This is a genomic window from Tessaracoccus yangjingae (assembly GCF_055326235.1).
In genome coordinates, this window is the sequence record NZ_JBUZNN010000007.1 from 113761 (window position 1) to 170492 (window position 56732).

50 protein-coding genes (1 of these 50 running past the window's edge) are annotated in these 56732 nt (G+C 70.5%); 28 read left to right on the forward strand and 22 right to left on the reverse strand.

What is annotated here, in order from left to right; genetic code table 11:
• The first annotated feature begins 89 nt into the window (after nucleotides 1-89).
• The gene (locus ACZK5D_RS11470) at nucleotides 90-806 is read left to right on the forward strand and encodes a polysaccharide deacetylase family protein (RefSeq protein WP_463665356.1); all 717 of its coding nucleotides are present in this window, start codon (nucleotides 90-92) and stop codon (nucleotides 804-806) included.
• 13 nt (nucleotides 807-819) lie between these two features.
• On the opposite strand, the gene ACZK5D_RS11475 is transcribed toward ACZK5D_RS11470, so the two are convergent.
• The gene (locus ACZK5D_RS11475; RefSeq protein WP_463665357.1) at nucleotides 820-1020 is read right to left on the reverse strand and encodes a hypothetical protein; all 201 of its coding nucleotides are present in this window, start codon (nucleotides 1018-1020) and stop codon (nucleotides 820-822) included.
• A gap of 155 nt (nucleotides 1021-1175) precedes the next feature.
• Between ACZK5D_RS11475 and ACZK5D_RS11480 the strand changes: the two genes are divergently transcribed.
• A complete protein-coding gene (locus tag ACZK5D_RS11480) occupies nucleotides 1176-2099 on the forward strand; it encodes an ankyrin repeat domain-containing protein (RefSeq protein ID WP_463665358.1) in 924 nt (307 codons plus the stop codon).
• A gap of 81 nt (nucleotides 2100-2180) precedes the next feature.
• On the opposite strand, the gene ACZK5D_RS11485 is transcribed toward ACZK5D_RS11480, so the two are convergent.
• Together ACZK5D_RS11485 and ACZK5D_RS11490 are read right to left on the reverse strand one after the other, a co-directional pair.
• Entirely contained in the window at nucleotides 2181-2516 is a 336-nt protein-coding gene (locus ACZK5D_RS11485) for a LysM peptidoglycan-binding domain-containing protein (protein ID WP_463665359.1), read from the reverse strand.
• A gap of 289 nt (nucleotides 2517-2805) precedes the next feature.
• Nucleotides 2806-3480 (reverse strand): TetR/AcrR family transcriptional regulator, encoded by a 675-nt coding sequence (locus tag ACZK5D_RS11490; protein ID WP_463665360.1) that lies wholly within the window; start codon nucleotides 3478-3480, stop codon nucleotides 2806-2808.
• A gap of 122 nt (nucleotides 3481-3602) precedes the next feature.
• Here ACZK5D_RS11490 and ACZK5D_RS11495 point away from each other — a divergent pair, with 122 nt between their 5' ends.
• The 6 genes from ACZK5D_RS11495 (at nucleotide 3603) to ACZK5D_RS11520 (ending at nucleotide 9641) form a co-directional block, all read left to right on the forward strand.
• Nucleotides 3603-4637: an NAD(P)-dependent alcohol dehydrogenase gene (locus ACZK5D_RS11495; protein WP_463665361.1), complete on the forward strand. Its 1035-nt coding sequence runs from the start codon at nucleotides 3603-3605 to the stop codon at nucleotides 4635-4637.
• Nucleotides 4638-4795: 158 nt separating this feature from the next.
• On the forward strand, nucleotides 4796-5278 hold the full coding sequence (locus ACZK5D_RS11500) for a DUF6326 family protein (protein ID WP_463665362.1): 483 nt from the start codon (nucleotides 4796-4798) through the stop codon (nucleotides 5276-5278).
• A 281-nt stretch (nucleotides 5279-5559) separates the two neighbouring features.
• A complete protein-coding gene (locus ACZK5D_RS11505) occupies nucleotides 5560-6405 on the forward strand; it encodes a thermonuclease family protein (protein ID WP_463665363.1) in 846 nt (281 codons plus the stop codon).
• Nucleotides 6406-6699: 294 nt separating this feature from the next.
• Nucleotides 6700-8628 (forward strand): bile acid Fe-S flavoenzyme BaiCD, encoded by a 1929-nt coding sequence (baiCD, locus tag ACZK5D_RS11510; RefSeq protein WP_463665364.1) that lies wholly within the window; start codon nucleotides 6700-6702, stop codon nucleotides 8626-8628.
• A gap of 481 nt (nucleotides 8629-9109) precedes the next feature.
• Nucleotides 9110-9352 (forward strand): hypothetical protein, encoded by a 243-nt coding sequence (locus ACZK5D_RS11515; protein ID WP_463665365.1) that lies wholly within the window; start codon nucleotides 9110-9112, stop codon nucleotides 9350-9352.
• Complete coding sequence (locus ACZK5D_RS11520) at nucleotides 9324-9641, forward strand: 5-methylcytosine restriction system specificity protein McrC (RefSeq protein WP_463665366.1); 318 nt, start codon at nucleotides 9324-9326, stop codon at nucleotides 9639-9641. Before ACZK5D_RS11515 ends, ACZK5D_RS11520 begins: the two co-directional genes overlap by 29 nt.
• A 378-nt stretch (nucleotides 9642-10019) precedes the next feature.
• Here ACZK5D_RS11520 and ACZK5D_RS11525 read toward each other — a convergent pair whose 3' ends face one another.
• The 3 genes from ACZK5D_RS11525 to ACZK5D_RS11535 all read right to left on the reverse strand — a co-directional run bounded on the left by ACZK5D_RS11525 (nucleotide 10020) and on the right by ACZK5D_RS11535 (nucleotide 13753).
• Entirely contained in the window at nucleotides 10020-10493 is a 474-nt protein-coding gene (locus ACZK5D_RS11525) for a hypothetical protein (RefSeq protein ID WP_463665367.1), read from the reverse strand.
• Between the two features lie 392 nt (nucleotides 10494-10885).
• Nucleotides 10886-11995, reverse strand: a complete 1110-nt coding sequence (locus ACZK5D_RS11530) for an endonuclease NucS domain-containing protein (RefSeq protein WP_463665368.1) — start codon at nucleotides 11993-11995, stop codon at nucleotides 10886-10888.
• A 204-nt stretch (nucleotides 11996-12199) separates the two neighbouring features.
• Entirely contained in the window at nucleotides 12200-13753 is a 1554-nt protein-coding gene (locus ACZK5D_RS11535; protein WP_463665369.1) for a M28 family peptidase, read from the reverse strand.
• Between the two features lie 553 nt (nucleotides 13754-14306).
• Between ACZK5D_RS11535 and ACZK5D_RS11540 the strand changes: the two genes are divergently transcribed.
• The 4 genes from ACZK5D_RS11540 (at nucleotide 14307) to ACZK5D_RS11555 (ending at nucleotide 20095) form a co-directional block, all read left to right on the forward strand.
• Complete coding sequence (locus tag ACZK5D_RS11540; RefSeq protein ID WP_463665370.1) at nucleotides 14307-15161, forward strand: serine protein kinase RIO; 855 nt, start codon at nucleotides 14307-14309, stop codon at nucleotides 15159-15161.
• A 180-nt stretch (nucleotides 15162-15341) separates the two neighbouring features.
• Nucleotides 15342-16640, forward strand: a complete 1299-nt coding sequence (locus tag ACZK5D_RS11545) for an MFS transporter (protein WP_463665371.1) — start codon at nucleotides 15342-15344, stop codon at nucleotides 16638-16640.
• On the forward strand, nucleotides 16637-19444 hold the full coding sequence (locus ACZK5D_RS11550; RefSeq protein ID WP_463665372.1) for a DUF2804 family protein: 2808 nt from the start codon (nucleotides 16637-16639) through the stop codon (nucleotides 19442-19444). Before ACZK5D_RS11545 ends, ACZK5D_RS11550 begins: the two co-directional genes overlap by 4 nt.
• Before the next feature lie 105 nt (nucleotides 19445-19549).
• Nucleotides 19550-20095, forward strand: a complete 546-nt coding sequence (locus tag ACZK5D_RS11555; protein ID WP_458995640.1) for a flavodoxin domain-containing protein — start codon at nucleotides 19550-19552, stop codon at nucleotides 20093-20095.
• Between the two features lie 76 nt (nucleotides 20096-20171).
• Here the strand turns inward: ACZK5D_RS11555 and tal are convergent, their stop codons facing one another.
• Entirely contained in the window at nucleotides 20172-21245 is a 1074-nt protein-coding gene (gene tal, locus ACZK5D_RS11560) for a transaldolase (protein ID WP_458995641.1), read from the reverse strand.
• Nucleotides 21246-21462: 217 nt separating this feature from the next.
• On the opposite strand from tal, the gene ACZK5D_RS11565 reads away from it, so the two are divergent.
• Nucleotides 21463-21729: a type II toxin-antitoxin system Phd/YefM family antitoxin gene (locus ACZK5D_RS11565; RefSeq protein ID WP_458995642.1), complete on the forward strand. Its 267-nt coding sequence runs from the start codon at nucleotides 21463-21465 to the stop codon at nucleotides 21727-21729.
• Nucleotides 21726-22001: a type II toxin-antitoxin system RelE family toxin gene (locus tag ACZK5D_RS11570; protein WP_463665373.1), complete on the forward strand. Its 276-nt coding sequence runs from the start codon at nucleotides 21726-21728 to the stop codon at nucleotides 21999-22001. Before ACZK5D_RS11565 ends, ACZK5D_RS11570 begins: the two co-directional genes overlap by 4 nt.
• A gap of 37 nt (nucleotides 22002-22038) precedes the next feature.
• Here ACZK5D_RS11570 and ACZK5D_RS11575 read toward each other — a convergent pair whose 3' ends face one another.
• From ACZK5D_RS11575 to ACZK5D_RS11585, 3 genes are all read right to left on the reverse strand, one after another.
• Entirely contained in the window at nucleotides 22039-22494 is a 456-nt protein-coding gene (locus tag ACZK5D_RS11575) for a hypothetical protein (protein ID WP_463665374.1), read from the reverse strand.
• A 325-nt stretch (nucleotides 22495-22819) separates the two neighbouring features.
• Nucleotides 22820-28003, reverse strand: coding sequence for a PDDEXK-like endonuclease domain-containing protein (locus ACZK5D_RS11580; RefSeq protein ID WP_463665375.1), 5184 nt, complete (start codon nucleotides 28001-28003; stop codon nucleotides 22820-22822).
• Nucleotides 28004-28309: 306 nt separating this feature from the next.
• Entirely contained in the window at nucleotides 28310-30358 is a 2049-nt protein-coding gene (locus ACZK5D_RS11585; protein ID WP_463665376.1) for a hypothetical protein, read from the reverse strand.
• Nucleotides 30359-30726: 368 nt separating this feature from the next.
• Between ACZK5D_RS11585 and ACZK5D_RS11590 the strand changes: the two genes are divergently transcribed.
• The gene (locus ACZK5D_RS11590) at nucleotides 30727-31116 is read left to right on the forward strand and encodes an HNH endonuclease (RefSeq protein WP_463665377.1); all 390 of its coding nucleotides are present in this window, start codon (nucleotides 30727-30729) and stop codon (nucleotides 31114-31116) included.
• 54 nt (nucleotides 31117-31170) lie between these two features.
• On the opposite strand, the gene ACZK5D_RS11595 is transcribed toward ACZK5D_RS11590, so the two are convergent.
• Entirely contained in the window at nucleotides 31171-31827 is a 657-nt protein-coding gene (locus tag ACZK5D_RS11595; RefSeq protein ID WP_463665378.1) for a mycothiol transferase, read from the reverse strand.
• Nucleotides 31828-32057: 230 nt separating this feature from the next.
• On the opposite strand from ACZK5D_RS11595, the gene ACZK5D_RS11600 reads away from it, so the two are divergent.
• Nucleotides 32058-32741, forward strand: a complete 684-nt coding sequence (locus ACZK5D_RS11600) for a GntR family transcriptional regulator (RefSeq protein WP_463665379.1) — start codon at nucleotides 32058-32060, stop codon at nucleotides 32739-32741.
• Between the two features lie 12 nt (nucleotides 32742-32753).
• On the opposite strand, the gene ACZK5D_RS11605 is transcribed toward ACZK5D_RS11600, so the two are convergent.
• Complete coding sequence (locus ACZK5D_RS11605; protein WP_463665380.1) at nucleotides 32754-33686, reverse strand: carbamate kinase; 933 nt, start codon at nucleotides 33684-33686, stop codon at nucleotides 32754-32756.
• Between the two features lie 68 nt (nucleotides 33687-33754).
• Between ACZK5D_RS11605 and ACZK5D_RS11610 the strand changes: the two genes are divergently transcribed.
• The 6 genes from ACZK5D_RS11610 to ACZK5D_RS11635 all read left to right on the forward strand — a co-directional run bounded on the left by ACZK5D_RS11610 (nucleotide 33755) and on the right by ACZK5D_RS11635 (nucleotide 41002).
• Entirely contained in the window at nucleotides 33755-34363 is a 609-nt protein-coding gene (locus tag ACZK5D_RS11610) for an ankyrin repeat domain-containing protein (RefSeq protein WP_463665381.1), read from the forward strand.
• A 31-nt stretch (nucleotides 34364-34394) separates the two neighbouring features.
• Entirely contained in the window at nucleotides 34395-35252 is an 858-nt protein-coding gene (locus tag ACZK5D_RS11615) for an oxamate carbamoyltransferase subunit AllH family protein (protein ID WP_463665382.1), read from the forward strand.
• Entirely contained in the window at nucleotides 35249-36802 is a 1554-nt protein-coding gene (gene fdrA, locus ACZK5D_RS11620; protein WP_463665383.1) for an acyl-CoA synthetase FdrA, read from the forward strand. Before ACZK5D_RS11615 ends, fdrA begins: the two co-directional genes overlap by 4 nt.
• Nucleotides 36802-38229, forward strand: a complete 1428-nt coding sequence (locus ACZK5D_RS11625) for a YlbE family protein (RefSeq protein WP_463665384.1) — start codon at nucleotides 36802-36804, stop codon at nucleotides 38227-38229. Before fdrA ends, ACZK5D_RS11625 begins: the two co-directional genes overlap by 1 nt.
• Nucleotides 38226-39938 (forward strand): hypothetical protein, encoded by a 1713-nt coding sequence (locus ACZK5D_RS11630; protein WP_463665385.1) that lies wholly within the window; start codon nucleotides 38226-38228, stop codon nucleotides 39936-39938. Before ACZK5D_RS11625 ends, ACZK5D_RS11630 begins: the two co-directional genes overlap by 4 nt.
• A gap of 248 nt (nucleotides 39939-40186) precedes the next feature.
• Nucleotides 40187-41002: an SDR family NAD(P)-dependent oxidoreductase gene (locus ACZK5D_RS11635; protein ID WP_463665386.1), complete on the forward strand. Its 816-nt coding sequence runs from the start codon at nucleotides 40187-40189 to the stop codon at nucleotides 41000-41002.
• 129 nt (nucleotides 41003-41131) lie between these two features.
• On the opposite strand, the gene ACZK5D_RS11640 is transcribed toward ACZK5D_RS11635, so the two are convergent.
• Both ACZK5D_RS11640 and ACZK5D_RS11645 read right to left on the reverse strand, forming a co-directional pair.
• Complete coding sequence (locus ACZK5D_RS11640) at nucleotides 41132-42877, reverse strand: serine/threonine-protein kinase (RefSeq protein WP_463665387.1); 1746 nt, start codon at nucleotides 42875-42877, stop codon at nucleotides 41132-41134.
• Nucleotides 42874-44031 carry a hypothetical protein gene (locus ACZK5D_RS11645; protein WP_463665388.1) on the reverse strand — a complete coding sequence of 386 codons (1158 nt, stop codon included), beginning with the start codon at nucleotides 44029-44031 and terminating at the stop codon, nucleotides 42874-42876. Before ACZK5D_RS11645 ends, ACZK5D_RS11640 begins: the two co-directional genes overlap by 4 nt.
• 300 nt (nucleotides 44032-44331) lie before the next feature.
• On the opposite strand from ACZK5D_RS11645, the gene ACZK5D_RS11650 reads away from it, so the two are divergent.
• Nucleotides 44332-45570, forward strand: coding sequence for an MFS transporter (locus ACZK5D_RS11650; protein ID WP_463665389.1), 1239 nt, complete (start codon nucleotides 44332-44334; stop codon nucleotides 45568-45570).
• A 51-nt stretch (nucleotides 45571-45621) separates the two neighbouring features.
• Nucleotides 45622-46668, forward strand: coding sequence for a LacI family DNA-binding transcriptional regulator (locus ACZK5D_RS11655; protein WP_463665390.1), 1047 nt, complete (start codon nucleotides 45622-45624; stop codon nucleotides 46666-46668).
• 48 nt (nucleotides 46669-46716) lie between these two features.
• Here the strand turns inward: ACZK5D_RS11655 and ACZK5D_RS11660 are convergent, their stop codons facing one another.
• From ACZK5D_RS11660 to ACZK5D_RS11685, 6 genes are all read right to left on the reverse strand, one after another.
• Nucleotides 46717-47451, reverse strand: coding sequence for an FMN-binding negative transcriptional regulator (locus ACZK5D_RS11660; RefSeq protein WP_463665391.1), 735 nt, complete (start codon nucleotides 47449-47451; stop codon nucleotides 46717-46719).
• Nucleotides 47452-47501: 50 nt separating this feature from the next.
• Nucleotides 47502-47957, reverse strand: a complete 456-nt coding sequence (locus ACZK5D_RS11665) for a GyrI-like domain-containing protein (protein ID WP_463665392.1) — start codon at nucleotides 47955-47957, stop codon at nucleotides 47502-47504.
• A gap of 248 nt (nucleotides 47958-48205) precedes the next feature.
• Nucleotides 48206-48445: a helix-turn-helix domain-containing protein gene (locus ACZK5D_RS11670; protein WP_463665393.1), complete on the reverse strand. Its 240-nt coding sequence runs from the start codon at nucleotides 48443-48445 to the stop codon at nucleotides 48206-48208.
• Nucleotides 48445-49185, reverse strand: a complete 741-nt coding sequence (locus tag ACZK5D_RS11675; protein WP_463665394.1) for a hypothetical protein — start codon at nucleotides 49183-49185, stop codon at nucleotides 48445-48447. Before ACZK5D_RS11675 ends, ACZK5D_RS11670 begins: the two co-directional genes overlap by 1 nt.
• A gap of 132 nt (nucleotides 49186-49317) precedes the next feature.
• Nucleotides 49318-50307, reverse strand: coding sequence for an alpha/beta hydrolase (locus ACZK5D_RS11680; protein WP_463665395.1), 990 nt, complete (start codon nucleotides 50305-50307; stop codon nucleotides 49318-49320).
• A gap of 25 nt (nucleotides 50308-50332) precedes the next feature.
• Nucleotides 50333-50803, reverse strand: coding sequence for an Lrp/AsnC family transcriptional regulator (locus ACZK5D_RS11685; RefSeq protein WP_463665396.1), 471 nt, complete (start codon nucleotides 50801-50803; stop codon nucleotides 50333-50335).
• A gap of 97 nt (nucleotides 50804-50900) precedes the next feature.
• Between ACZK5D_RS11685 and ACZK5D_RS11690 the strand changes: the two genes are divergently transcribed.
• The 3 genes from ACZK5D_RS11690 to ACZK5D_RS11700 are packed head-to-tail and all read left to right on the forward strand — an operon-like array spanning nucleotide 50901 to nucleotide 53578.
• On the forward strand, nucleotides 50901-51521 hold the full coding sequence (locus tag ACZK5D_RS11690; protein ID WP_463665397.1) for a LysE family translocator: 621 nt from the start codon (nucleotides 50901-50903) through the stop codon (nucleotides 51519-51521).
• A 39-nt stretch (nucleotides 51522-51560) separates the two neighbouring features.
• A complete protein-coding gene (locus tag ACZK5D_RS11695; protein ID WP_463665398.1) occupies nucleotides 51561-52577 on the forward strand; it encodes a squalene cyclase in 1017 nt (338 codons plus the stop codon).
• Entirely contained in the window at nucleotides 52574-53578 is a 1005-nt protein-coding gene (locus tag ACZK5D_RS11700) for an LppM family (lipo)protein (protein WP_463665399.1), read from the forward strand. The genes ACZK5D_RS11695 and ACZK5D_RS11700 overlap by 4 nt, the downstream gene beginning before the upstream one ends.
• A gap of 22 nt (nucleotides 53579-53600) precedes the next feature.
• On the opposite strand, the gene ACZK5D_RS11705 is transcribed toward ACZK5D_RS11700, so the two are convergent.
• On the reverse strand, nucleotides 53601-54314 hold the full coding sequence (locus ACZK5D_RS11705) for an NYN domain-containing protein (protein ID WP_463665400.1): 714 nt from the start codon (nucleotides 54312-54314) through the stop codon (nucleotides 53601-53603).
• Nucleotides 54315-54485: 171 nt separating this feature from the next.
• The gene (locus ACZK5D_RS11710; protein WP_463665401.1) at nucleotides 54486-55529 is read right to left on the reverse strand and encodes a LacI family DNA-binding transcriptional regulator; all 1044 of its coding nucleotides are present in this window, start codon (nucleotides 55527-55529) and stop codon (nucleotides 54486-54488) included.
• Between the two features lie 225 nt (nucleotides 55530-55754).
• Here ACZK5D_RS11710 and ACZK5D_RS11715 point away from each other — a divergent pair, with 225 nt between their 5' ends.
• Nucleotides 55755-56732 carry the 5' portion of an ABC transporter substrate-binding protein gene (locus tag ACZK5D_RS11715; protein ID WP_463665402.1) on the forward strand. 324 nt of this gene lie beyond the right edge of the window, so 978 of the gene's 1302 nt are visible here — the first part of the coding sequence; the start codon lies at nucleotides 55755-55757; the stop codon falls past the right edge of the window.

Here is a 56732-nt window from a genome sequence, read left to right on the forward strand (position 1 = left end):
TGGAGCCCGCCCGGCCGTCTGCTTCACAGCCTTCGCCGGCTACACCGTCGCCCAGCGTCGAGCCGACCCCGAGCCCGTCCCGGACGGCAATGCCGCTCCTCAGCCGCGACGACATCGTCGCCCGCTACGGCGGCCGAACCCCCACGCAGTGGGGGCTGGAGGTCGACGGAGTGGTGCTGCGCAGCGAGGCCGAGCCCGCCGTCGTGACGCTCGACGCCTGCGGCGGCCGCAACGGATCCGGCTACGACGAGGCCCTCATCGCGGTTCTCCGCCGGCTGCAGGTGCCGGCCACGCTGTTCCTCAACCTGCGGTGGATCGACGCCAACCCGGGCATCGCGCGTGAGCTCGCGGACGACCCGCTGTTCGAGCTCGCCAACCACGGCACCGCGCACAAGCCGCTGTCGGTCGGCGGCGCGGAGGCGTACGGCATCCCCGGCACGGCGTCGGTGGGGGAGGCCTACGACGAGGTGATGGGCGGGCACGCCCGGCTGGCCGAACTGACGGGTGAGCCGCCGCGGTGGTTCCGATCCGGGACGGCGCACGTCGACGACGTCGCGGTGGAGATCGTCGCCGAACTCGGCCAACGCGTGGTCAACTTCGACGTCAACGCCGACGCGGGCGCCACCTTCACCCCCGCGCAGGTGCGGCAGTCGATGGCCACGGCCACGGCGGGCTCGATCTGCATCGGGCACTTCAACCGTCCGGGGTCCGGCACATCAGACGGCATGGCGGAGGCGCTGCCGCGCCTACTCGACGGCGGGCTCACGTTCGCGCGCCTACGGGACGTGCTCGGCCCCCTGGGCTGAGCTCCAATCACGCCTACCGACTGAGCGCGCGGGCCGCGGCGTCCGTCTCGATGTCGGCGTCGATGAGCGCGAAGGCGTCGTAGCCCGCCAGCTCGACGCGGATCCTGGCGACGGCGTCGCGGATGACCGGGTCCGTCAGGGCCTTCCGGACCGCGGAGCGGATCCTGTTCCGGCTGGGGGTCTCGGACCGCAGGTCTACGGCGAGGTGAGTCACGTGCGCCCGACCGCTCCAGGCAGCCAGACCGTCCGACCCCGGACGTCTGCGTCCCAGGTCACAGCTCCGCGGGCCCCTGCCGCGACTCATCTGACTTGGTCGGAGTCTACCGACGAGCGCCGACAGAAACCGGTGGCGGGGGTTACGGTCGGGTCATGACATGGGGAGAGACTCTGCGCGACCAGTTGGACTTCTACTGGGCGGTGCACCTGTGGCCGCGACTCGAGGGTCTGACCGACGACGAGTACTGGTGGGAGCCGGCCGACGGCGCCTGGACTCTGCGGCCCGACGCTGACGGCGCGCTGCAGCCTGAGTCGCTGCCGGTCGAGCCGCCCGTCCCGCCGGTGACCACCATCGCGTGGCGGGTCGCGCACATCGGCCGCGACGTCCTCGGCAAGCGGGCGCGCGCTTTCTTCGGTGACCCGTCGCTCCCCGGCGGCGCGCTCCCCGGCGACGACGCCATCATGTTCGACCCGCGCTGGTGGCCCGAGCCACTCCCCGCCACCGCCGACAACGCCCTCGCCTTCCTCCAGCAGGCCTACGCCCTCTGGCGCGACGGCGTGGCCGCCCTCGACGACGACGCCCTCCTCCTGCCTCTCGGCCCGAAGGGCGAGCATCACGCCGAGCAGTCGATGGCGGCGCTTGTGATGCACATCAACCGCGAGGTGATCGCCCACGGAGCGGAGATCTGCCTGCTCCGCGACCTGTATCGCGCCCAGCGCGACGGCCGCGACCCGCTCGTCGCGGCGGCCCGGCGGGGAGATCCGGCGGAAGTGTCGCGGCTGCTCGACGGCGGGGCAGAGGTGCCGCCGTCGCTGCTCGTCGAGACGGCGGGCCTGCGGCACTGGGACGCGGTGCGCGCGTTGGTGGAGCATGGCGCCGCCGTCGACGCCGGAAACCCCAGCGCGCTGCATTACGCCGCCGCCGCGGGGGAGCTGGCCACCGTCGAACTGCTGCTGGCCCACGGCGCCGACCGCGCCCTGCCGGACGCCCAGTTCGGGATGGCGCCCGCGGTGTGGGCCGAGCACTTCGGCCATCCCGGGGTGGCGGCCCACCTGTTGGGCGACGACACAAAGTAGGCATCGCTGACGCCGCTCACGTCGCGCTAAGAAGCGGGCCGCGAGGTCCGGCCGAGGCCCAAGGTCGCGCGGTCCCCACCGTCAGCGGACGACGCCCTGACCGGGGATGAGGAGCTTCTGGCCGATGTAGATCAGGTTGATGTCCTCAAGCTTGTTGTAGACGGCGATGTCCACCCAGCGCTTGCCGAATCGCTGGGCCAACCCCGAGACGGTGTCGCCTTTGACCACCGTGTAGATGAAGTCCTCACTGGGCTTGCCCACCTTGATGACCTGCCCCACTTTGATCAGACTCGCGTCCTTGATCTCGTTCCACGCCGTGAGGTCGGCGACGCTGACCTTGTACTTTTGCGCGATCTCACTCAGCGTGTCGCCTGATACCACCGTGTGGGTCGGGGTGGGTCCCTGGTTCTCGATCATCCGGGTCTCCTCACGTTCGCCCGCCATGGCGGCGGGCCCAAGCCGCACGCTAGCGCCGGGCGGCGCCGTCGCGTGGGGATTCGGTGGACGCGAGCAAGAAGCCACCGTTTTGCGAGCCACGGTTGCCACCGTTTTACGGCGAAAGCAGCCACCGATTTTCGAGCTTCCTCGCCCAACACCCCGGAGCCTCCTCCCGATCGACGAGTTCCAGCGGGTCCCGGGACTCACGGTGGCTCTCAAGGCGGCTATCCAAGCTGACTGGTCCCCGCGCGACGTCTCGTCAGCGCTGCTACTCGGAAGTTCTCAGGGGTTCGAGGGCGGCCAGGACGAGGTCGAGGCCGAAGGTGAACTCGTCTGCCGGGTCGTAGCCGGCGGCGACGAGCGCTGCGGCGGACTCGCTCAGGTAGGGGAACTCGTCGGGCGGAAGCTGGGGCAGGAAGACGTCCTCGGCCATGTCGGCGAACTCGTCGGCGTTGTCGAACGGCAGGCTGGCCTCCTGGAGGGCGAAACCGTAGACGTAGACGTCGAGCAGCCAGTTGGCGTGCGTCGCCATCACCACAGAGAAGCCGGCCCTCCGTAGGCAGGCGGTGACCGCCTCGCGGTGACGGAGGTGGGTCAGCCCCGGCGCTGTCCGCGACTCCATCAGCCCGATCGCCCACGGGTGGCGTGCGAGGACCTGGCGGGCGGACGTCGACCGCCGTCGCATCGCCGTCTGCCAGTCGGTGTCCTCGGGAGGGAGCTCGATCTCCTCGAACACCACGTCGATCATGGCGTCCAGCAGCTCCTCCTTGTTCGCCACGTAGTGGTAGAGCGACATCGCGCCCGCGCCGAGCGCGTCGGCCAGCCGGCGCATGCTCAGGCCGTGGACCCCCTCGCGGTCGGCGAGCAGGATCGCCTCGGCCACCACCCGCTGCTTGCTCAGCCCCTTGTCCAACGCACCTTTGCTCTGCTTCCTCGCTGGCATGATCCCTCGCTCTCCCGTGAGGCTTGACAGTAGTACATCGTACGACCATAGTTGGACGTACAGCGTACGACGTACGGTGTACGAGCCTTTGAGGCTCTCGGTTCGAAGGTGAGGAGGCTCCAGTGGAGACAGGACAGCGACAGGATGCGGGAACCCGATCGGCACCGGAGGCGAGCGCGGCGGCGATGATGCGGGCGGCCGTTCAGCAGCGTTACGGCCCGCCGTCGGTGCTTGAGGTGTCCGAGGTCGCGCGGCCTCAGCCCGGCCCGGGCGATGTGCTCGTCCGGGTGGGCGCGGCGGCGGTGCACGTGGGCGACTACTTCGTCATGACCGGTGAGCCGTACGTGCTGCGCCTGGTGTACGGGCTCCGACGGCCGCGCCTCGGCATCCCCGGCCGCGACCTCGCCGGCGTGGTTGAGGCGGTCGGGACGGATGTCACAGCCATCCGCCTTGGCGACGAGGTGTTCGGCTGGAGCACGGACGGAACGCTCGCGGAGTACGCCTGCGTCCCGGCGGACCACGTCGTTCCCGTGCCCGCCGGCCTGTCGAGCGTGGCGGCGGCGGCGGTGCCCACGTCGGGCCTGGCGGCGTTGCAAGCGCTGCGCGACATCGCGGACGTCCAGCCCCGCCAGACGGTGCTGGTCACGGGCGCGTCGGGCGGCGTGGGCTCTTTCGCCGTCCAGATCGCCAAGGCGTTCGGCGCCGAGGTGACGGGTGTGTGCAGCACCCGCAACGTGGACCTGGTCCGATCGCTCGGCGCCGACCACGTCGTCGACTACACGCAGACCGACTTCACCGCTGCCGGGAGGCGCTACGACGTCATCCTCGACAACGTGGAAGCTCACCCCCTGTCGGCTGTCCGCCGAGCGCTGGCCCCTACCGGCACCCTCATCCCCAACAGCGGACGCGGCGGCCGCTGGCTCGGCCCACTGGGCCGGATCGTGAAGGCGCGATTGCTGTCCGGGTTCACCCGTCAGCGGCTGAAGCCGCTCGTCTCGGTCGAGAAGCAGCAGGACCTGCTGGCCCTGGCAGACCTCCTCGCGACGGGCCAGGTCAGGCCGCTCATCGACCGCACGTACCCCCTCGACGAGGCAGCCGACGCCCTCCGCTACGTGGGGGCCGGGCACACAAGGGGGAAGGTGGTCGTCACCCTCTGACGACCGCATCGACGAAACCGCCGCGCTGCCCGCTCTCGTAGACAGGCATCTCGTCGTAACCGTTTGGCGGCGCCACCGACGAGAACGACCCAGCACGCGCTCCCCGGACCCGTCCACCTGGGCCGAAGAACCGCACCTCTCAACAGAAGGAAGAACCCATGACCAACGCAACGAACACCGCGACCCCGCTCTATGCCCCGCCGGTCCCCGTGCAGGCCAAGCTCGCCGCCGCGTGGACCAGCTTCATGTTCCTCTACATCTACGTCGACTACTTCCATCTCCACAAGCCCGGCGTCATCGACAACCTCCGCGCCGGCGTCGTCTTCGAGTTCGCCATCAGCCCGACGCTGCTGACCGCGATGCTCGCGTCCGTGGCGGTGCCGGCCCTGATGGTGATGCTCTCCATGACGCTGCCCGCCCGGGTGAACCGCGCCACGAACCTCGTCGCCGCGACGCTCTACATCCCCTACTCGGTGGTCAACGCGGCAGGGGAGTCCTGGGATTGGGTCTTCTTCTACGGCCTGTCCATCGGACTGGAGGTGCTGCTCCTGGCCTTCATCCTGCGTTCCGCCTGGACCTGGCCGCGCGCCGCATCACCAGCGCCCCTGGCAGCCCATCCTTTGGCTCACCATTTCGGCTAGGGGCCCACGTCGGTCGGAAGGGGACTGTACTTCTTCCGGTCCGAGGAATGCGCCCGGCCCGGCCCACTTCGCATACCGCCGGCCACCTCGCATAGCCAGCAGGGTGTGCGACGAGGGCCACCGTATGCGAAGTGGTGGGGACCTGTTCGCGCGCAAGCTGGCGCCGCCGCTTCACGGCATCCCCAGGTGCGCGCCCGCTCGGTGAACTACTGTCGAGTGCACAGGGAGGGCCGGCCCAGCGAACGAGTGTCGGCGGCGATCTCCCGACGGGGGTGGAGAGCATGAAGAGCGCGCGCACGCCGTGCGTGGTGATCGTGGCGGTGGTGCTGGCGTTGGGTGCGGGCGGCTGCACCCTCGAGTCCACTCGGGATGAGATCGGCGCGAAGGCGCTGAGCACCTCGCCGTCACCTTCGGAACCACGTGGCTCAGAGGCCGCCGTCTTGCCGCCGACAGCAGCCCCGACGGTGACGGAAACCGTCGAGCCGAGCGAGCCCACGCAGATTCCGGTGACGTTCTCCGCCGTCATCGACGGCGACACCGTCGAGACAAGCCAGGGCACCGTCCGTCTGATCGGCATCGACTCCCCTGAACGGGGTGAGTGCGGTCACGACGAGGCGTCGATGGCGATCGGTCGTGCCGTGTCCGTCGGTGATGTGGTGACGCTCGAGCTGCCGGAAGGGCAGAACGACCGCGACTCCCACGGGCGCCTCCTCCGCTACGTCATCATCGAGAGCGGCGTCGACCTGGGCCAGATGCAGGTGGAGGCCGGCAACGCGATCGCCCGGTACGACTCGACGGACGGCTACCCCGCGCACCCCCGCCAGGCGGCTTACCGCGCCGCGCAGTTGGCCTCGGTGGGTCCGGATGGCTCGGTGATCACCGTCGTCTGCCGCGAGGAGCCTCAGGAGAGCGTTGCGCCGCTCGCTGCGCCGGTGGCGCCGGTGGTGACGGAGGATCCGTGGTGGGAGCAGTACGGGTCGTGTAGCAAGTTGAAGAAGAACACCGTCGGGCATCCGACAGGACCGTTCAGCGTGGACGACCCGGCTGAGGTGGAGATCTACAACTGGTTCCAGTACGGCACTGGCCACAGCGGCGACGGCGACAACGACGGCCTCGCCTGCGAGTAGACGGCGGGGTTGGCGCGGCGCGAGGCGCCAGCCCAGAGAGGCCCCTCCATCCCTTCTGCCCCCGCCTCCATCCGCCACGGCTCTCCGGCAACACTCACATGCCGCCGGGGAGTATTGAGGGGCCGAGTATTTCGCCGGTTGCGCTCACGTCCTTGCGCGCATGGTCCGTCGGCGCTTGCCGCGACCGTCAGGGTGTGTAGCCAGGTAGCGCTCCCGTGGGCGCACCCCGCCTCCGGCGGGCCAGGGCGCGGTACCTACCATGGAAGGGCACATTCAACGTCGAATGGAGTAGCGATGTACCCGCACCTGTTGTCCCCGATCACCATCCGCGGCCTCGAACTGCCGAACCGGATCGTCTACCCGGCCATGGGGACCAAGATGGCCACCCAGGACAAGTTCGTCACCGAGCAGCTGATCCATTACCAGCTGGCCCGCGTCAAGGGCGGCTGTGGGCTGAACTTCCTCGAGGTGGCCTCCGTCTACGAGCCGGCCTCGCCCGCCAAGTTCGTCTCGGTGGCCCACGACAGGTTCCTGCCCATGCTCACCAGGTTCAACGACGTGCTGCACGCCGCGGGCGGGAAGACCGGGGTGCAGCTGTGGCTGGGTGGGGTCGCCGTCGCCTCTGATCCCACCGCCCGGATCCTCACGCCGAGCCCCATGCCGCTCAGCGCTGACTACACGGTGCCGGCGATGACACTCGACGATATCGACGCCGCAGTCGAGGCGTTCGGGCAGGCGGCCCGACGCTGCGTCGAGGCCGGCTTCGACACTCTGGAGTTCCACGCCGCCCACGGCTACACCCCGCACATGTTCCTCTCCGGCGCGCTGAACCAGCGTGACGACGAGTACGGCGGCTCGCTGGAGAACCGCGCCCGGTTCCTGCTGCGCATCATCGGGGCGATGCGGGCCAACGTGCCCGCGGAGATGCCGCTGTTCATGCGCGTGGATGCCCAGGACGATTACCTCCAGGGAGGGCTCACCACCGAGGAGGTCATCCAGTTCTGCACGTGGGCGGGGGAGGCCGGGATTGACGTGCTCGACGTGTCGCGCGGGAACCTGTTCGGGCCGGGGCTCAAGTACGAGGTGCCGTCGATCGACCTGCCGCGGGGCTTCAACGTGGCCAATGCGGCGCGCGTCAAGCGCGAGACGGGCATGCTGACCATGGCCGTGGGCCGGATCAACCGCGGCGATCAGGCCGAGGAGATCCTCGCCAGTGGGCAGGCTGACCTCGTGGTGATGGGCCGGGCCCAGTTGGCGGATCCCGAGTTCGTGACGAAGGTCAGCCAGGGCCGCGAGGACGAGATCGTCTACTGCATCGGCTGCAATCAGGGATGCTTCGACGGCTTCGTCGACCCGGCGATGCCGCACATCACCTGCCTGCGCAACCCCTCCGTCGGGCTGGAGGATGAACAGCAGCTCAAGCCGACGTCGGACCCGAAGCTGGTCTACGTGGCCGGGGGCGGTGTCGGCGGGATGCAGGCGGCAACCCTGCTGCACCGGCGGGGGCACCACCCCGTGCTGTTCGAGCAGACGCACGAGCTGGGCGGCCAGTTCCTGCTGGCGGGGATGGCGCCTCGCAAGGCGGAGATGCGTGAGGCGGCGATCGCGATGGGCAGGACGCTGGTCAAGGAGGGCGTTGAAGTGCGGATGCACGACCAGCTCACCCCGGAGAAGCTCGACGGCGCCGACGCGCTCATCGTCGCGACGGGCGCGCGGCCAATCCTGCCGACGTTCCCGGGCCGCGACCTCCCGCATGTGTGCGACTCCCATGACGTGCTGAGCCAGACCGTGTTCCCGTCGGGCAACGTGGTTGTCGTGGGCGGTGGCCTGGTGGGCTTGGAGGTGGCCGAGTATCTGGTGGGGAAGGCCACGTCGGTGACTGTGCTGGAGATGCTCGGCGCCGTCGGCGAGGACATCGGGCAGATCCGCAAGATCAGCGTGATGGAGGAGCTGGCCGCGGCCGGGGTGCGGATGATTCCGGGTGCGACGTGTCGCGAGATCACCCCGAGCGCGGTGGTCTATGAGCACGACGGCGAGCTCGCGGAGCTGCCGTACGACTCGGTGGTGCTGGCCGTCGGTGCGCGGTCGCGCCCGACACAGGCGCTTGAGGATCGCGCGGCCCAGCTGGGGATTCCCTGCTACGTGATCGGCGATGCGAAGGAGGCTCGACGGGCGATCCAGGCCATCCATGAGGCGACGAAGGTCGCGCTGGCGATCGAGTGAGGACGGCGGCAGTCATCACGTTCGAACGTGTTGACTGCCTGTTGGCTGATGCCCACTTGTTCAGCGATGGCCTTCCTGATGAGTGTCGTGGCGTCGCCGAGCCGTTCCGCGCGATCGCTGTCGTGAAGGCGTCGAGGAGAAGCATCCCCGCCGGAGGTTGCTCCGGGCCGCTGCTGGGGTGGTTCATGTCCGCCCGTATCAACTGGGTTGTGGGCTCGTCTGTGCGGGCGTCTTCTTCATAGTTGTCGATGAAGTCAGCCCGGAAGTAATGCCTGACTCCGGTCAGATTCCGGGCAGCGGCGCGGATCGGTGAGGATCCCCCCCCCGACATGCCGCCCTGCCACTGGTGGCCCGGCCGATCTCCCTGCCGGCTTGTCTCAAGACCGCGGCTTGTGGAGGCTCATGTCCGGATCTGCCGAGTTGCGCCGCCGGCGAGGTGATCCAGAAGGCGGCGGCCACCGGCGCGGAGAGCGCCGCTGCTGTGAAGCGAATCGGGAGCCAAGGCATCGACAAGGCCACTGAGGTGTTCCGCGCAGTAGACCTTGACGGCGACGGCGTCCCAGACCAGCCCCGTGCGGCCGCTGCGGCTCAGAAGGCGGGGGCTGCGATCAAGGGGGCAGCGAGCTCCGTCGGCGGGGCGCTGGGTGGACTGTTCAAGAGGAAGGCGGAGAACTCGCCCGTCCCGGAGGAGCGCCGTGAGGGCGACCCAGACGAGGGACGCTGACACAGCGCGCTGGACCAGGGCTGCTCAAGACTTCGTGTGGCTGGAGCAGGGCGTGCCGAGGGTGGTGGTCGATGCGAAGTACAAGGCGGAGAAGCCGAGCGGCTTCCCCCAGGCCGACCTCTACCAGATGCTGGCGTACTGCACGGTGCTCGGGCTGCCCGAGGGGCACCTGGTGTATGCGAAGGGCTACGAGGAGGCGAGGACGCACGTTGTGCGGAGGGCGGGGGTGCGGATCGTCGCGCAGACCCTGGACCTCGAGCGGAGCCCGCCGAACTGCTCGCGGAGGTGAAGCGGCTGGCGGCCCATGGGGGTCTGCCGCATGCCGGACAGACGACCCCTGTATGGGGCCCAGGCCTCAGGCAGTCCTACGGGCCAGTAGTCGTGGGGGAAGCGTCGGGAGAGCCTTCTGGCGACGGGTTCTCGGCAGTCCCGACGGGCGTGGGCCCGGGCTGTGTGCCTTCTGGGGAGTTCGAAGTGGCGGACTCAGAGGCAGTGGGCGACGGGGACTCGGGTCCACCGGGTGAAGCGGCTCGACCCCCGATCACCCCGACCACGGACACCACGAGCACGATGCCCACCACGGACAGCACATAGGAGACGTGGAGCCGGCCATTCCTGAGGAGGCCAGAGAGCCCCTCGTACTGGTTACCCATATCTGTGTTTGGCATCAGAAGAACTCGATCGATGGATTGCCGTTTTGGGTGGTATCGCCGGAAGATCGCAGGCTGCGGAGTACCTGTTGCCGCTCTTCAGGCGTCAGATTTCCCTCGCGAAGCACCGTGGCAGCCGTGCGGCCACTGGCATCTTCCGATGCCGTTGCCTTGGCGACCTGTGCCTGGGTGGCCGCCTGGACGCCGAAGACGGTGCCGATGAGGGTGCCGACCATTGTGGTCACGGGAGCGATGGCGGCTGCGACCTCCGTGGCTGTAGCGAGGAATAGCAGAGACAGCGAGAGCGACGCGAGAACGATGACGAATCCAAGGGCCACCAGATCTCGTCCTAGCGCCACTCGGATGTGCGGTGGTTCACCGCTCCCTAGCGAGGGCGTTGGCCCGGCTGGCTTGTCGATGGGGGTGCTGCCGTTTGCCCCGACCGCAGCGCTGTCGTCGGATTGATCCGGCGGTTGCGTGACGCTTGACATGGCGGAATTGAAGTCGAAGTATCACCTGGCGTCAATGACCCCTGATCTCTGCCGCAAGCGGGTGGTGGGATTTCGGTTTACGGCCGGACTATTGCGGTCCCAATCGTGTCAACGATGCTCCAGACAGCTTTGCCGATGCATGAACCACGTAGGAGATCCCGTACTCCTAGACAGGATCGAGTATCGGGTTTGGCGCGCCGATTAGAGCACGCTGCCTGCAAAGAATTCCAGAGGGACCGCTCTATCCATCACGGCGTCTGGGCACACGCCTCGCATCTCGGCATGCCATGGATCCTCCCTCATTGGTTATCGCTACCTACCCGAGTCCCCCTCCATATCCGATCCGGGGGCCGGCTCGATGCCGTGTACTCGGTGAACGTCCCGGGTGCTTGTCACGCGCTGTCGCCGTCGTGCCCATCAAGGTGGAAGTGGGTTGCGAGGCGATCAAGAGTGAACTCTTGGCGGAGCTTGCATGCGCTGTTCTGGTTCGCAAACATGCCCTTCTCCCAGTAGGCGTGATCAGCGGAGACAGCGTCGATCCAGCGCACGGGTATGACCCACTCCGCGACGTCGTCGTCCTCACGCTCTGGGGGAGCCGCATGGCGATAGGCGCCGGTCAGAGTCTGCTTCGCCAGCGGAACCATCTGGCCGGCCACCTCGATATGCGCGTCGTCAAAGCGCCGCGCCTCTCCCAGCGTGACCCCGACAGCAACGTAACCCCGCTTCGGGATATGCACATTGACCCGAGCGCCTTCCGGTACGGCTCGCAAGGTTCGTGAGTACCAGGGATCTCCGCCTGCTGAGACGAAGCCGTACCTGAATCCGTCTGCCCATGACCGCCCACCGAGCTCGTCGCCGAACGAGATGAACCAGTCGCGCTGGTTCCACTCTGCCCGCTTCCCAGGCCGACGCTTCGGTGCGGTGGGTGCTGCTCCATTGTCATCGCTGGTTGCGAACCATGAACGAGCCAGGTATTGGCGGCCCTCGTCTTCGAGGAAGGAGAAGAAGACGGCGTTGATGGGAACGCCAAAACCACGCAGGTAGGTGACGATGCGCTCCGAGCCCGAATCAAGCTCGGTTGCCACGATCGTCAGGCGTAGATCGGCGTTGATCTCATCCGGAGGCGTACCACCGAATGTCTCCTCGAAGGCAACCTCGAAGGGCTGGTCGAGGTGGGCGTTGGCGATGACAAGCACCTCGTCGCGAGTGAGCGCCGAAACCCACGATCCGTAGTCCAGCGCCTGGGCGACCACATCGCGAGGCGTCCTGTCCCGCTTCAACTCAAGGACGTAGAGGTTGCCTTCACCATCGACCGCGAGCAGGTCGATGTACTTGCCATACGGTGTTCGTACCTGGCGTCCGATCACCAAGAGGCGCTCACCCAACAGAGACGGGTCGCGTTCAAGGAACTCTTCGAGCGTCGCCTCCGACGGAAGAGTGCTTGCTCCCAGCCTGCGCGGCATGTCTCCGTCGATGCGCCACATTCCCATTTCAACTGGCATGCCGCCAGTCTGCAGGACCAAGCGGTTCGTCGCGTCAGCAACGGCCGAGAACAGCCCTACTTCGGACAGGGAGGCTGAGGTCGGCGCACGCGTGGGAGTGCCGTGCATCGAACGTCATATCCGCGACGCTCCCTGGGAGCGCGAGCGGCAAGACTCCGCCCGGCTGCCCGTCGCTTGGGCAGCCGGGCCGGGTACCCACGTGGGTCAGCTGCGGTAGCGATCTGCCATGGGGTCGACCGTGGTGGGGTTGTACTGCCGGAGCTGGCCGAGGCGCTTTCCGGGCTTACCGGCGACCCCATTGACCAGCTTCGTGTCGAGGCCGAAGGAGAGCACCGCCGTGGCAATCGCGTCGGAGTTCACGTCCAGGGCGTGCTGGTTGACGTTGTCGACCGTGTCGCAGGCCTTGTGGTAGCAGGGGTCGTACGCGATGCCCGCAGTGCCCCCGTACACCGCCGCCTCCCCAGCCGTCTTGAGGCCCTCCGCGCCGGTGAACAGCCCGCCGGACGGGATGCCGATCGCGACGAAGGGGCCGTAGTCGGAGCGGCCCGAGAACGCCGAGTCCTGATAGGGCTCGCCCCGGCCGGTGTAGTAGCGCTCGAAGACGTCCTCGATCTTGTCCGAGCCCGCGGGGATGAAGCCAGTAGGCGCGGTGCCGCCGGAGTTGTCGCCGTCGTAGATGCCGAAGGTGTAGTTGGGGGAGGCCACCATGTCGAAGTTGAGATAGAGGGCGATGCGGGCGGCATCAGCGGTGGTCAGACCCGACACATAGTGTGCGGAGCCCAGCAGGCCCGATTCCTCTGCCCCCCACCAGGCGAATCGGACTGTGTTAGCCGGCTTGACCGTGGCCATCTGGAGCGCCGTCTCGAGCAGGGCGGCACTGCCGGAACCGTTGTCGTTGATGCCGGCAGCACCTTGGACGCTGTCGAGATGGGCGCCGGCCATCACAACGTTGTCGTCGTTGCCGGTGAGCGTCTCTGCGAACACGTTCTGCGTGGTGCGCTCCTCCTCCAGGTAGTCCACGGTCACTTGGACCGTTGTGCCGAAGGTCTGGGAGAGGTCGATACCTGCAGCGAAGGTGGTGAAGACGGCCGGGATGGTGAGGCCGGTGGCGTCGCCGATCATGGTCGTCAGGCCCGTGCGGCCGGTCTGGCCCTCGTTCATCACGATGACCGCACTCGCCCCGGCGCCCTGGGCGTTGAGCACCTTCACGTTGAAGCCGCAGGTGCCCCGCTGCACGAGAGCCACGCCGCCCGCCGGGAATCCGGCGAAGTCGGTGGCGTCGCAGCCGCTGGTGCTGGTATCGGGGGCGGGGGCCGGCGGGATCTGAAGATCGACCGGCACCAGCAAGCCGGTGGCCGTCCCTTCCGGCGTCCCGCTGTCGAACCGGTTGCGGAGGAAGTCGACACCCTCCACGAAGGACACAGGGAGAGGCGAAACCCGCACCAGCTCGGAGTTCTCCACGAGGTACGTGAAGCTGAACTCCTGCACCGTCGGTTGATAGCCGGCGTCTTCGAGTTGCCCGACGACGTAGTCGACCGACGCGTCGTACCCCGGGCGGCCGGAGGCACGGTCCCCACCGTTGTCGTCGGCAATCTGCTGGAAGGCTTCGAGGTGGCCCATGACTCCGTCGGCCGTCACCGCCTGCGTGAGCTTCCGCACGGTGTTGTTGGTGCTCGGGGCCGCGTTGCCGGGGCTTGCGGTCGAGGCGGCGAAGAGCGCTGCGATAGCCGCCAGTGCTGCTGTCCTGAGTCTGGCCACGAAACTGCCCCTCTGTGCCGGCCGTCCTGGCTGGACGGGGCTGCTGTCCCCAGCGGACAGCTCCAGGCGACCGCACGACCCAGCGGGCCTTGCGGCGGCATCGTGATCTGCGGCGCCACGCAACAATGGGCCTTCGGCAAGGCGACCGCGACCCGCCCTACCCCGTCGACGCCTCCAGGCATCGGATGACGGCCAGCACGCCCCGGTGGTCGTCGGCGGTGACCGGGGGGCAGCGCGTCGAAGACGGGCCCGACCCCACTCGGAGTCGGACGGTCATCAGGCTGATGATGGAACGTGAACGGGGAGCGATAGGCGACTGCGGCGCTGATCTGCCGCGTCCACGGGCCGCCCTCCCATGGTCCAACTGTTCCCCTAGCCCCGGGGGCATCCATTTGTTAGCCTGATGGAGCGCAAAGCTGCGCTTCGGAGCCTCGTGAAGGGAGGAGAGAGATGTCACCCATTGCTGTGCACGCCTTCTCAACCCCCAATTCACTTGAGGCCCCCGCCGCCTGACCTTCGCCGTCGGGTGCCTCCTCCTCAGGAGAAACCACCCTTGCCCAACCTTCTGTCGTCGTTCAGTTGGAGCGACGCATCCACCACCACCTACCGCGACACTCTCGCCGACAACCAACGCTGGTCCACCTGGGACTCCATCGAGCGGCTCTGCCGTGGACCCGAGCCCTGGCCGGACTGGCTGGTGACGGCCGCGGCCGCCGTCGACACCGACCTCGGGCTGCTCAAGTCCGGCAAGGAGGCAGACGTCTCCCTTCTCGAACGCGCCGTGCCCGACGACCCGACGCGCTCCGTCGTCATGGCCGCCAAGCGCTACCGGTCCACCGACCGCCGGCTCTTCCACCGCGACACCGGCTACACGGAGGGTCGCCGCATCCGCAACAGCCGCGACACTCGCGCAGTCGCGCGGAAGTCCACCTACGGCCGCGCCGTCGAGTCGGGGCTGTGGGCGCGCGCCGAGTGGAACGCGCTCGTCACCCTCTACACGGCCGGCGTGCCCGTGCCGTACCCTGTGCAGGTCGACGGCACGGAGATCCTCATGGAGTTCATCTCCGACGGCGACGCCGCGGCCCCGCGCCTCCACCAGACCCGCCCGTCGGCCGCACAGCTGGACCACCTGTTCACGCAGTTGCGGAAGGCGATGCAGACCATGGCCCGCCTCGGCCTCGTCCACGGCGACCTCAGCCCGTACAACACGCTGGTGTCTGGGATCGACGACGACGAGCCGCGGCTGGTGATCATCGACGTGCCACAGCTGGTGGACCTGGCGTCGAACCCCTACGCCTTCGACTTCCTCCGCCGCGACTGCACCAACATGGCCGCCTGGTTCAGCCGCGCGGGGCTGCCGGTCGACGGCGACGACCTCCTCGGGGAGGTGCTGGCGCACGCCTGGTGAAACCCAGGCAGATGAACAGCTGTAACACCTACTGCAACATCGATGTTGCAGTAGGTGTTACAGCTGACCCAGTGCCCAGGTGGCTCGTGGGTCGCGCTTGGAGTTGCCGCGCCACGTCACGATGCCCTCCTGCTCGGCTTTCCGATACAGAAGTGCATCGCCAGCCGCTAGGGTGACGGCATGTCTGACGGCCGGGTGGGGCGACGCCTCTGGTTCTGGGTGATCGTGCTCGGGCTGACGGGCCAGCTCGCCTGGACCATCGAGAACATGTACCTCAACGTGTTCGTCTACGACACGATCACCGACAACCCCGCGGTACTGGCCACCCTCGTGGCGGCCAGCGCGGTTGCGGCCACCGTCGCGACGCTGCTCGCCGGGGCCTGGTCGGACCGCAGCGGGCGCCGTCGAGAGTTCATCGCCGCCGGTTACGTGCTGTGGGGGGCGACGACGGCGGCGTTCGGGCTGGTCGACGTCGAGACCGCCGCCGCGATGGTGCCCGCCGTCGACGCAGTGGTGGTGGCTGTCGTCGGCATCATCGCCCTCGACTGCCTCATGAGCGTCCTCGGCGCCACCGCCAACGACGCGGCGTTCAGCGCCTGGGTGACCGACTCCACCACGGAGCACAACCGAGGCAAGGTCGACGGCGTGCTCGCCACCTTCCCGCTGCTCGCGATGCTCGTCGTCTTCGGCGCGCTCGACCCGCTCACCCGGGGCGGGCACTGGATGGCGTTCTTCTCGATCATCGGCGGCGTGACTGCGCTGGTCGGCGTGATCGCGTGGTTCGGGCTCCGCCAGCCTGCCCGCCCCCGGCCGGGCGGCAGCTATCTCTCGACGGTGATCCACGGCCTGCGGCCCAGCACCATGCGCACCAACCCGCGGCTCTACGCGGCGCTGGCCGCGTGGGCGGTCCTCGGCACCAGCACGCAGGTGTTCCTTCCGTACCTGATCATCTACGTGCAGAGGTACCTGCGCATCGACGGCTACGCCATCGTCCTCGGATCCGTGCTGCTCACCGCGGCCGTCGCCAGCGCCCTCGGCGGGAGGGTGCTGGACCGCGTGGGGCCCTCGCGGGGGATCCTGCCGATCATGGGCATCTACGTCGTCGGCCTCCTCGCGATGTTCCCGGTCCGCGGCATGCTGCCGGTGATCGGCGCCGGCATCGTCATGATGTCGGGGTTCATGCTGGGCGTGGCCGCCATCTCGGCCACGGTGCGCAACCTCACTCCACCCGCCCGGGCCGGCGAGGTCCAGGGGCTGCGGATGATCGCCGCCGTGCTGGTGCCGATGGTGGTCGGCCCGTTCATCGGCGCCGCCGTCATCTCCGGCGCCGACGAGACGTTCGTGGACTTGGGCGTCACCAAGCAGGTCCCCACCCCTTGGATCTTCCCAGCGGCCGCGCTGGTGGCCGTCCTCATCGTCGTCCCCGTCTACGTCCTGCGCCGCGCCGAGGCCAGGGCCCGAGAGGAGGTCTCCGCGTGATCACACCCTGGGGCGAGGCCCTCGATCCAGACCACGTCCTGCCCGAGTACCCGCGCCCGCAGCTCGTGCGCGACTCGTACCTCAACCTCAACGGCCGCTGGGATTACGCCTTCACCCCCATCCGTGCCGGGGCGCCCGCCGTCCCGTCGTCTTGGGATGGGGAGATCGTCGTGCCGTTCTCACCCGAGGCGCCGCTGTCGGGCGTGGACCGCGTGCTCCAGCCCGACGAGCACCTCTGGTACCGCCGCGACCTCACCCTCCCCGACGGCTTTACCCGCGACCGCGTGCTCCTCCACTTCGGCGCCGTGGACCAGGACTGCGACGTCCTCGTCGACGGCGTGCGCGTCGGCGGCCACCGGGGCGGCTACCTGCCCTTCACCGTCGACGTCACCGACGCCCTGGCCGACGGCGGCCCGCACGAGCTGGCCGTCCGTGTCCGCGATGTGACCGACACCTCCTGGCGCGCCAAGGGCAAGCAGCGGTTGGGCGGCTCCGAGGGCATCTGGTACTCGCCGCAGTCGGGCATCTGGCAGAGCGTCTGGGTGGAATCGGTGCCCGCGCGGTGGGTCGAGAGGCTCGTCCTCACCCCGGATCTGGCCACGGGCGGGTTGGAAGTCACCGTCGTCGACGGGTCGGGTCTTCCCGGGACCGCAGAGGTGACGGTCAAGGCCGAGGGCCGCGAGCTGGCGCGGGCGGAGGTGCGCACCGGCACCCCGACCCGGATCCACCTGGGCGACGACGTCCGGCGCTGGAGCCCGGAGGACCCCTTCCTCCACGACGTAGAGGTCCGCCTCGGCGACGACGTGGTCACCAGCTACGTCGGGATGCGCTCCTACTCCATGGGGCCGGATGCCGAGGGCAGGACCCGGCTCCTCCTCAACGGCGAGCCCTACCTGCACGCCGGCCTGCTGGACCAGGGCTACTGGCCCGACGGCCTCTACACCGCGCCGTCGGACGAGGCCCTCATCCACGACATCCAGACCGCGAAGGACCTCGGGTTCACGATGCTGCGCAAGCACATCAAGATCGAGCCGCTGCGCTGGTACCACCACTGCGACCGGCTGGGCATGATCGTCTGGCAGGACATGGTCAACGGCGGCCGGCCGTACAGCAAGGTGGTCATCCACGCGCCGGTGAAGGTGCCGCAGTTCTGGCTGAGCGACCGCTGGCACGCGGCCCTCAGGCGCGCGGACGCCGAGGGCAGGGAGGAGTTCCTGGCGGAGCTGGACGCCACCGTCGAGCTGCTGCGGTCGGTCCCGAGTGTCGCGGTGTGGGTGCCGTTCAACGAGGGCTGGGGGCAGTTCGACTCCGTGGCCGCCACGGAGCGCATCCGCGCACTGGACCCCACCCGGCTCGTCGACCACGCCTCCGGCTGGTACGACCAGGGCGGAGGAGACCTGGCCAGCCGGCACGTCTACTTCCGCCGCTTCGCGCTGTCCCGGAGGGATGCCGAGGAGCCGCGCGCCGCGGTGCTGTCCGAATTCGGCGGCTACTCGCTGCGCGTGCCCGGCCACACCTGGACCGACGCCGAGTTCGGGTACAAGAGCTTCTCCGACCGCACCGCTTTCGAGCGGGCGTTCCTCCGGCTGCAGCACGCCGAGGTGGGCCCCGCCGTCGACGACGGCCTCGCCGCCTTCGTCTACACGCAGCTCGCCGACGTGGAGCAGGAGACCAACGGGCTGATGACCTACGACCGGCGCGTGCTCAAGGTGGACGCCGACCAGGTCCGCAGCTCCAACCTCCGCCTCCGCGAGCGCCACGACCGGGCCGCCGGTGTCGCGGCCGCGCGCCCGGTGAGGGTGCACGAACGCGAGATCACCGGGCCCGTGTCGCTGACGCTGGCGGACGGCCGCCTCAACCCGGACGCCGTCGGCTGGACGCGCACGCCGATGATCACCACCGACGGCGTGGGTCGCGGCCGGGTGGGCCGGGGCCGCAACAAGCGCTGGGAGTACTGGGCGGTCACCACGCCCAGCCACATCGTCGCGCTGGTCACCTCGGACATCGACTACGCCGCTGTCCACGGCATCTGGTTCCTCGACCGCGCCACCGGTGCGGTCATCTCCCACGACGCCATCGGGGTGCTCGGCGGCAGCGTCACGCTCCCCGGAACCCTGGGCGCGGGCCCGGTGCGCACCTCGACCAAGGCAGTGAAGATTGCCGTCGACGAAGACGCCGGCGGCACTCGGCTGCGCGCCCGCGGGGACCGCGTCTCCTTCGACATCTACGCGCACCGCCCCGACGGCCACGAGAGCCTGGGCGTCGTCGTGCCGTGGTCGGAGACGCTGTTCCAGTACACGGTCAAGGACGTGGCGCGCCCAGCGAGCGGCAGCATCACCGTCGACGGCGTCACCCACGTGGTGCCCGACGGCGAGTCGTGGGCCGCGCTGGACCATGGTCGCGGCCGCTGGCCCTACGACATGCGCTGGAACTGGGGCGCCGGTTCGGGCCGCACCGACGGGAGGGTGGTCGGCATCCAGGTGGGGGGCCGGTGGACCGACGGCACCGGCGCCGTGGAGAACGCGCTGGTGGTGGACGGGCGGCTGACCAAGATCAGCGAGGAGCTGGTCTGGGAGTACAGCACCACCGACTGGCTGGAGCCGTGGCGGGTCACCGGGACCGACGTCGACCTCACGTTCACACCCTTCCACCTCAAGGAGTCGGTCATCGACCTCAAGGTGTTCGCTGGGATCACCCACCAGTGCTTCGGCCACTGGGCGGGACGCGTCCGCGACGAGACGGGTGCCTGGATCCGGATCGCCGACGTCGTCGGCTGGGCCGAGGACGTCCACAACCGTTGGTAAGCCGACGGCGGAGGTCGCTGAGTCGGAGGCCCACTGGCTGCGGACGGCAGGCGTAGCCTGAGGTGAGGGCATCATCCTCACCTCAACGCGACGAGGAGGGTAACCATGAACGTGCTCGTGGCATATGCGACCCGGCACGGATCCACCGCAGGCATCGCCGAGCGGATCGCCGAGGTGCTCACGCGGGAAGGCCACACCGCGGTGGCGACACCGGTCGAGGAGGCGGGCCCGCCCGGCGGCTACGACGCGGTCGTGCTCGGCGGGGCCGCGTACATGTTCCACTGGCTGAAGCCCGCGCTGCAGTATGCGCGGCGCCACCGGGAGGCACTGGCCGCACGGCCGGTGTGGCTGTTCAGCAGCGGACCGCTGGGCACCGACCAGGTGGACGCCGACGGCAAGGACGTGCTCACCAGCTCCCGCCCCCGCGAGTTCGACGAGCTGACCGATTCCTTGTCGCCCAGGGGCGAGCGGGTCTTCTTCGGTGCGTTCGACCCCACCGAGAAGCCGATCGGGCTCGGCGAGCGGATCACGCGCGCCATGCCTGCCGCTGAAGGCCTCCTGCCCCAGGGCGACTTCCGCGATTGGGAGGAGATCGAAGGCTGGGCAGAGCAGATCGCCGTCGAGCTCTCGGGGAGCGACGAGCGGGCGTGACGTGACCCGCGGCCTCGACAGGCCGGGGCCACGCCGTCGTCACGTTGAGGTGGTGCGAGACGCCTGACGGGGCGCCTCAGCTGAGGGCGCGCCGCACCGTCTCCTGGAGTTCCTTCCAGCTCACGATGAACTTCTCCACGCCCTCGTCCTCGAGGACCTGGAACGCGTCGTCGAGGTCGACGCCCGCCTCCGCGATCTCCGCCAGGACGGCGCGACCCTGGTCCGCGGTGCCCTCCATGGGGGTGCCCACCGCGCCGTGGTCGGCGAATGCGTTGAGGGTCTTCTCGGGCATGGTGTTGACGATGTTGCGGGCCACCAGATCCGAGACGTAGAGGGTGTCGGGGTAGGAGGGGTCCTTGGTGCCGGTGGACGCCCAGAGGGGGCGCTGCGGGTTGGCGCCCTTGGCCTTGAGCGCGGCGAACCGCTCCGAACCGAACACCTCGTCGAACGCGCCGAGCGCGACCTGCGCGTTGGCGATGGCCGCCTTGCCCTTGAGGTCCTCCCTGCCCAGCGTCGTGAGGCGGGCGTCGATCTCGGAGTCGACTCGCGAGATGAAGAACGAGGCGACGGAGTGGATGGTGCTGAGGTCGCGGCCGGCGACGTCGGCGGTCTCCAGGCCGGTCAGGTAGGCGTCCATCACCTCGCGGTAGCGGTCCTCGTTGAAGATGAGGGTGACGTTGACGGAGATGCCGCGGCCGATGACCTCGGCGATCGCGGGGATGCCCGCCTTGGTGGCGGGGATCTTCACCAGGAGGTTCTCGCGGCCCACGATGTCGTAGAGCTTCTGGGCCTCCGCGACGGTGGCGTCGGTGTCGTGCGCGAGCTCCGGCGAGACCTCGATCGAGACGCGGCCGTCGAATCCGCCGGTGCGGTCGTAGATGGGCTTGAGGAGGTCCGCGGCGTCGCGGACGTCGGTGGTGGTGGCCAGCTCGATTGCCGCGTCGACGTCGGTGAGGCCCTGGAGCTGCGCGGCGTAGGAGTCACCGTCGCTGAGGGCGGCGGCGAAGATGGTGGGGTTGGTGGTCACGCCGACCACGGACCTGGTCTCGATCAGGTCGGCGAGGTTGCCGGAGGTGAGTCGCTCGCGGGAGAGGTCGTCGAGCCAGATGGAGACGCCTGCGTCGCTGAGGGTCTTGAGTCGGTCGTTCATGGGCATCCTTCTGTGGAATTTGGGGTCGCTTCGACCCTAAGCGGCCGGCTCGGCCCGGGCCGAGGGGTTGCGCTAAGTTGCCCGCCTGGTGGGGCACTTGAGGAGTCGGCCGCGGCTGACCGGCCGACTACCAGCCCGGGTGCAGCGACCGCGCCACGGCCGCGCCCCCAGCGAGGCTCACCTTGATTCTCGCCCCTGAAGCGCCACAATTGTGGTCATGACAGCCGAATCCCTGCGTGAGGTCCGCGACCATTTCAGTGAGGTCGTGGACCGCGTCGAGCACCATCACGAGCGCGTCACCGTCACGCGCAATGGTCGTCCCGTCGCGGTGTTGATCAGCCCTGCTGACCTTGCCGAGTTGGAGGAGACGCTCGACGTTCTGTCGGATCCCGACGCGCTGGCCGACATCCGGGAGGCGGACGCTGCGTATGCCTCTGGCGACGTCGTGCGGGGGAGTGACGCGATCCGGAGCCTTCGCCGGTGAGCCCTGAGGGGGGCTACGAGCTGGTCCTCACCCCGCCCGCTGTCCGCGCGGTCCAGACAGAACTGCCAGAGGCGGTTGCTGCCGCGGTGATCGAGTTCATGACCGGACCGTTGGTCGAGAACCCGCGGCGGGTCGGAAAGATGCTCCGCCGCGAGTTGCAGGGAATCTGGTCTGCCCGGCGGGGCACCTACCGGGTGCTGTACCGGATCAATGATCGCGTCAACGAAGTCGTGGTGGTGCGCATCGACCACCGGCGAGACGTCTACCGCTGAGCCCCGTTCGGCCGGGGAGAGTCAGCTGTGGGGGTCCTCACCGTCGACGCCTCCACTGCGCGTCCATCACCACGTAGGGTCCAGGTTCTGCCCCCTCGACGCCGTCGGGGATGACGTTGTTCATCACCATGCGGAGGTTGTCGCCGTCGCCTGAGAGGTCGATGGTCCACCCCCAGCCGCTGTACTCCATCGCAAGGTTGACCCCGCCGTCGATGATCGACCCGGTCAGAACGCCGAGATGCGGCTTTTGGTGCCAGGCGTCGATCCACGCGGCATTGATTGCGCCGTCGTCGTCAGGGGAGCCGACGAGGAGCGTGGCCGCCTGCGCGCCATCGGTGGGGTGGGTCCACTGGTAACGCAGCGACCAGCCGAAGCCTTCGGCCTCGGCGGAAGACGTGGCGGAGGAGGGGCCTGAGGCGAACTCGTCGGTGGGCATCATGCGAAAGGCGCAGACACCGTCCCAGTGGCCGACGTGGTTGGCGAGGGGATGCATGACCCGAGTCTGGCATGTCGACCCGGCGCCGCCTACCCCCGCGAGGAGGACGTTTCTCCCCATCGGTTGGCCCCGATACCGGCAAGTCCGAGGAAGACACCTCACCGCCAGGCGGCCAACCTCACAGCGCGGAAACGCGCCCGCAGTGGCACCCTCTGGTCCACCTCTTGAGCGTGACGCCTCGCACTGGCGCCCCGCCACCGCGGCATCCAAGGCCGCTGGCGGGTTGGCCGGCGGATCTAGTGCCGACTACGACACCAGATCTGCCGCCTAACGCGGAGCCAGGGCGGCCCTGCCGCCTGCGGCACGCCAGCCGGTGTCGCGGTCAACTCCCCGCGCCGTCTCGTCTCATCAGGGTGAGCACAGGCAGGAGGACGCTGCGGGCCGCCTGCGTCAGCGACACGCGGTCGTACAGGCGCAGCGTCTCGCGAAGGAGTTGCTCCTCGGACGACGGTGGGTTGGCGGCGGAGATCCGTCGCATGAGCTCGAGCAGCTCCCGGGGCGGCACCTCGTCGAGCACGCGGGGCCCGAGCTCACGGAGCCGGAACTCCTCCTGCCCGGGGAGACGGTAGGTGCGGGTGTGGACACTGGACGTGCCCAGCGGATTGTCAGCCACCAGATCGCCCCGCCTCACGGCACGGGTGACCGCAGAGTCGAGGATCTGGGCGATCGCCTTCCCGACGCGTGAACCGCCCGATGCCCGCACATACGCCGTGCGGAGACGGTTCCCGCGCACCGGGCCCTCCACCGCGACGATCCGCAGAAGCCCCTCCAGAATCTCCTCGGCGGTGCCTTCACCCACCGGGCTAGCCGACCCGTCGAACGCTCGGTAGGGGTCCAGCGTCAAGGGGCGGAGGAAGATCGTGTCCACCGCTCCGTTCACCTGCGACATCGGGTCCCACTCCACTCCCAAGGCTGCTCGACGCGCCGGGGCGCGTGAGCCGCGATCCGTGCGCCCCAGCGCCAGGTGCAGGGTGGCGCCCAGTTCGGGGTACGCGGGTGGGGCCTCCGGGCCTGGGAGCACGGGCGTGACGACGCCGGGCTCGGCTGACGCCACCACGTTCTCCTCCCCGTCCGCCACCGGGTCGGTCTCCTCGGAGGCAAGCCCGGCGTCGGGGTCGTCGTCTGTCGGCTCGTCGACGATCTCCGTCGGCAGCTCGAGCTCGAACTCCTGCGCCGCGTCCTCCCCCTCGATCTCGACGCCGGCATCGATCCAGTCGGAGGGGTGGATGTCCATCTTGTCGAGCAGCGTCCAAAGCGGGGCCAGCGCGGCGGCCGGGTCGACGTAGAAGCTCGACTCCCGCACCCGGAAGAACCGCCAGCCGCATCGCTCGAGCTCCCGCTGCCGGGCGAGGTCACGCTCGTAGGCGTCGGGCCCGTGCCAGGTGTCGCCGTCGCACTCCACGGCCAGCCGCGCGCGGGCCCCCACCACCACGAGGTCCAGCCGGTACCCGAGCGCCTCCATCTGGGGAACCACCGTGTACCCGCGGTCCGCGATCCGGTTGTGGATCCGCTGCTCGAAGAGGGAGTCGAACGGCTCCACGCGCTCGTCCTCCGGCACCACCGACGAGGTCAGCTCGGTCCCCGACGCGCCGCGGCCAGCCACCCCGTAGGCGTAGTCGAGCAGCTGGAAGCGCAGATCCTCGCCGTTGGGCAGTTCGTTGAGCGCGATCGAGTGGAAGAGCCGCACCTGATCCTTCGCGCGGCTCACCGCGACGTTGAACCGCTGCACGTACATCTCCCGGGTCAGCGCGCCCAGCCGGCGCCCCGGCTCGGCGGCCGACACCATGGACAGGAACACCACGTCGCGCTCCGAGCCCTGGAAGTCCGGTGCGGTTCCCACCCGGAGGCTCCGCCGCGCCCACTCCTCGGCGGGGATCTCAGCCAGCAGCAGCGACTCGATGTACTTGGCCTGCCGCTCCCCGACGAGCGAGATGACGGCCAGGCTCGCGCTCTCGTAGGCCGGGTCGTCGAGGCAGGCCTTGAGGTCGTCGACGAGGGCGCGCGCCTCGGCGCGGTTGATCTTGCCCGTCGTGCCCTCCTCGACGCCGTCGGGCACATGCCGGACGACGAACGGGGCCAGCCGGTCCGACCCGAACTGCCGCACCGGGATGAGCCGGATGCCGTTGGGTTCGTAGGCGATGCGGTTGGAGAAGCCGATGATCTCGGGCACGCAGCGCCGGTGCTCCACGAGGGTGAGCTGGCCGCCGTAGCGCATGGCGGCCTCGTCGAACAGGGAGCGCTGCGGGTCCTGCCAGGTGTCCTTGTAGCGGTCGTCTTGCAGGTACTGCGCGGCCAGGTCCCTGAGCTGCTGCTGGTCGACGCCCACCGCGGCGGGGGAGACCTGCTTGTCGTCGCCGATGACGACGATCTTCGGGGCCAGGTACTGCAGGAACGTGGCCTCCAGGCCGGCCTGCGACGCCTCGTCGACCACGACGACGTCGAACATGTTCTCCTGCATGTGGAACTGCTCCGCAACCCGGTACAGCGGCATGATCCAGACCGGGACGGCCGGCCTGCAGCGTTCCATCGCGCGGCGGATCTCCGCCCGCTGCTGCGCGGCGTACTTGCCGGTGCCCTTGCCGAGGCGGCTGACCTGTTGTGAATAGCTGCGTAGATCGGCGCGGCGGCCCGGCGTGAGGCGTTCGCTGCCGACGGCGTGGCCCCAGGCGCGTTCGGCGGCGATGTTCTCGGCCACGGCGCGGAGCTTCTGGTCCGCCACCGAGATCTGCGCCTGGATGCTGTTGGCGTCCACCTGGTCCTGTGCCAGCACCCACGCCCCGACGGCGCCCCAGGCGACGGCCGCCTCGAGGTACTCCAGCCTGGCGTCCCAGGCATCATCGTCCGGGCTTGTCAGGACCGCCTCGGCGAGAGCAGGAGTGGCGGCGCGGGCGCGGTCAGTGAGGGTGTCGCGGCGGGCGATCGCCTCCGCGACCTGCTCGAGCCGCACCAGCCGTGCCAGGGCGCGGGCGTAGCCCTCGTGGTCTCTTGCCTCGACCGCGTTGCTCAGGCGGTGGACCGGCTCGGCGGCGTCGGACCAACCCGCGACCGTGGAGATCTCTTCCCCCAGGGCGTTCAGCGGCTCGCGGGCGGCCGCGACCGCGTCCGCCGCCTCGATGGCGTCGATGGAGCGGGCGAGGCGCTCGACGGCGGCCGCGTCCCCCCACGCCGGCGGCACGATCCCGCGCGACCGGAGGAAGTCCTCCTCGGCGCGGATGCGCTCACCGAGCTCCACCACACGCACGAGGTAGCTCAGCTGGCTCCGGTGCCACTCCACACGTTCACGCGGGGTGTCCTCGTCCGGGACGTCCACCGATGCCGGCCAGGCCCGGTCCACCTCGTCCAGCAGGCCCGACGCGTCGCGGTGCGCCATGAGGACGGTGAGCGCCGCGACCGTGGTGGGCGGCAGTCCGTCGACCCTGGCCTGGTCCAGGAGTTCGCGGCACTCCTTGACCACCCCGGGGGCGAAGGCCCCGATCTTCACCGTCCCGTCGGCGCGGGACTTGAGGGCGCCGCCCGTGCGGAGGTGGCGCTCCAGGGCGGTGGCCATGGCGCGCATGCGGTCCATGTCTCCGGGGAGCTCGACGCGGACGCCGGCGGGCAGCCGCTCGAGGACGCCGTCGACCTGCGCGATCCCGGCCTCCAGCGCCGAGGCGCGGGCCGCCCACACGTCGCCGGTACCGCCGCGCACGGCCGCCAGCGCATCGTCGATCCACTGGAGCGGCAGCCGCGACAGATCCCCCGCCGTGGTGACGTATTCGGTGAGGCGCGTCCTGAGCGCGAGCCGCTGCTCGACGCTGAGCGTCCGCAGCGCTGCCCTGCTCCCGTGCTGGGGGCCGTCGACCAGGGAGGCGGCCGCCGCCTTCGCCTCGGACTCCGAGCGCACCTGGGCGGCGAAGGCCTCGGCCTCTGGGACGGCGCGGCTGGGGAGCCGGCGACGGCTGCTCTCCACCGCGTCCTCGTCCAGCGAGCGGTCCCGGAGGAGGGCCAGCCATTCGAGGGCCTCGTCGTCGGACAGTGGGGGCGTGGACTGGGGGGTGAAGGCCACGAGTTCCGAGGCCCACTGGTACTGCGCCGCCTCGGACTGGTAGCGCTGCGCGATGGCGGCGAGCGTGCCGGAATAGGGTCCGTGGCTGAGCTCGGCCACCTCGTGCGAGCGGGCGCTGACGAGGTCGCGGCTGAGTGCCCGCCGCCGCTTGTCCAGCTGCGCCGCCTGCTCGGAGAGCTGCTGGATCTTGAGGGTGGCGGCGTGCTCGTCGTGATCGCCGGCCCGTCGGGAGATGTGGTCGACGGCGGTGCGGAGGTCGGCGAGGTCGTCGCGGCTAGCCCCGATGACGGACACGGCCAGCGGCTTGATCTGCGCGGGCAGCTTGGTGCGGACCTCGCGGAGCGCGCGGTCCGTGTGGGCGGTGACAAGCACGCGCTGCCCCTGGGCCAGCAGGTGCGTCAGCAAGGCCGCGGCGGTGTGCGTCTTGCCCGTCCCGGGAGGGCCCTGGACGAGGGTCTGAGCGTGGCGGTCCACCCGCTCAAGGATTCGCCGCTGCACGTCGTTGAGGGGGAGGGGCGCCACCACCTCGTCGTCGAAGGTGAGGATGGCGCCGGGCGTGGAGACCTCTGTGACCGGGGGGAGGCGGTCCGGGTCGATCAGCGGCAGAAGGCCGGCCGGGACCTCGCCGGCGGCGGCGATCTGGGCGGCGATCTCCTGGAACGCCTGCACCAGGCCGGTGCGGTTGCGGGGGCGGAGCACCAGCGCCGGGGCCCACGCCACCGTCGGGTAGGGATGGAGGTCAGGAAGTGTCGCGGCGTGGTCCCAGCGACCCTGGGCGTGCAGCTGGAGGGCCACGGTCCGGCCCAGCTGCTCGACGTCCGTCGAGTCGAGGGGGTTGCCCGAGAAGTCGTGGCCTCGGGTCTCGAGCTGTCCGACGAGCGACTGATCGGGGATGAGGCTGGGGTCGAGCATGTCCAGCTCGACGTGCATGCCCACCGATCCTTCGTCGAGGAAGAAGTCGAGGCGCCCGTTCGACTCCTCCAGCTTCGGGATGACCGGGACGGTAAACAGGTGCCGCCGCATCCGCTCATGCCCCTCGGGGGCCCAGGCGAGGAGCCCGACGCCGAGGAGGAGTTCAAGCTCCTCGCTCTTCTGGGTGGTCTGCACGTAGAGCTTGAACAGCTCGGCGTAGGAGTCGCGGACGGGCTGCTCGCGGAGGAACACCTCCGCCCACTGATCCCACCTTGCGGCCCATGTATGGAACGCGGTCTCGACGGCGGGGTGGTCCTCCGAGCGCTCGCGCGCCCCGTCGGGGGAGGCGCGCCACTCGGCGAGCCGGGGACGCTCGGCGGCGTTCAGGATGTCGCCGGTGATCCATCCGGACAGCGATGCCGGGACCCGGGGCGGGTCCGCGGGGACGAGCCTGTCGATGCTGATGAGGGGGCCCTGGTCCCAGGCCTGCCCCGGCTCGGTGACCCAGCGGACGGCATCGGCGTCGGGGAGATCGCCGAGCCAGTGCACGGAGCCGTCGCGGCGGTAGGCGTCGATGTCGCTGACGGGGCCTGTCGGAGCTGCTGCGCCTTCGCGAGGAAAGTGAAGAGCCGCACGGCCTTGTCGACGTAGCGGGAGGAATCAGGCAAGGGTTGTGACCTCATCGGTGGGATCTGCGGGAGGCTCCATCGTGTGGTGGGCGCTCTCGTCGGGACCTTGGCGAGCTTAGCGCTTGGCTCTGACAGCGGGTTGCTCCGAGCGGGGTGGGTGAACCAACCCGCAGCGAGCGCCCACCTGGGCCCCGGTGACCATCCGCCTGCGGAGGCGTGGACCCGGCTACGGGCGGACGTCGTCGTGGAGTCGCACGCTTGAGAACTCGATGGTCGCGTCCGCGCACTTCCAGTAGTGCAGGCGTCGCGCGCTGGGCGTGTTGCTCTGCAGCGACACACGCCAGCACGTCTCGCCCCCGCTGCGCGTCACCGGCGGGTCGTCGCCGCCCCTGCCGCTGCGCAACTGGTGGAGTTCGCGCGAGGCCAGTTCCGCGTCGCGCCCGGTGAGCACCTGCGCCATCACCTCCACCACCTTCGCCCGCGACACTCCCTGCACGGTGTTCAGCGTCTCGAAGAACCCTGCCCCGTACCGCCACGGTGCCAGCGGGTAGCGGTCCTTCTCCCCGGCGGGGACGGTGTAGGCCCAGAGTTGCCTGATCTCGAAGTCCAGCTGCTCGGCCTCCGTGGTGAACAGCACGTCGTCGACGACCGACGGCCGCGCCCGCGACTTCTTCCTCCGAACCTCCTCACGCAGCTGCTGCCGCAACTCCTTGGTCTCCTCCCTCAGTGCGCCCAGCGCCGCCCTCGCACGGCGAAGCTCCTCCACCAGCTGCCGCTGCTCTCTCAGCAACCCGTCCACGACGTCCGGCGTCACCTCCGGCGGTGGCACGGCCGCCGGCTCCTCGACAGCCGCACCCTCGGCCTCCACAGCCACCTCCTCCAAGGAGACGGAGGGCTCGGTGATCTGCTCCGAGACCAGCCATGGCGGGCCGCCGTCGAGGATGCTGGGGGCGGGCACGGCCGCCTCTGGGGCGGCTGCGTCGAGCAACGACAGGAGCCACTCGCCGGTGGCCTCATCCCGTTCCACGATCCACACCGGCACCACGTCGCCCTCGGTGAGCAGCAGCCGGAGATCGTGGTCGTCGTCGACGAGGAGGTCGGAGGGGATGACGCTCGCGAGTCCGGGGAACAGTTCGACGGTGCAACCGTCGGGCCCAACTGCCGCGACCCTGGTCAGCACCGTGTCGCCCGGGGCGTACCCGGCGACGGCGTCCTCGGCGCGCAGTCGCATCCCCCGGACGTCCAGGCGCCGACTCTCCGCATCGAGCTCCCCCCGGACCGTCATGCCCTTGCGGAGGAGCCGACCCGCCTCCACGCCTGGCTCCACGAGTTCCGGCCAGATCGTGCACGGCATGCCGGCCCCGGCGTCCACCAGCGCGCGCCCGCCCGCGACCCCCGAGACGGTGCCCTCGACGTTGACCGCGGTCTCGCCGGTGGCGTCGGCAACGAACCCGCCCGCAGACGACATGCTCATGGCGTCGGATACCAGCTCGCGGGTGATGCGGACGCGGTCCGTGCGTCCGTAGGCGAACCGCAGCGGCGACTCGTAGGGGTCCGTCTCCCAACCGGACCCGATGGGGTACACCCGGGATGCGCCGCCGTACACCTGGCACATCGGCGGGACGGCTTCGCTGAACGCCCAGCTCGCCTCGGCCGTCTCGATCTCGACGACGTCGGCGATCCCGTGCAACGTGGTGTGGAGGTTGTCGACGTCCGCGTACGCCTCGGGGGCGCCTGTTGCACGCGACACCACCACCACCGGCCGCTGCCGCGCCGGGTTGCGGAGGAAGGCGCCGAGGGCGTGAGCATCGTCGCGGGTGCGGACGGCCGGCGGCACCGTGGTCGCGGACGGGCGGGGGGTCGACGGAGTGGTGGAGGGTCTCCGGTTGCCGGTATCCACAGGAGGCTGCGGGGCGAGCGCCCGCTGGAGCGCGCCGAGGAGGCGGCTCTTGAGGTCCTTGATCTCGCCGGCGTCGCGGGCCAGGAACAGCGGCACCGTGTGGGGGTCGGTCTCCCAGCCCGTGCCCGGAGGGTAGACGCGGCACGCGCCGCCGAACACCGAGGATTCCTTGCCGACCTGATCGGACAGCGCGTACGTCACCTGATCATGGGTGAGCGTGACCACGTCCGCGCGCCCGTCGGCGGTGAAGTCCGTGGGCGTGACGTAGGTGTCGTGGCGGCCGCGCGCCACCGTCAGCACGACCACCGGCCGGGTCCGTGCCTCTGAGCGGAGATAGGCGACGAGCCGGTGCACGTCGAACGCGTCCGTGATCACCTGCGGCCCCGTACCGGGAAGTTGTAGCCCCATCGTTGCCCCCATCGACGTCGGTGGGTTCGATCATCGCGCACCGGGGTGACACTCGTCGGCTGCGCACGAAACGCCGGGGGAGCCGGCGGTCAGCGCTGCAGGCGCCGCTGATGGGCGAGTCAGGCGGCGTGCCGACGCCGGAGCTGCTCGAGCCGCCGCGGCGAGAACGGGCCTGAAACCGCTCGTCGCCCCGCTAGGTGGCAGTTCTGGCGGCGTAGTCGCGCCCAGATCCGCCGCGCAGCCGCTGAGTCAGGGGCCGAGCCGGTGCGGCGGCGAGGTGGCGTCTCGTGCGTGGCGCGACGGGGTGAACCGGGGCTCGGGCGTAGCCTGCGGGCATGGCCGGGCGAGTGACGACGATGAGGGTGCGCGCGGCGCGACGACGGAAGCGTCGGCTGAGCGCCAAGGTCCAGGACCTCACGTCGACGCAGTGGGGTGAGCTCTGCGACGCCTGGGCCGGGTGCGCCTACTGCGGCGCCGTCGACGTGGCCCTGCAGAAGGACTGCGTCCTGCCCATCTCGCGCGGCGGCCGCTACACAGTCGACAACGTCGTGCCCGCCTGCCGCGCGTGCAATGCGAGCAAGTGCAACAGCGAAGTCTCGGGCTGGATGCGGAGGAAGAAGCTCGACGAGGAGTCGTTCCTGATCCGCCAGTGGGAGATCGTCGCGGTCCTCGCAGGTGCCTCGTCGATTGAGCCCACCGGTGGCGTCGAGGTCCGGGAAACGTAAGCTGACAAGGAGAGTCTCTTAGGCTTTGAGGCTCGTCGCTTCGCTCCTCGCGCCTCAGCCAGCGGGTGGGTGCCCCGGCATCCCGCACACGTAGGCCGCCTGGGCGAGGTGCTGGGCGGCGTCGTCGATGATGCTCACCAACCGCACCCCGCGGGTGACTGGAGGATCCCAGCGACGATCGACCACGTCGTCGAGGTCCGCATCCTCCAACCCTCCGATGTAGCCCTTCAGCGCCTCCACGGCGGCGCTCACGTAGGCCACCAGCGGCGCGGCATCCGCGACCACGATCGCCCGCGCCTGCTCGGGGGTGTGGCCGTATCCCACCTTGTCAGCGACGGCCCCCAGGGTGAGGCGGCCGCGGAATCCCTGCGCGGTCCACACCTCCTTCTCCCCGGACAGGTGGGCGAGCTGCACGTCGATCTCGCGCCCGGTGTGCCAGAGCAGCCAGGCCACGGAGTTGTCGTGCCCGGCGGGGTGCCGGTTGAGCACTTCCGCCGTGAGGTGCGGGCGGAGGTTCTCCAGCGCGTCGAGGGGGCGCGAGGCGGCGTCGAGGAGGATGTCGATGGCGTCCATGGTGTCCAGTGTCGCGGAGGGGTGGGGGTCGGGTGGCACGAATGTCCGGCTCGGGGCGCCCTCGTCGCCCTCTGTGTGCGTGGGGGTGGGGTGCGACGGCGTGTCGTGCTCGATCTGGGGGCGGGGGTCGGGTGGCACGAATGTCCGGCTTCGGGGGCCCCCGTCGCCCTCTGTGCGTGTGGGGGTGGGGTGCGACGGCGTGTCATGCTCGATCTGGGCGCGGGGGTCGGATGGCACGAATGTCCGGCTCGGGGCGCCCTCGCCGCCCTCTGTGGGCGTGGGGGTGGGGTGCGACGGCGTGTCGTGCCACCTCAGGGGGGTTGGCCGGGTGGGGCTACTCTTCCCTCAGACGTCGAGGAGGGGGCACGATGACCGTGAACGGGACGCGGCACCTGGCGGACAGTGTGCCGTCCCTGGTGGATGTCGCGCTGGACTACATCCGCACGGGTATCGCCAGCGGCGACTTCCCGCCCGGCCACCGGCTCAAGGAGCGAGATCTCTCCGAGGAGACGGGCATCTCCCGCATCCCCATCCGCGAGGCCATCCGGGCGCTCGCGTCCGAAGGCTTCGTCACCCTCGTCCCGCGCCGGGGCGCGGTGGTCACCGAGATGCAGCCGGAGATCCTCGACGAGATCTTCGAGGTCCGCGAGGCCCTCGAGGTGCAGGAGTGCTCACTGGCGGCGAGCCGCGCCTCCCAGGCCGAGATCGAGCGGATGCGCGAGAGCGTCGAGGCCGCCGAGCTGGCCGCCCGCGCCGGCGACGCCGAGGCCGTCAACTCCGCCAACGCCCGCTTCCACGAGATCCTCGTCGAGGCCTCCCATAACGACACCCTCGCCGGGGTTCTCCGGCCGCTGAAGAACCGCCTCAACTGGATCCTGCGCCAGAACGACGACGTCACCATCGTCTGCCAGGAGCACCGCGACATCCTCGAAGCCATCGCGTCAGGCGACGTGGACCGGGCCCGCGCCGTCGCCACCAGCCACGTGGCCACCAGCAAGCAGTTGGCGCTGGCGGTCCTGTTCCCGGACCGCCAGGCCGCCGCGAACGCCTGAGCCCCGGGCCCGCTACGGGACGACGACGGTTCCGGCCTGCCCGGCCACCGCGTCGGTGATCTTCTCCAGCCGCGTGATGATGCCGCGACCCCCCGTCGCCTCCACGAACGAGCACACCGCGTCCACCTTCGGGCCCATCGAGCCGGGCGGGAACTGCCCGTCGGCGAGGTGCTTCCGCCTGGTGGCCACGTCGATCTCGCCGATGGGGCGGGCATGGTCGGTGCCCCAGTCGAGCCAGGCGTTGTCGACGTTGGTGGCCAGCACGAGCGTGTCGGCTGAGATCTGATCGGCGAGCAGCACCGAGTTGAGGTCCTTGTCGATGACGGCCTCCACCCCGGCGAAGTGGCCGGGTGACTTCTCGACGACGGGGATGCCCCCGCCGCCGCCGCCCACCACCAGGAAGCCGGCGTCGAGCAGCGCCGAGATGGCGGGCGCCTCGATGATCCGCAGCGGACGCGGGCTCGGCACAACGCGCCGCCAGCCGATGTCGCCGTGGTCCACCCACGTCTGGCCGAGCTTGATCAGCCGCTCGGCCGTCTCGCCGTCGACGTGGCGGCCGATGGGCTTGGTGGGGTTGCTGAACGCGGGGTCCGACGGGTCCACGACCGTCCGCGACACCACCACCGTGGGCGCGATCTCCAACCCCTGCTCCTGCAGCGCGCCGCTCAGCGCGTTGAGCAGGATGAAGCCGATCGAGCCCTGGGTGTTGGCCACGCACCAGTCGAGTGGGACGGGGGAGAGGAAGTACGCCGCGATGTCGTTCTTCGCGAGGATGTTGCCCACCTGGGGGCCGTTGCCGTGGGACAGCAGCAGCTGATGCCCCTGGGCGACGAGCTGGGCGACCTGGGCGGACGCGGCCTCGACGGCGGCGATCTGGTGGTCGACTCTGACGGATTCATTGACCCCGGTGAGGGCGTTGCCGCCAAGGGCTAGTACGATGCGCATATCTCTGGTATACCATATGCCAACCTACAGTTTGTAGTAACTCTTCAATCCCGCGAGAGAGAACAACGATGAGGACTCCCCCCCAGCGATCCGACGAGTGGCCCACCCTCGCCTCCACCGCGACCCTCGAGCAGATCGACGCAACCCTCGCCTCGGGCGCGGACGTCGACGCCACCGACACCGTCGGACGCACGGCGATCCTGATCGCGGCAAAGGCCGGGCGCCTCGACGCCGTCCGCCACCTCATCGCGGCCGGCGCGGACATCGACCGCCAGGACCAGATCTGCCTCAACCCCTTCCTGTGGGGCTGCATCTCCGGCAACGCGGAGCTCGTGCGCACCATGGTCGAGGCCGGCGCGGACCTCGAGCGCACCACCCGCTTCTACGGCAAGGGCATCCACCCCGCGTCCGAGAAGGGGCACCTCGAGGTGGTCCGCTACCTCACCGAGCAGACCGACATCAACCTCAACCACACCAACCTCTGCGGCTGGACCGCCCTCCTCGAGGCGATCCTCCTGCGCGACGGCGGCCCGGTGCAGCAGGAGATCGTCCAGCTCCTCGTCGACAACGGCGCGGACCCGACGATGGTCGACGAGCTGGGCGTCACGCCGCTGGCGCACGCCGAGCGCCTCGGGTTCACCGGGATCGCCGACATCCTCCGCGCGGCGCTCGCCTGACGGCCGGCACGACAGGGTCGGGGCAGACGCAATGACGCGCACAGGCATCGCCATCACTGTGGACCGGGAGGTGTTCCCGTCCGCCACCGGAGCGGTGAGCATCCACTCCGTCTTCGCGACGGCGGCCAACCTGTCCACTGCGGCGGGCCTCGTCAGCATCGTCGCGGGGTCGCGGCCGGCTGGCCCCCGCACCGTGGTCGTCGACCTCCCCACCCTTGACGGCCTCGCCCTCCGCCCCGGGCACCAGGGCGAGCTCACCCCCACCCGTCTCCGGCTGGGCGAGCACGAGTTCGACCTCACCCGGGCCGCCACTTGGCAGCCCGCCCCCATCGACGGCCCGATCCTCAAGGACGCGGTCGCCGACCTGGCCGCCCGGCTCGACGGCGTCCGCCTCGGCGACGGCCCTGCCGGCCGGAGCGCCGGGCCCACGCCGTTCGAGGAGGCGGTCGCGGCCGAGCTCGACGCCCGCACCCGGGCCTTCGCCGACGCCGTCGCCCGGCAGCACCTCGCCGACGCCCGCGGTGCGGCGGCCCGGCTGCTCGGCCTCGGCCAGGGGCTCACCCCCTCGGGCGATGACTGGCTGGCCGGCTTCGTACTGGCCGCCCACCACGAGCCGGAGACGCTCGGCACGGCCAGCGCGGCCGTCGACGGCGCCGCCCGCCCGGGCGCCACCGTCGACGTTTCGCTGAGCATCCTCCGCAACGCCCTGCAGGGGCATGCCATCGACCCCCTGCACCGCCTCCTGGCGGCACTCACCCGCCCGCCGGGACCCGGCATCGACGAGGCGCTGGCCGCGCTCGCCGACGTCGGGCACTCGTCGGGCACCGACATGGCACTCGGGCTGCTCTCGGCGGCCCACCTCACCACCCACCCGCAAGGAGCGCAATGACCACCCGCACCCTGATCAAGAGAGGCACCTACGTCGATTCGGTGTCGCTCATGTCGCTGTCCACGAAGGCGAACGCCCTTCCGGGCGTGACCAACGCCGTCGCGGCCATGGCCACCGCGATGAACAAGGAGATCCTCACCAACCAGGGCCTCCTCACCGACGAGATGGCGGCCCTGACCCCCGGCGACCTCATCCTCATCGCCGTCGCCGACAGCGACGACAACGCCGACGGCGCCATGGCCGGCATCCAGGAGTTGCTGGAGCGCAAGCCCCAGGACGACGACGGCGACGTCACCTTCCGCACCGTCGCCTCCGCGTCCTCCGGACGTCCCGACGCGAATGTCGCGGTGATCTCCGTCAACGGCGCCTTCGCCGCCCGCGAGGCCCACGCCGCCCTCGACGCGGGCCTCCACGTCATGCTGTTCTCCGACAACGTGGCCATCGAGGACGAGATCGAGCTCAAGGAGAAGGCCCACGACAAGGGCCTGCTCATGATGGGCCCCGACTGCGGCACCGCGATCATCAACGGCGTCTCGCTCTGCTTCGCCAACAACGTGCGCCGCGGCCGGATCGGCATCGTCGGCGCCTCGGGCACCGGCAGCCAGGAGATGAGCGTGCGCATCCACGACTTCACCGGCGGCATCTCCCACCTGCTGGGCACCGGCGGCCGCGACCTCTCGACGGAGGTGGGCGGGATCATGATGCTCGACGGCATCGACGCCCTCGAGGCGGACCCGGGCACCGACGTCATCGTCGTGGTGTCGAAGCCCCCGGCGGCCGAGGTGGCCGAGAAGGTCCTCGACCGGCTGGCCCGCAGCGCCAAGCCCGTCGTGGTCTGCTTCCTGGGCGCCTCCGACGAGCTGATCGCCTCCGCGAAGGCCAAGGGCATCGAGCTGTTCAACCGCACCAAGCCCGCCGCGCTGGCCGCGGTGCTCGCCGGCGGCGCCAAGGAGGAGGACCTCGACCTCCACTCGCTCAACTGGCCGCTCATCGAGGAGGTGCGCGCCAAGCTCACCCCCGAGCAGAAGTACATCCGCGCCCTCTACTGCGGCGGCACCATCTGCGACGAGGCCATGTTCCTCGCCATGGAGAAGTACACCGACGTGTACTCCAACATCCGCAAGGAGGCCGAGTACAAGCTGTCGGGCACCGAGCGATCGAAGGCCCACACGTTCCTCGACTTCGGCGAGGACGAGTTCACCAACGGCAAGCCGCACCCCATGATCGACCCCTCCAACCGCATCGCGCGGTTCGTCGAGGAGGCGGCCGACCCCGAGGTGGGCGTCATCGTCATGGACGTGGTGCTCGGCTACGGCGCCAACCCGGACCCGGCCGGCGTCATGCTCCCGGCCATCAGGGAGGCCAAGGCAAAGGCCGCCGCCGAGGGCCGCCACCTCGAGATCCTGGTCTACGTGCTCGGCACCGACGAGGACCCCCAGAACATGCAGGAGCAGGTGGCCAAGCTCGTCGACGCCGGCTGCACCTGGGCGTCGTCGTCGACCAACACCGGCCTGCTGGCCCGCGAATTCGTCTGGAAGGACAACAACTGATGAGCAGCATCGCCGGACTCCTCGGCACACCCCTGAACGTCGTCAACGTCGGCGCCGCCATGTTCGCCGAGGACATCAAGGCCCAGGGCGCCCATGTCACCCATCTGGACTGGACGCCCCCGGGCGGCGGCCGCCCCGACGTGATGGAGGCGCTCAACGTCCTCTCCCGCAGCGACGTGGCCGAGCGGATCAACGCCGCCAACGCCGTCGCGCTGGAGCGGATCGTCACCTCCCAGCCCATCCTCGTGGGCTTCGGCCAGGCCCTCGACGTGGTCCCCGGCATGACGAAGACCACCATCCTGCACGCCGGCCCGCCCATCGAGTGGGAGCGGATGGCGGGCGCCATGAAGGGCGCCGTCACCGGAGCGCTCGTGTTCGAGGGCCTCGCGAAGGACCTCGACGAGGCCTACGAGCTGGCCGGCTCAGGAGAGATCACCTTCTCTCCGTGCCACGAGCACCAGGCCGTGGGCTCCATGGCGGGCGTCACCTCGGCGTCGATGTTCATGCACGTGGTCGAGAACCGTCCGCACGGCAACTACGCCTACACCAACCTGTCCGAGCAGCTGGCGAAGATCCTGCGGATGGGCGCCAACGACCAGTCGGTCATCGACCGGCTCAACTGGATGCGCGACGTGTTCGGCCCCATCCTCCGCGACGCCATGGTCTCGGCCAAGGAGATCGACCTGCGCATGATGCTCGCCCAGGCGCTCCACATGGGCGACGAGGCGCACAACCGCAACAACGCCGGCACCACCCTGCTGATCCAGGCGCTCGCCCCGCACATCCTCGAGTCGGGCTTCTCGACCAAGGACAAGCAGGACGTCTTCAACTTCGTGGCGTCCTCGGACTACTTCTCCGGGCCGACGTGGATGGCCGCCTCCAAGGCCGCCATGGACTCGGCGCAGAACATCGCCGACTCCACCATCGTCACGACGATGGCCCGCAACGGCGTCGAGTTCGGCATCCGCGTGGCCGGCACCGGCGAGGGCACCTGGTTCACCGGGCCCGCGCAGGTGGTGGAGGGTCCGCTGTTCGCCGGCTTCACCGTCGACGACCGCGGCCTCGACATCGGGGATTCGGCCATCACCGAGACCTACGGCATCGGCGGCTTCGCCATGGCGTGCGCCCCGGCGATCGTCCCTCTCGTGGGCGGCACCGTCTCCGAGGCCATCGAATACTCCCGGACCATGTCCGAGATCACCGAGGGCTTCAACCCAGCCCTCACCATCCCCATCCTCGGCTTCCGTGGCACCGCCACGGGCATCGACGTCCGCAAGGTCGAGGAGACCGGCATCCTGCCGATCATCAACACCGCCATCGCGCACAAGGAGGCCGGCATCGGCATGATCGGCGCGGGGCTCACCCATCCGCCGGCCGAAGCCTTCCACCGGGCAACGCTGGCCCTCGCCGAAAGGTTCTCGCAGTGACCACCACCACCGCCTCCCCCCGCGCTGCGGGCCGGATGGCCCTCCCGCTCTGGCAGAAGGGCGACCTCGCCGCCTTCTTCGCCCTCTTCACCAACAACCTCACCAACCTGCTCACGGTCATCGCGCTGCTGACGTTCGTGGTGGGGCTACCGCACGAGATCGTCTTCGGGCGCATCGTCCCGGCGTTCGGCCTCGGTGTGTTCGTGGCGTCGTGCTCCTACGTGTTCTTCGCCAACAGACTGGCCCGCAAGCTCGGCCGCACCGACATCACGGCCCTCCCGTCGGGCCCGGCCGCGCCGGCGATCTTCACGATCACCTTCCTGGTCCTCCTGCCGGTCTACACCACCACCGGCGACGCGAACCTCGCGATCGGCATCGCGTTGGTGTGGGGCTTCATCGAGAACTCGATCCTCTTCGTGGGCGCGTTCCTCGGCGACTCCCTCCGCCGCGCCGTCCCGCGGACCGTGCTGCTGGCCTGCCTCGGCGGACTGGGCCTGCTGCTCCTGGCCATGAACCCGATGCTGCAGTCCTTCGCCACCCCCGTCGTCGCGTTCGTGGTGCTGGCCCTGATCTTCATCAACTGGTTCGGCAAGTCACCGATCTTCAAGAACATCCCCACCGGCCTGATCCTGCTCGTCGTCGGCACCGCCCTGGGCTGGGCCTTCGGCCTCATGTCGCCCGAAGCCATCCGCGAGGCGCTCGCCGGCGCCGGGTTCACCCCGCCGCAGGTGCACGTCAACGAGATCTGGGAGTACTTCGGCGTCGCGCTGCCGTACATCGCGTCGGCCGTCCCGCTGGCTCTGGCGAACTTCGTGTTCGACATCGAGAACATCGAGTCCGCGCACACCGAGGGCGACCCCTACCCCACCCGGCCGGTGATCCTGGCCGACGCGGGCGCCGGCCTCGTCGGCAACTTCTTCGGCAGTCCGTTCCCGGTCACCGTCTACGTGGGCCACTCGGCCTACAAGACCATGGGCGCCGGCGTGGGCTACACGCTGCTCAACGGCCTGGCCATGCTGGTGGTAGGCCTGTTCAGCCTCGGCAGCCTGCTGCTGTCGATCATCCCGCTCGCGGCCATCGCGCCGATCCTCATCTTCATCGGCGTCGTGACCGCGAACCAGGCGGTGCGGGAGACGCCGCGCATCGAGGTGCCGGTGATCTTCATCGCCCTGTTCCCGTGGATCGCCAACTGGGGCCTCACGCTGGCCGGCAACGTGCTGCGCGCCGTGGAGACCAACGCCGGAGCCGTCGGGTTCCCGGCGCTCGAAGCCACCGGGACCAACTACACGGGCCTCTACGCGCTGGGCAACGGCGCGCCGCTGACGTCCCTGATCTGGGGCTGCATCGCGATCTTCGCCATCCGTAACCGCACGATCGCGGCCGCCATCAGCGCCGGTGTGGGTGGCGCATTGGCCTTCTTCGGGATCATCCACGAGGCCAGGCCGGTGCTCGGCGGGGAGCGGCCCACCAACTTCCTCATCGCCTACGCGATGGTGGCGGGGCTGTTCGTCCTCAAGTGGGCGCTGGACAAGCGTGACCCCGGGCTCGTCGACGGGCAGCCCCGCGACGACGCCCCGGCCAAGGCCGCGGTGGGCGTCGAGACGGCCGCCGTCGCGACCGCCGGTACCACCAGTGACCCGCTGGTCGACGGCACCGAGCGCGCCGCGGACGCCACGCCCGACGCGGAGGAGGGTCTCGCGCGTCGCTGACGCTCCGACCCCCGATACCGACACAGAGGCGGATCTGATGGCGTAGTCGCCATCAGATCCGCCTCTGGCGTGTCCGCCTAGATGCAGGAGCGGTCCGTCGTGCTCGCTTGACGGCTCCCTGCCGCCCTGGGTGTTGAGCCGATGGATGGGTTCGACGAAGGGCCTCCGCGTGAACTGAGCGCGGGCACCCCGTCGAACCCATCCATCGGCTCAAACCACCCCCGGCCGGCCCGGACACAATGGGGACCATGCAGAAGACCATCGTCATCACCGGAGCCAGCGACGGGATCGGGGCCGCCGCCGCACGGGAGCTGAGCCGCTCGGGCCACGCCGTCGTCGTCGTGGGGCGCTCCCCGTCGAAGACCAGGGCCGTCGCCGACGAGCTGGGCGCGCCGTTCCATGTGGCCGACTTCGCGGATCTCTCGCAGGTGAGGACCCTGGCGGCGGACCTGCTGGCCGCCCACCCCCGCATCGACGTGCTCGCCAACAACGCCGGCGCCATCATGGGGGAGCGGACCCTCACCGTCGACGGCAACGAGAAGACCTTCCAGGTCAACCACCTGGCCCCGTTCCTGCTGACCACGCTGCTCATGCCCGCGTTGGTGGCGGCCAAGGCCACCGTCGTCCAGACGTCCAGCGGAGCGGCCCGCGCCTTCGGCCGGATCGACCTGGACGACCTCCAGAACTCCCGCCGCTACTCGCCGACGAGGGCGTACGGCAACGGGAAGCTGGCCAACATCCTCTTCACGACGGAGCTGCAGCGCCGGTACGGGGGCGAGGGTGTCGCGGCGGTGGCGTTCCACCCCGGCGTGGTGGGCAGCAACTTCGCTGCCGAGACGAACCACCCCACGCGGATCTTCTACCACGGGCCGCTCAAGCGGCTGTTCACCGTCAGCAACGAGAAGGGCGCGGACCAGCTTGTCTGGCTCGCCGAGGGCCGGCCCGGGATCACGTTCGAGCCGGGGGCCTACTACGAGTCGCGGAGGGTGGCCAAGCTGCACCCGCAGGCGAAGGACGCGCGCCTGGCGAGGGAGCTCTGGGAGCGGTCCGTCGCACTCGTCTGACGGCTCCCTCCCGGCCTGGGTATTGAGCCGATGGATGGGTTCGACGTGGGGCCCCCGCGTGAACTGAGCGTGGGTAACTCGTCGAACCCATCCATCGGCTCAAACCACCCCCCACCCCGGGGCCGGGGGCTACAGCGCCAGCGTCAGGATCAGGACCACGATCAGGGCCACCGCCATCAGGGCGACGACGCCCAGCACGAGCCACCGCAGCCCGCGGCCGAGACTGTCGGCCGGGTCGGCCCCCGGGTCCTGCCCGCCCTCGACGGCGAAGCGGAGGATGGCCGCGTCGGTGGCGTCGTCGACCACGGCGCGTCCGGCGCGGTGAGCCGCCGCGACCGTGGCCGCCGCGTCGGCGATCCTCCACCGCAGCGCCCGGGCGTCCCGCGGCATGAGGCCGGTGGGCAGGTGCCGGGAGCACTCCTGCAGGAACGCCGTCGCGGCCCGGCCGCCCGCCACGGCCGACGGGACCGTGGCCAGCAGTGGGGCCACGTCGTCCTCCAGGCCGCTCCCCGAGCGAGCCATCTCGACGGCGAGCGGCGCCAGCAGCCTGGGCTCGTGCCTGACGAGCTCGGCGAGGTACCCCGACCCCAGCTCCGCGGCCTGCCCGCTGGAGACGAGCCGACGGATCCGCCGCGGGTCGCGCTGCAGCGCCTGCGCCTGCTCAGCCGCGGTCAGCACCACCAACCCGGGCGCCGTCTCCGCGGTGAGCCCGAGGCCGTCCAGCCACGGCCGCGCCTCCTTGAGCAGCGACACGTCCCAGCCGCTGGTCACGTCCTCGGCCAGCAGCACCAGCGCGTCGGTCTCCAGCAGGCCGGGCGGCAGCATCGGCGCCAAGCCCTTCCGCGCCCGCCTGCGCTCGAGCCGCACCAGGTGGCCCCACACCCCTGGCGCGTCCAGGCAGTCGACGGCCCCCCGCGACACCACCTCCGACGGGTGGGTCAGCAACCGCTCGAGTTGCTCCAGGTCTGCCGTGAGCAGCCGCCGGGACAGGTCGCCGTCGGCCCACCGTCGGGCCTGCGGACCCTCGACGCGCCCGCGCACCAGCTGCAGCGCCTCCCCCGCGGTGAGCGGGCGCCGCCCCTCCAACTCCTCGAGCCATTCCGCCAGGTCCGCCGCCTGCGACCTCCGGCCGGGGTAGCGCCGCTCCGCCGCCTCGCCGAGCGCCCACGCCAGGCCCTCGGGGAGTCGCGGACCGCCGGAGCGGGCCTCCTGCGCGCGGGCCGAGAACGCCCGGAAGATGTCCGCGTGCCGGGCCTGCAGGGCCTCGGGCCACCCGCCGGAGATCACGGTCTCGCCGGCCTCGATGCGGCTGGCGGCCAGCGACGTGGACCAGGTGTAGCCCTGCGCCACCCCCTCGGGCAGGATCCGGCAGAGCCAGCCGAGGAGCTGATCCACCTCGCCCTGCCCGCCCGGCAGCAGGAGCACCCGGTTCGACGCGTCGAGGGACAGCAGGCCCGCCAACGCCCGCTCCAGCTCCGCGCCAGGGGCCCGAAGCGTCACGCGGGGTCGGGGCGACTCACCGGGCGCCAGCCAGCCGTCGCGTCGGACCACCGGCAGCGACCCGGTCAGGCAGTCGAGCAGCGTGCCGCCGCCGGCCAGTACGGCGAGCTGGACGGCGCCCGCCGGGCCGTACTGACCCGACGACCCCTGGACGACGACCACCCACGAGCGCAGCCGGGGCGAGTAGCGGTACGTGGCGACGGCGATGCCCTCGGCCTCCGTGGAGCCGCCGACGGCGAGCTGGGGGTACAGCGGCTCCAGGGCGGCGAACTCCGCCGCGACCTGGGGAGGGAGCGCGGGGGAGCTGCGCTCGGGGTCCGGGCGGAACCCGCCGCCGCGGTCCGAGCGCGTCGAGACCAGCCAGTCCTGGGTCATAGCCCGGGCTCCTGGAACAGGACCGCCATGAGGTGCAGCAGGCCGGCGTTGGAGGGGATCACCGCGTCGGGATCCCCCACCTGGCGGACCCGGCCGTCGGGGGTGACGAACTCGCGGGTGCAGGTGAGTATGAAGCGCACCGCCGCGGTGCTGTTGAGGGTCGAGATGAGGTTCCTGCCGAAGTCCGCGCCGAGCAGGGCCGAGGCGAGGACGGCGCTCACGATGTCGCGGGCCTGCAGGACCGAGCCGTCGGCCCCCGCGAACCAGTACTGCTCGGAGGTCTCGACGGCCACCTCGCGCCCGCCCACGCTCAGCGGCGCGAACGAGTCCGTCGCCACCAGGCCCCAGAAGTTCGACGGATCCCCGAAGTGGTCCAGGACGGCCCGCGCCACCTCGCCGGCCAGCCGCGCGCGCTCGTGTCGGTCCGGCTCGTCGACGAGCCCACCGAGCAGCTGCCGCGCGGAGGCTGACATGTACCCGGGGTCGAAGTGATCCAGCGCGGCCAGCACCGAGTCTGCTGCGGCGCCCTGGAAGTCCTTCGCGGCCTCGGGGCGGCGGAAGGCCCAGGCCCAGCGCCTGAGCGCATCCGGATCGCCGGCCGCGACCGGGTTCCTGACCAGCGCCCGGTGGATGGCGTCGCCCTTGGACACCGCGATGGACAGCCTCGCGTGGCCCATGGCCGTGAGGTCGCCGTCGCTCATCAACAGCACCGAGCGCAGCAGCTCGTGCGCCTGTTGGCGCGTGGAGGCGAACACGCGCCCGGGCTCGCCGCCCCGCACCCGCGAGCACGCCAGCCGCTCGGGATCGGTGAGCTGGTGGTAGACCGACGACAGCGACAGCGCGTCGAGGACGCCCAGGAAGTGGTGCGAGTAGTTGAGCTGGGCCTTCTCCGTGCGACCGAGCTTCGCCCCGCCGTCGCCCAGCTGGGTCAGCCGGTCGATGATCTCGCCGGGCAGGTCCACCAGCGCCGTGGTGACCTGCCGCCCGCCGTGCGAGCTGCGGAACAGGTACGGCGCCCGGGTGTTGCCCCAGATGCGGGCGCGGTAGTCGATGGTGGTGGGGTCCGCGTTCTCCAGCCCGGCAGCCCGGTGACCTGGTCGACAAGGGTGGCGACGCGGGCATCGTCGGCCCCCAGGAGGATGCCGAGCGCCCACGCGGCCGGCAGATCGCGGAAGACGTCGGCGCGCTCCATGGTGAGCAGCTCAGGGATGAGCGTGGCGGCCCGGGCGCGGGCATCGGGGCTGGCGAGGACGGCTCCGAGGGGTGAGCGGTCGTGGAGTGTGCGCATCAGGATCTCCTGTGATGACGTGATGGCGGTGGACACCGACGGGATGAGTGTATAACGTTCTCTCCAGGATAGAGAACGTTATCGTTTCCATCGATCTCGGCTCAGCGCGCCGCCCGGTCCCTTCCGGGTGGGTGGTCATTTCACGGGGTAACAGTGAGGCGCTCACATGTCGCGACGCATCGGCAGGATCCTGCCCCGGCAACGCTCCGGAGGGCGCGGGTCGTCGGACCTCCCGCTCGGCCGGCTCCTGCTCCTGGCCGCGGCGATGTTCGTGTCCATGACCATCGAGTTCATGCCCGGCGGGCTGCTTCCCGGCATCGTCGCCGACCTCGACGTCGACGTCGCCATGGCCGGGCAGCTCGTCACCGCGTTCGCGCTCACGGTGGTCCTCACGGCCGCGCCGCTGGCGCAGGCCACACGCCGGGCGCCGCGGCGGCCCCTCCTCCTCGTCGCGTTCGCGGTGATCATCGCCGCCAGCGCCCTCGGGGCGGCGGCGCCGTCGTTCGGCTGGTTGATGGCGGCGCGCGTGCTCGCCGGCCTGGGGCACGCGGCCTTCTGGTCAGTGGCCGGCGCCTATGCCGCGTACCTGGTGCCCCGGTCACAGATCGGCCGGGCGACGGCGGTGACCGCCAGCGGCGGCGCGGTGGCGGGGATCGTCGGCGGCCCCCTCGGCAACGCGCTGGGCCAGGCCTTCGGCTGGCGGGTGGCATTCCTGGTGATCGCCGGCGTCGGCGTGGTGGTGCTCGCCCTCCTGCTGGCGATGCTGCCCTCGGTGGGCGGCGGTGTCGCGGCAGAGCGTCCTCGGGCCGTGGGGCGTCCGGCGGTGCCGGGTCGGATCCTGCTCCTCTGCGGCCTGCTGCTGGTGCTGGTCCTGGCGCAGTCGTCGTACGGGACGTTCTCGGTGCCGTGGCTGCAGCACGTCGCGGGGTTCGGGGCGACCACGATCCCGCTCTACCTGCTGGCGACGGGCATCGCGGGGGCGGCGGGTGTCGCCGTCGTGGGCGCCGTCGCGGACCGGCATCCCCGCGGCGCCCTCGTGGGCGCCACGGCGGCGGTGTTCGTCAGCGGGGCCCTGCTGCCCGTGGCGGCCGGGCATCCCCTCGCCGTCGTCGCGGTGGGGTGCCTGTGGAGCGCGTCGTTCGGCGCCATCCCGCCGATGCTGCAGGCGCAGCTCATGCGCTGGTCGCCCGAGGACGTGCGTTCGCTGTCCGTCGCGCTGTTCACCACGGCCATCAACATCGGCATCGGCGGCGGCGCGCTCCTGGGCGGGGCGCTGCTGGCCGCCACGTCCCTCGAGGCGCTGCCCTGGTTCAGCGCGGCCGCGACGGGACTCTCGCTGGTGGCGATCGTGGTGGGGCTCGGCCTCCGGCGCGGAGAACGTTCTATAGCTCATCGTGTACCCTGAGCGTCGGGGGAACAGGGTGGTTCTCGCGGGCTATCAGGCGGAGGGGAATCGATGAGTCAGACCAGTGGGGCCACGGGGCAACGACGCCGTCGCGTCACCATCGTCGACGTCGCCAAGCATGCCGGCGTGTCGACGGCGTCGGCGTCGAAGGTGCTGCGCAACGCCTACGGCGCGAGCGAGTCGATGCGGGAGCGCGTGCAGGCCGCCATGGACGAGCTGGGCTACCGGCCGTACGGGCCGGCGCGCGGAATGCGGGGGCGCACGTACACGGTGGGCGTGGTGGTCTCCGACATCGAGAACCCGTTCTTCAGCCTGCTCACCGACGGCCTCTCCAGCGTGATCCGCGAGCAGTCCTACGAGGTGTTTCTGTCGCCCGGCGGCTTCACTCGCGCCTCGCAGAAGAGCGTGGTCGACGCCATGATCGACCACCAGATGGATGGCCTGGTCCTGGTCGCCCCTCAGATGAGCCACTCGGACCTTGAGCGCGTGGCGAAGGACATCCCCGTGATGGTCGTGGGTCACCACAGCCGCAGCGAGCACTTCGATTCCGTGGCCGGCGACGACGAGCTGGGCTCGGAACTGGTCGTCGACCATCTGGTCGGACTCGGGCATCGCCGCATCGCCTTCGTCATGCACGAGGCAGGCCGGACGGACGAGACGAGGCCGGAGTCGTACCGTCTCCTCGGCTTCCAGCGAGCCATGCGACGCCACGGTCTGGGCGACGAGGCGGTCGTCGTCGACGGCGAGTGGAGCTTCGAGGGCGGCCGGAAGGCCGCGCACCTGGTGGACGCACTGGAGACCCAGCCGACGGCGGTGCACGCCGGCGCCGACATCGTCGCCCTCGGCATGATGAGCGAGCTCTGGAACGGCGGCCGGTCCGTGCCGGAGGCGTACTCGTTGGTGGGCTACGACAACTCGCGCACTGCCTCGCTCGGGCCGATCCGGCTCACCACCGTCGACCAGTCCGGCGTCGAGATGGGCGAGCACGTGGGACAACTCCTGCTTGAGCGGATCGAGGGACGCGCGGAGGCGCGCCACGAGGTGCTCGAACCCCGCCTCGTCGTCCGCGACACGACGGCCCCCCTCGCCGACGGCTGAGCGGTCAACAACTTCGGCGAACGCTGATCGCCGCTCGTCGGCAAAGACTCAGGCCCCGCCTCGAGGCAGTGGCTCGGTCCGCTCCACGCTCTGCGCCACCCTCAGGTCCCGCTCGCGGCCCCGCTCCCTCAGGCCCTCGACGACGCCGGCGCGGTCGGCGTCGGTGCGGTTGCGCGAGAGCTTGAAGCGGCCCACCACCTCGGTGATCTCCAGCTCAACGCCGACGATCCCCTGCAGCATCGCGGCCATGAAGTCCTTCGGCGCCTCGGAGCGCGACCAGGGGCCCCGATGCGCGTCCGCCGCGTGCGGGATGTCATGGAGGCGGTCGGCGTCGAGGGCCGTGGCTTGAGCTATTACCTCGGCGCGCAGGCGGTCGGGGTCGCGGTGGACGCTCAGCCAGCCGGCGATCTGAACCTGCTCGTAGTCCCAGGTGCCGACGGCGCGGCCCCTGGCGCGGCCGCGCGCGACGCCACCGTGCTCCGCGGGCTGGACGCTCGGGTACCAGCGCGGGCTCACGTACGCGTGGGCGCCCTGGACGACCACCCGGCAGGGCACGAGGGCCCCGGCCGGCAGGTCGAACTGCGGATTGGCGGCCGACGCGTGGGCGATCAGGCGCCCCTGCCCCCAGACGGTGGGTAGCAGCGTGGCCGACGGGGCACCGTCGCCCCCGGTGATCCACAGCCCGGCACCCACCTCGGCAAGCAGTCCCTGACAACGTGCGATGTCGTCCACCCGCTGGCTGCTGGGGACGTAGACCTCGCTCCGGGGCGGCTCTGGATGCATGCCGGAATGCTACCCCCACCCGGTCTCCGGCCCTCGGGCGGCCCCTGCCGTCAGGCCAGCGGCCACACGATCAGCGTGCGCCACGTGGCCGGGTCCGGCTCGGCCGCGGGGTCGCTGACGTACTGCTCCCACATGCCCTCGGCCAGCGCCAGGCCCTCCAGCTTCACCCAGGTCATGAGCTCGCCGTAGGTGCCCTCCATCTGGTCGTACGACCCCACGTGGGTGCCGACGACGGCCTCGCCGCCGGGCAGCTCGAACGGCTGGACGTCGCCGGAGCGGACCTCGGCCGACACCGGAAACCCGATCGACACGTCGACGGTCTCGCCCGGCATCGAGTGGTAGTAGCCGAAGGGCGGCCCGGTGACGGTGGCGCCCTGCTCGGTGACGGCCTGCATCACCTGCCCGAAGCCCGTGTCGAACGCAGTCGTGAGCTCGGCCATGGGCACGGTCCTGCGGACCGCCGCCGCCTGCTGTGGCTCGATGGTGCTGATCCTGAACTCGGTCATCACATCCTCCTCGGCCCCGTCGTTGGAGCCCTTGGGTTCAGTATGCGCCGGATCCAGAACCCAGGCGCCCGCCAGGCGCCTGTCCCAGAGCGCAGGCGTGGGGACGCAAGGCAGGCCAGGGCTTGGCGCCTGCGCAAAGTCAGGGTGCCAGCGCTATAGGGCTGGCGACAGTACCTAAGCCAGGCGCCCGCCAGGCGCCTGTGCTAGAGCGCAGGCGCGGGGACGTAAGGCAGGCGACAGGACCTGGTTCAGCCTCGGGTGGGATCGAGCACCAGCAGGTCTCCCACCTCGCAGTTGAGCACGCGGCAGATGGCGCGCAGGGTGGAGAAGCGGACCGCCCGGGCGCGGTCGTTCTTCAGGACGCTGAGGTTGACCACGCTCACGCCCACCAACTCGCTCAACCTGGTCAGGGTCATGTCGCGATCCATGAGGAGCTCGTCGAGGCGGCAGTGGATGCCGGTCTCCTCCTCGGGCTCGGCGGGGACCATCAGACGAGCCCCGCCGTGTCGCGTTCGAGGGCCTCCCCGTAGCGGAATGCGGCCGCGACGGCGGCGAGTGCGAACCCGGTGAAGACCGGCCAGAAGTGGATGGTGACGCCGAGGCGCGGGGTGGGCATGAGGACTGTGGGATCGTCGATGCCCAGGGTCTCCTCCCAGCTCCAACCAACCGCGCCGAGGACCTCGTTGGCGGCCATGAACTCGCCGATGCCGGTGCACAACTGCCACAGGATGCCGCCCCCGATGAGCGCCGCGGCGGCCAGCGTCACCGCCTTGCGCACGACGGGGCGGAACGGCTCCCCGGCAAGCAGGCGGTGGGCGATGAGGAGGACCGCTACGGTCACGGCCAGCTGGGTGAGGCCCTGGACCAGGGTGCCCGCGGCCAGCAGCGCCCGGGTGCCCATGCCCAGCCCCGACACCGAGGACAGCGTCTCGGTGAAGCCGCCGCCGACGATCCTGGCGTCCCCGCCCGGGGTCATCTCGACGCCCTCGGGGAGGACGGGCCAGAAGGTCTGTACCGGGAGGGTGACCTCGATGGTGTCGCGCGTCAGTTGGGAGACGACCGCGACGACGGTCAGCACGAGGACGATCGCCGCGTAGACGGCGGCGCCTCCCCGCACCAGTCTCAGCGCCGTCGCGCCACCGCCCACCCGGCCGCGCGCGACCAGCGCCACCAGGGCGACCACAAGGGCCGCCGCCACCACCGCAATGCCTGCTGCCCCTGCGAACATCGCACACCCCTAACGATTCTCGATAATAACGATAAACGTTAAGTTAGCTCAGGTCGGCCCCGTCCGCAAGGGCCTGCCCCACCCGAAGCCCAGCCATGGGGCTCGTCCCCCAGGCGAGGGCTCGGTGACCCCTCACCGCAGCGCGGCGAGCTCGTTCCCCAGCGCCTCGGCCGACTCGTGGCTGAGCGCCTCCGGGCTGTAGCCCAGGATCTGGCGCACCGACATCGCTCCGGCGAACGCGTCGCGCTCCAGCGCGGCGGCCAGCGCAGGGGCGTGGCGCCTGACGGCATCCGCGGCGCGCTCGTCGGCCATGAGACGGCCGAGCGGCATGTCGAGGCCGAGGCGGCGACGCTCCACCAGCGTGCGGAAGGACTCCTGCTCGCCGTCGACGGCGAAGTCGCCGAAGACGGTCTGGAGGAACCGCACCGACTCGCGGAGCCACTGCGCCACCGACGGCTCCACCATCGGGGCCTGCCCGTTCGCGGTGGCGGCGGTGGCGAGGCTCAGGCCGTGGGGGCCGAGGAGATAGATGTGCGACTCGAACGGCACGCCGTGCTCGGCGAGCGCGGCCTGGAAGGCGATGGAGTTGCGGATGGGCACGACGGTGTCGTCGCACGTGCTGAACAGGAAGGTGGGCGGAGTGGCGGCGGAGACGTGGCTGGGCACGTCGATCAGCTCCTTGCCCACCGGCGGGCCGAACTCCTCAAGGGTCACGGGGTAGGCGGCGATCAGCGCGTCCGGCTTCTCCTCGGCGGCGGTGGCCAGGCTGCAGGCGAGGTGTCCGCCCGCGGAGAAGCCGACGGCGGCCACCTTCGTCGGGTCGATGTGCAGGTCCGCGGCGTTGTCGCGGATCCAGGCCAGCGCGGCCTTCGCGTCGTCGAACGACTTCTCGAACGGCGACTCGGCCCCCACCGCGTAGCGCAGCACGAACGCGTTGAACCCGGCCGCCAGGTAGGCGAGCGCGACCGGCTCCGCCTCGCGGTCCGAGGTCATGAAGTAGCCGCCCCCGGGGAGGACGAGGACGGCGGGACGGGTGGCTGCGGTCGCGAGCTCGGCGCTGGGCTCCTGGACGTAGCAGGTGAGGGGGGCGTCATGGCCGACGGTCTGGGTGAAGAGCTTCATGGGCCCATTCTTGCCGAGCCCCAGGTCAGGGCGCCGCCGACCCACTGAGCGGCGGCGGGCGGTTGTCGACGACCGTCTTCATCACCAGCGTGGAGACCAGCTTCTGCACCCCGGGGAGCGCGGACAGGCGGTCGTCCCAGAGTCGCTGGTAGGCGGGGAGGTCCGGCACCAGGATGCGCAGCAGGTAGTCCGGGTCGCCGAAGAGCCGCTGCGCCTGGACGACGGCGGGCAGGGCCTGGACCGCACGCTCGAACGCGTCGATGGTCTCGTGGTCCGCGCTGCGCATCGTGATGAACAGCAGCGCCTCGAACTCCAGCCCGAGCGCCTTCGGGTCCAGGGCGGCGTGGTAGCCGGAGATCACCCCGTCGGCCTCGAGCTTGCGCACCCGGCGGTGCAACGGCGACAGGCTGAGCTGCACCCGGTCCGCCAGCTCCGTCAGCGAGAGGCGGCCGTCGCCGACGAGCTCCGAGAGAATCTTCCGGTCAATGGCGTCCATGGGGTGAATCCTTCCACTCTCAGTCTCTCTGGCGGAAGAAGTGGCAAACAATTCCCGCCATCGCGCGAGTAGCGTCGAGCCGACGGAGGGAGCCGGGATGGAACTGGGTGTGGCGCTGGCGTTCGCGGGGGTCTCGCTGCTGTTCGTGCTGACGCCGGGCGCGGACTGGGCCTACGCGATCGCCGCGGGGCTGCGGCATCGGAGCGTGGCGCCCGCCGTCGTCGGGATGCTGGCCGGTCACCTGCTGGCGACGCTCGTCGTCGCGGCCGGGGTGGGGGCGCTGGTGGCCCGGCTCCCGCTGGCCTTGGCGCTGCTCACCGGCGTGGGCGCGGCCTACCTGCTGTGGCTGGGGTACCGGACGTGGGCGGCGCCGTCGACCATCCGGGTGGGGGAGGCCGACGACGACGCCGGCGCCCTGCGCAACGCCGCCGCGGGCTTCGCCGTGAGCGGGCTCAACCCGAAGGTGGTGCTGCTGTTCCTCGCGCTGCTGCCGCAGTTCGCCAGGGAGGACGCCGCGCTGCCGATGTGGGCGCAGATGCTGGTCCTCGGCGGGATCCACCTGACCCTCACGGCTGTGGTGTACTTCGCGGTGGCCGCGTCGGCCAAGGCGGTGCTGCGCAGCCGCCCTGTTGTCGCGGCTGCTGTCAGCCGGGCCAGCGGCGTGATCATGATGGCGCTCGGCGGATTCCTGCTCCTCGAGCAGCTGCACCTCGCCTGACGGCCCACCGGCGAGCCGCGCGGCGCTTAGGCTCACCCCATGCCGCACCACCCCGAACTCCTCAGCTGGCTGCTCGACACGGACCCGGCGCTGCGCTGGCAGGTGCAGCGGGACCTGGCGGGCGAGCCGGAGGACGTGTGGCGGGCCACCCGCGCGTCCATCGCGACGGAGGGGATGGGCGCGAGGCTGCTGGCGCTGCAGGACGACGACGGGCAGTGGGCCGGCGGCGCCTACTTCCCGACGCGCGCGGACCCACGGGCCGTCAACCACCCTGACGACGACGAGGGCCAGCCCTACACCGCGACCACCTGGACCCTCAACACCCTGCGCGAGTGGGGGATGGACGCCTCCGCGCTCGACGGGACGGCCGAGAAGCTCGCCGCCAACAGCCGCTGGGAGTACGACGACCTGCCCTACTGGGGCGGCGAGGTGGACTGCTGCATCAACGCTTTCACCCTTGCCAACGGCGCCTGGCTGGGCGCGGACGTCGCGGGACTCGTCGGGTGGTTCCTCGAGCATCAGCAGGCCGACGGCGGCTGGAACTGCGAGTGGGTGGAGGGCTCCACCCGGTCGTCGTTCCACTCCACCCTCAACTCGCTCAAGGGGCTCCTCTGGTACGAGCGCGCCGTCGGGGGCTTGGAGGGCCTGAGGGAGGCCCGGCATCTCGCCCAGGAGTACCTCCTGCAGCGCCGCCTCCTCTACGGCCTGCGCTCGGGGGAGCCGGTGGCGGACTGGGTGGGCTACTTCGCCTACCCGCTGCGCTGGGTCTACTCCGCGCTGCACGTGCTGGACTACCTGCGGGAGGCCTCCGAGTACGACGGAGTGCCGCCGGATCCGCGGGCCGCGGACGCCGTCGAGATGGTCAGGGCCGCCCGCCGCGACGACGGCCGCTGGCTGCAGGGCGGGCGCTACAAGGGCCAGGTCTGGTTCGAGATCGACGTGCCGAAGGGGGAGCCGTCGCCGTGGCTGACCCTCTACGCGACCCGCGTCCTGGACTGGTGGGATGCCGCGGAGGGGGCGACACGACGGGGGCCGTCGGCTACCGTCGGAACATGACACCGAACCCCGGGGGGCGGGTCCTCTCGATGGCGCTGCTGCCTCTCCTGCTGTTGCTCGGCGGATGCGTGAGGCTGGACACCGACATCGTCATCAGCTCGCGCGACACCGTCGACATGACCATGCTGGTGGCCATCCAGGAGGAGTACGCCACCGCCGTGGACACCCTCTGCGAGTCGGACGGCGCCGGCGGGACGGTGAGCACCTACGACGCCGACGGGTATGTCGGCTGCCTCCGCGAGGTGGAGGGGGCGCCGCTGTCCGCGCTGTCCGACGACAACCTCGATCTGAGCATCGTGCACGCCGACGGTGAGTACCGGTTCTCCATGATGAGCAGCGAGATCAGCGTGTCGACGGGTGGCGACGAGCAGCTGATCGCCTCGCTCTTCACCGACTTCCGGGTCTCGGTGACCTTCCCGGGGAAGGTCACCGCGCACAACGGCTCGAGCACCGTCGACGGCACCACCGTGACCTGGACCGACGCAGCCGACATGGCCTCGGGCGAGGGGCTGAGGGCGACGGCGGACGAGGCCGGCTCGTTGCTCACGTTGCTGCCGTGGCTGGGTGCCGCGCTCCTCGTCGCGGCGGGTGTGGTGGCGGGGTTGCTGCTGCTCAACCGCTCGCGCCGCGCTCCCGCTCCCGGGGCCCCGCAGTGGTCGCCTCCGCCCGGCACGGGTTATCCGCCTCCGCCCGGCCCGGCCTACCCGCCTCCACCCGGCCCGGCCTACCCGCCGGCGGGCCAGTGGCCCGGCCCCGCTCAGCCGCCCGGCCCCGGGAAGCCGCAGTCAGCTGGTGGCTACCCGTCGCACTCGGCCTCGGCCGGCGCATATCCCCCGCAGCCCGGGTACCCGCCGCCCGGGTACCCGCCGTCGTCAGGTGGATATCCGCCCCCGCCGCCGAAGCCCCGCGTGGCCGACTATGCGGACCCGTCCTACCTGGACTCGCCGCAGCCGGAGTCGCCGCCGCGGAACCCGTGGGAGCGCCCACCGTCGAGCCCCTGAGCCCGATGGCCGGGGAGGCCCGTCACTTGGGCTGGACCAGGACCCCGTTCGGCTTCTTCTGGATGACGTAGCCGGGGTGTGCGGCGAACAGGTCCTTGAGCTTCGCGAATCCCCAGGTGCGGGAGTCGAAGTCGGAGGCGAGGCGCGTCAGGTTGCTGCCCACCGCGCCGAGGTTCGCCCAGTTGTCGTTGCCGGCGGCCGCGTCGACCGCCTCCGCGAGCAGCTTGTCCAGGAACGCGTCGCGGATCAGCGTGCGCGTCGACTCCTGAGCCGGCTGGGCGGACGCCACCACGGTGAGGTTTTCGACGTAGATGAAGGTGTCGCACGCCGCGACGAACGGCTTGGGCGTCTTCCGCTCGCCGAAGCCGTAGACCACCTTGCCGTCCTCCCGGAGCCTGGCCGCGAGGCGAGTGAAGTCGCTGTCGCTGGAGACGAGGCAGAACCCGTCGAGGCTGCCGGCGTGGAGGAGGTCCATCGCGTCGATGATGAGCGAGCTGTCCGTGGCGTTCTTGCCCGTGGTGTAGCTGAACTGCTGGATGGGTTGGATGGAGTGCTGCAGCAGCTCGGCCTTCCACGAGGTCAGCTGCGTCGACGTCCAGTCGCCGTAGGCGCGCCGGACGGACGCCCGGCCGTACTTGGCCACCTCGATCAGGAGTTGCTCGATGTGGGTGGCGCGCGCGTTGTCGGCGTCGATCAGGACGGCCAGCCGGGCCTCGCGCGGTGTCTCTGTGGCCATGGTGTGCCCCCTTCGTCGTGCACGAACCTACCGCTGAACCGCCCCCCGACGTCGTGGGCGGCGCCGGGGCCGCACTCCGTCGGCGTGTCGTGCACACGCCGTGCTGTTCCCGCGACCGCGCGGCACCTCAGCCAGCGGGGGGCGGCGAAGGTGGTGTGGCCGACGGTGGGGTCAGCGGGGCGGGGGCGGGGCCGTCGTGCCTCGGATGAGGAGTTCGGTGGGCACGACGACGCGGTCGTGGCGCGGCATCGGGCCGCGGGAGCGGATCTGCGCGAGCACCAGCTTCACCAGCTCGTGCCCGATCTGCTGGAAGTTCTGCCGCACCGTCGTGAGGGGTGGGTACACGTACTCGCTCAGCGCGATGGCGTCGAAGCCCACGACGGAGACGTCCTCGGGCACGCGCCTCCCGGCCTCGTGGAGGGCGCGGATCAGGCCGAACGCCATCTCGTCGTTGGCGACGAACACCGCGGTGATGTCCGGATCCGCCGCGATCCTGTGGCCCAGCTCGTAGCCCGACTTCGGCGTCCAGTCGCCCTGCCAGACCTCCGGGGGCTGCACGCCCGCAGCCTCGAGCGCCCGCCGCCACGCCCCGCGTCGCATCAGTGCGGGCTCGGAGTCGGCCGGCCCGGCGAGGTGGTGCACCGTGTGGTGGCCAAGCCCGAGCAGGTGCCGGGTGGCGTCCCTGGCTCCCGGTACCTGGTCCGCCATCACGGCGGGGTAGTGGCCCACGAGGCGGGAGTCCGAGACGGCCACCGGCATCCCAGCGGGGAGGGTCAACGTCTCCGGAGTGGCCTCCTCGGCGCGGATGATCACCAGGCCGTCGATGGCCTGATTGGAGATGCGGTGCGCCGCGCTCTCCCAGTCCTCGGCGAGCGCGGTCTCGTCGTCGATGCTGAGCAGGGTGACGGTGTAGCCCTCTTCGTCGGCCGCCTTGACGACGGCTCCCGTGGTGAGCACCTCGCCGGTGCGCTCGTAGCGGTGGGCGAGCAGCCCCAGCGTGCCGAAGGACCCGTTGCGCAGCGCGCGGGCGGCCCGGTTGGGGGAGTAGCCGAGCTGCGCGATGGCGGCCAGCACCTTCGCCTTGGTCTCTGGGCGCACAGGATCCGCGCCCGTCGACACTCGCGACACAGTTTGTGCGGAGACGCCGGCCAGCCGGGCCACGTCCTCGATCGACGGGCCGGTCTTGCGTCGTCCTCGACCCGAGACGGTCCCCATGGCCGGGAGTGTAGCCCGGATCGGATGTTGACGTCACCATCGGTGCCGAACCGACCCTGCGGGACGGCGTACAAGTGTTATCAGACCGTTATCTGACCCCCAGTGACGGCCTCCGGAAGACGTGCTACGTTTACGTAAACATTGGTAACCGACGAAGGCGAAGACGCCTTCCGGGACGCACCGACCCGTGCCTCGGTGTCAGCCACAACAGACTAAGGAAGTCGCATGAACACGTGGAAGAAGCTCGCAGCGTTGGCCGTCGTGGTGCCACTCGCCCTCACCGCCTGCGGCGGCTCAGGGGACAACGGCACCGACGGCTCGGCCGCCCCCGAGGGTGACGGCAAGCTCACCGTCTGGGCCTGGGACCCGGCCTTCAACATCTACGCCCTCGAAGAGGCCGCGAAGGTCTACCAGCAGGAGAACCCCGACTTCGAGCTCGAGGTGATCGAGACCCCCTGGGACGACCTGCAGACCAAGCTCACCACCCTCGCGCAGTCGCAGGAGACCGGCGAGCTGCCGGACATCTTCCTCATGCAGAACAACGCGTTCCAGAAGAACGTCATCAACTACCCGGACCTCTTCAACGACTACACGGACACCGACATCGACTTCGGCGAGTTCCCTGAGGGCGTCGTCGCGTACTCCACCATCGACGACATCCACTACGGCCTCCCGTTCGACAACGGCACCGCCATCACAGCGCTCCGAACCGACGTCCTCGAGGAGGCCGGCTACACCGTCGCCGACTTCACCGACATCACCTGGACGGACTTCATCACCAAGGGCAAGGATGTGCTGGCCAAGACCGGCAAGCCGCTCCTCTCGGGCCAGGCCGGCTCCGCCGACCTCATCATGATGATGCTGCAGAGCGCCGGCGCCAGCCTGTTCGACGACGAAGGCAACCCCACCATCGTCGGCAACGAGGCCCTGATCAAGTCCATCGAGACCTACAAGGAGCTCGTCGAGTCCGGCGTCTTCGTCGAGGTCAACTCGTGGGACGAGTACATCGGCACCTTCGTGAACTCCAACGTCGCGGGCACCATCAACGGCGTGTGGATCCTCGGCTCCATCCAGTCGGCCGCTGACCAGAGCGGCCTGTGGGGCATCACCAACCTGCCCAGCCTGGACGGCATCGACGGCGCCACCAACTACTCCGCCAACGGCGGCTCCTCGTGGGCCATCAGCTCCAACGGCGACAAGGCG

Coding starts and splice junctions, on each gene's coding strand:
- ACZK5D_RS11470 (WP_463665356.1), top strand. CDS start 90: ATGCCGCTCCTCAGCCGCGACGACATCGTCGCCCGCTACGGCGGCCGA.
- ACZK5D_RS11480 (WP_463665358.1), top strand. CDS start 1,176: ATGACATGGGGAGAGACTCTGCGCGACCAGTTGGACTTCTACTGGGCG.
- ACZK5D_RS11485 (WP_463665359.1), bottom strand. CDS start 2,516: ATGATCGAGAACCAGGGACCCACCCCGACCCACACGGTGGTATCAGGC.
- ACZK5D_RS11490 (WP_463665360.1), bottom strand. CDS start 3,480: ATGCCAGCGAGGAAGCAGAGCAAAGGTGCGTTGGACAAGGGGCTGAGC.
- ACZK5D_RS11500 (WP_463665362.1), top strand. CDS start 4,796: ATGACCAACGCAACGAACACCGCGACCCCGCTCTATGCCCCGCCGGTC.
- ACZK5D_RS11505 (WP_463665363.1), top strand. CDS start 5,560: ATGAAGAGCGCGCGCACGCCGTGCGTGGTGATCGTGGCGGTGGTGCTG.
- baiCD (WP_463665364.1), top strand. CDS start 6,700: ATGTACCCGCACCTGTTGTCCCCGATCACCATCCGCGGCCTCGAACTG.
- ACZK5D_RS11525 (WP_463665367.1), bottom strand. CDS start 10,493: ATGTCAAGCGTCACGCAACCGCCGGATCAATCCGACGACAGCGCTGCG.
- ACZK5D_RS11530 (WP_463665368.1), bottom strand. CDS start 11,995: ATGCCAGTTGAAATGGGAATGTGGCGCATCGACGGAGACATGCCGCGC.
- ACZK5D_RS11545 (WP_463665371.1), top strand. CDS start 15,342: ATGTCTGACGGCCGGGTGGGGCGACGCCTCTGGTTCTGGGTGATCGTG.
- ACZK5D_RS11555 (WP_458995640.1), top strand. CDS start 19,550: ATGAACGTGCTCGTGGCATATGCGACCCGGCACGGATCCACCGCAGGC.
- tal (WP_458995641.1), bottom strand. CDS start 21,245: ATGAACGACCGACTCAAGACCCTCAGCGACGCAGGCGTCTCCATCTGG.
- ACZK5D_RS11565 (WP_458995642.1), top strand. CDS start 21,463: ATGACAGCCGAATCCCTGCGTGAGGTCCGCGACCATTTCAGTGAGGTC.
- ACZK5D_RS11575 (WP_463665374.1), bottom strand. CDS start 22,494: ATGCATCCCCTCGCCAACCACGTCGGCCACTGGGACGGTGTCTGCGCC.
- ACZK5D_RS11590 (WP_463665377.1), top strand. CDS start 30,727: ATGGCCGGGCGAGTGACGACGATGAGGGTGCGCGCGGCGCGACGACGG.
- ACZK5D_RS11600 (WP_463665379.1), top strand. CDS start 32,058: ATGACCGTGAACGGGACGCGGCACCTGGCGGACAGTGTGCCGTCCCTG.
- ACZK5D_RS11605 (WP_463665380.1), bottom strand. CDS start 33,686: ATGCGCATCGTACTAGCCCTTGGCGGCAACGCCCTCACCGGGGTCAAT.
- ACZK5D_RS11610 (WP_463665381.1), top strand. CDS start 33,755: ATGAGGACTCCCCCCCAGCGATCCGACGAGTGGCCCACCCTCGCCTCC.
- ACZK5D_RS11615 (WP_463665382.1), top strand. CDS start 34,395: ATGACGCGCACAGGCATCGCCATCACTGTGGACCGGGAGGTGTTCCCG.
- fdrA (WP_463665383.1), top strand. CDS start 35,249: ATGACCACCCGCACCCTGATCAAGAGAGGCACCTACGTCGATTCGGTG.
- ACZK5D_RS11625 (WP_463665384.1), top strand. CDS start 36,802: ATGAGCAGCATCGCCGGACTCCTCGGCACACCCCTGAACGTCGTCAAC.
- ACZK5D_RS11635 (WP_463665386.1), top strand. CDS start 40,187: ATGCAGAAGACCATCGTCATCACCGGAGCCAGCGACGGGATCGGGGCC.
- ACZK5D_RS11640 (WP_463665387.1), bottom strand. CDS start 42,877: ATGACCCAGGACTGGCTGGTCTCGACGCGCTCGGACCGCGGCGGCGGG.
- ACZK5D_RS11650 (WP_463665389.1), top strand. CDS start 44,332: ATGTCGCGACGCATCGGCAGGATCCTGCCCCGGCAACGCTCCGGAGGG.
- ACZK5D_RS11655 (WP_463665390.1), top strand. CDS start 45,622: ATGAGTCAGACCAGTGGGGCCACGGGGCAACGACGCCGTCGCGTCACC.
- ACZK5D_RS11660 (WP_463665391.1), bottom strand. CDS start 47,451: ATGCATCCAGAGCCGCCCCGGAGCGAGGTCTACGTCCCCAGCAGCCAG.
- ACZK5D_RS11665 (WP_463665392.1), bottom strand. CDS start 47,957: ATGACCGAGTTCAGGATCAGCACCATCGAGCCACAGCAGGCGGCGGCG.
- ACZK5D_RS11670 (WP_463665393.1), bottom strand. CDS start 48,445: ATGGTCCCCGCCGAGCCCGAGGAGGAGACCGGCATCCACTGCCGCCTC.
- ACZK5D_RS11675 (WP_463665394.1), bottom strand. CDS start 49,185: ATGTTCGCAGGGGCAGCAGGCATTGCGGTGGTGGCGGCGGCCCTTGTG.
- ACZK5D_RS11680 (WP_463665395.1), bottom strand. CDS start 50,307: ATGAAGCTCTTCACCCAGACCGTCGGCCATGACGCCCCCCTCACCTGC.
- ACZK5D_RS11685 (WP_463665396.1), bottom strand. CDS start 50,803: ATGGACGCCATTGACCGGAAGATTCTCTCGGAGCTCGTCGGCGACGGC.
- ACZK5D_RS11690 (WP_463665397.1), top strand. CDS start 50,901: ATGGAACTGGGTGTGGCGCTGGCGTTCGCGGGGGTCTCGCTGCTGTTC.
- ACZK5D_RS11695 (WP_463665398.1), top strand. CDS start 51,561: ATGCCGCACCACCCCGAACTCCTCAGCTGGCTGCTCGACACGGACCCG.
- ACZK5D_RS11700 (WP_463665399.1), top strand. CDS start 52,574: ATGACACCGAACCCCGGGGGGCGGGTCCTCTCGATGGCGCTGCTGCCT.
- ACZK5D_RS11705 (WP_463665400.1), bottom strand. CDS start 54,314: ATGGCCACAGAGACACCGCGCGAGGCCCGGCTGGCCGTCCTGATCGAC.
- ACZK5D_RS11710 (WP_463665401.1), bottom strand. CDS start 55,529: ATGGGGACCGTCTCGGGTCGAGGACGACGCAAGACCGGCCCGTCGATC.